Below are 55,262 nucleotides of genomic sequence, written 5' to 3' on the forward strand. Positions count from 1 at the left end.
GATGTGTATAAGAGACAGGACTACGACTCGAGTGCTACACGTGCGTGCGCACGATAAGAATGTGAACGTCGGTCGCGCTACTCGTCGAGGTGCTCGATTCCCTTCTTGGAAACGTTTCCTTTGGTAATCTTCCCCTCCATCCAGCCGGGCTTGTCCTCCGGGGCGCTGCTGTTCCACGCCCACGCGTCGAAGATGTGGACCTTGTCGGTCCCCTTTTCCCGGAGTCGAATCTCGACCGCGTCCGACTTCGCGTCGTCTTCGGACCCGGCGGGGTCGAGTCGTCGGGCCGCCTTGAGCGCCGCTTGCCTCGGCATGCTGCCCGAAAACACGCTCGTCTCTGTACCGTCCTCCTCTCGGAGCACGAAGTTCCGCTTACCGTCCTCGCGTACCATGATTTTCCACCTCTATGCCAATGAACCACATGGCACATGATAAATATATCGACGAATTTCGACCGACGACGCCGTGTTACTTATATACTCGACCGGTTCGACGCGCCGACTCACCTCGCCAACGGTGCGACGGACTTCGCTGCGAGACGGTCGGGTTCCGGCGAAAATCACCACTCTCCGGGAGGACGGAGACAACACTTATGTATCCCCTGCGGCGAACCAACGGATAGACCCCCAGATGGTCCGGAAAAAGAAGCTCAGTCCGAGTGGCGCCAAAGACGAGAACGGCGAGTACCACAACGTCCATGTCAACCTCCACGAAGACGAACTCGCAGTCGCCGGAATGGAGATCGGCGACGAGGTGTTCGTCCGCGTTCGGGACGGTAAAATCATCATCCAAAAAGCGGACCCAGACCAGGTCGAACACGACTTCTGAGCGCGTGATACGTATCGTCTCGAACCGACCCGTCACCAGCGGAAGGCACGACAGAGAGCAATGAACCCCTACCACCTCGCCAAACCACTCCTCTTTTCGTTTCCACCGGAGACTGCCCACCGGACCATCCACGGACTGCTCGCGACCGCTCGCGGCACTCCGGTCGAACCGCTCTTAGAGCGGCGCTACCGCGTAAACGACTCCCGACTCGCGACGAACGCGTTCGGCCTCGACTTCCCGAACCCGGTCGGCGTCGCGGCCGGGTTCGACAAGAACGCCGAGATACCCACCGTTCTCTCGGCGCTCGGCTTCGGCCACGTGGAAGTCGGCGGCGTCACCGCGGAGCCCCAGCCCGGTAACCCGCGCCCCCGGATGTTCCGCCTCCCCGAGGACGAGGCGCTCATCAACCGCATGGGCCTCAACAACGAGGGCGCGGACGCGGTCGGAGAGCGCCTCGCCGCCGGACCCCTCCCGGACATCCCTGTCGGCGTCAACCTCGCGCTCTCGGAGGTAACGCCCGCCGAGGAGGCTCCCGACGACTACCGCTACACCTACGAGCGCGTCGCCGACGGCGCGGACTACTTCGTCGTCAACGTCTCGTGTCCCAACAGCGAGGGCTTCCGCGACCTACAGAACCGCGACTCGCTCGAAGCGATTCTCGGGACGCTCGTCGACGCCGGCGCCGACCCGCTTCTCGTGAAACTGTCGCCCGACCTCCCGGACCCCGCGGTGGAGGACGCGCTCGAAGTCGTCGACGAACTCGGTCTCGACGGCATCATCGCCAGCAACACGACCACCTCGCGGCCCGACACCCTGCGGAACCCAAACCGGGCAGAACGCGGCGGCCTCTCCGGGAAGCCAATCGAGGCCGAGGCCACGAACATGATTCGCTTCATCGCCGAGCGGACCGACGTGCCCGTCGTCGGCGTCGGCGGCGTCTCGGACGCCGAAAGCGCCTACAGAAAGATTCGCGCCGGGGCCGAGATGGTCCAACTCTACACGGGCATGGTCTACGAGGGACCGTCTATCGCCCGCGACATCAACCGCGGCCTCCTCGACCTGCTCGACCGCGACGGCTTCGACGACGTGGCCGACGCCGTCGGGTCGGGACTGTAGCGGCCCGAAGCCTCGCCGACTGCGGCCGCAACGACCGAGAACCTGCGCGTGATAACGAACCGAAGACTGATTTTCTTCCCATCCGGTTGAAAAGTCGTGCGCCCTCCCTCCCCTCGTGACTCCGGCGTGCTGGCGGTCCTCGCCTCGAACGCCGTCGCGCCCGTCGGCGTCCTGTTCCTGGGCTGGTCTCCGACCGTGCTCTTCGGCGTGTTCGTCGCCGAAATCGCCGCCGTGTTGTGCTGGACGCTCGTGAAGATACCCTTCGCGGCGAAGCGCCCCAACAACGCCATCGGCGACGGCGACCGACTGTTCGGCGCGTTACAGGCCAAGCGAGGGTCGGTCTCGCTCCCAGGGCCCCTCCCGCCGTGCTACCCGCGGAACGTCCCGACGTTCCTCATCGCGGCGTTCTTGCTCGTCCCGGTCGAACTCGGCGTCGCCTTCGGCACCTTCAGCCTGACCGGTCCGGTCGTCACCGACGAAGTCGCCGGACAGATTCTCCTCGGCGGCGCGAGCGTGTTCGTCGGCCGGGGCGTCGAAACGGTCACCGGCTACTTCGCGGCGGGCGGCTACCGCGACCACTCCGCCCGGTCGGTGCTCTTGCCTCCGTTCAAACTCCTGTTCGCCGTCGGACTGCTGATGTTCGTCGTCGGGCCGTTCGCGGTCGAAATCGAGAACGACGCGTTTCTCGTGGCCCTCGTCGGCCTGAAGCTCCTCTACGACCTCCGCGCGCTCCAACTCGAACGGAGCGAAAAGCGGGGCATCTTCTACCGACTCTACGGGAGCGAGGAGACGGAGATAGAACCGGTCCCGGTGGAGGTTCCTGCAGGAGCACCGACCTATCGAACCACGCCCGCCCGCGTGGTCGCCCTGTCCGACGCGGTCTACCGGAGCCTCCGGTACACGGTCACCAGCGGCGTGCTGTGGTGCTACGGCGTCGCCGCCGCGCTCGTCGTCTTCGGCGCTGGGACGCTCGCTCTCGCGCCGCTCACCCTCGCTGGCGCGTTCGGTACCGTTCGAGGAGCCTCCCGCTGCCTCGCCTACGGACCCGTCGAGTTCCGGTGCTACGGCGACGTACTCGTCGCCCACGACGTGTTGTTGGACGAGCCGCAAGCCCGCCTCGAACGCGGCGCGGTCACCGACATCAGCGTGTCCACCGACGCCGTCGACCGCCTGTTCGGCACGGAGACGATACGGTTCGAAACGGGCATTGACACGGGTCCGGACGTGCAACTCACCGTCCCCGACCCCGAGGAGGTCAACACCGACGATGCGAACGCGAACCATCCGATGACGGTTCCCCACGTCGAAGACGCGATGGCGGTGCGAGACGCCTTCGGCGGCGTAGATGTGGCTGAAGCTGAGCCAGAGACAGAGGTCGAGACGACGGTGCCGAGCGGCGACGACTGACGGGCCGCCGGCTAAGCGACCGAATACCGGGAAAAGAACGCGGACGAAAACGAACGAGTCGCCGCCTCAGTCGGCGTGCTGGACGATGACGATGGCGTCGCCGGCTTCGAGCATGTCGCCTTCGCCGACGTACTCGCGGGACTCCTCGATGGTGAACATCTCGGGCGCGAGTTCGACGCCCGCGACGTGCATGACGCCGTCTTCGACCTCGTAGTCGTCGCTTTCGAGGGCGGCCTCGATGTCCGGGACCTGCGCGCCGTACTCGGGGCCGACGAGCGAGTAGTCGAGGTCGACGCCGGTCACGACCGACTCGATTTCGGGCTCCTCGCCGAGCAGTTCGAGTTCCTCGATGTGCATGACGCCGCTCACGTCCTCTTCGAAGCCGTGGATGTCGCCGTACACCTGCACGAGGTCGACGGGGGCGTTCATCGAGAGTTGGTTGTCGCTTTTGTACTTGCGGAGCGCGCCGACGACTGCCATCGCGGTTTCGCCGGCCGCCACGTCGGCGTCGAGTCCGAGCGGTTCGGGCCACGGCTGGTCGTGAACGCTCGTTTCGTCGTACATGTCGCGCCAGAGTTCCTCCGTGACGTGCGCGAGGATGGGCGCGAAGCAGGTCAGGAACCGCTTGTGGGCGGTCTGGAGCGTGTACGCCGCCGAGGGGTCGTCACCCTCGCGGACGCGCTGTTTGGCGATTTCGAGGTAGTCGTCGCAGAACGTGTGCCAGAAGAAACTGCGCAGGCGGTCGCGCGCCTTCGAGAACTCGCGGTTCTCCAGTTTCTCAGTGACGAACTCGAGTTCGCGGTCGAGCGAGGCCAGAAGCCAGCGGTCGATGGCCTTCAGGTCGTCGTGGTCGAACTCGGCGGGCGCGTCCTCGGTGAGGCTCTCGACGAGCTTCGAGGCGTTCCAGAGCTTCCGCATGAGTTTCTCGCCCGCGACGAGGCCCTTCTCCTGGTACGGCAGGTCGTCGCCGACGGCGCTCCCGGCGGCCCAGTAGCGGGCGGCGTCGACCGGGAACTTCTCTAAGACCTCGTCAGGCGAGACGACGTTACCGACGGACTTCGACATCTTCTCGCGGTTCTCGTCGAGGACCATCCCGTTTATCATGACGCTGTCGAACGGGACCTCGCCGGTGTGCTCGTAGCACTTGACGACCGTGTGGAACAGCCAAAAGGAGATGATGTCGTGGCCCTGCGGGCGCATGTCGAACGGGTAGAGTTCGGGCCGTTCGAGTTCCATCTCCTCCGTCTCTGGGTTCCAGTCCCAGCCGCCGTTGATGAGGGGCGTGAGCGACGAGGTCGCCCACGTGTCGAACACGTCGTCCTCGGCGGCGAACTCGTCGTGGCCGCACTCGGGGCAGGCGTCGACCGGCGGGTCGTCCGAGAGCGGGTCGACCGGCAGGTCCTCGCGGTCGGCGATGACGACGTGCTCGCAGTCCTCGCAGTACCAGACGGGGAACGGAATCCCCGAGGAGCGCTGCCGCGAGATGGCCCAGTCCCACTGGAGACCCTCAATCCAGTTCTTGTACCGCGTGAACATCTTCTCGGGGTACCAGTCCATCTGCTCGCCGGCTTCGAGATACTCCTCGCGCTTGTCGAGCAGTTTGATGTACCACTGGTCCTTGACGAGGAACTCGACGCTCGTGCCGCAGCGCTCGTGGACGTTGACCGTGTGCGTGATGGCGCGCTTGTCGAGGAGTGCCCCGGCGTCGTCGAGGTCGGAGACGATGGCCTCCCGCGCCTCGTCGGCGGAGAGACCGGCGTACTCGTCGGCCTCCTCGGTCATCGTTCCGGACTCGTCGATGGCGACGCGGAGCGGCAGGTCGTGGGCCTGATACCACTCGATGTCGGTCTGGTCGCCGAAGGTACAGCACATGACGAGGCCCGTACCCGTCTCCAAGTCGACGCGCTCGTCTTCGAGGATGGGAACCCGCTGTCCGAACAGCGGAACCTCCGCTTCCTGTCCGACGAGGTGCTCGTTGTCGTCGTCGTCCGGGTGGACGAAGACGGCGACGCAGGCGGGGAGCAGTTCGGGTCGCGTCGTGGAGATGACGAACGACTCCTCGCTGTCGTCGGACTCCGTCCGACTGCCAGAGGAACGCTGTTCCTCGCTGTCGGCCACGCCGAACTCGATGTCGTGGAAGTGCGAGCCCTGCTCGTCGTCTTCGGTCTCGACCTGCGAGATTGCGGTCTCGCACTCGGGACACCAGATGGCGGGGGCGCGCTGGCGGTACTGCCGACCCTTGTCGTAGAGGTCGACGAAAGAGAGCTGGGAGACGCGCTGGACCTCGGGCGAAATCGTCTGGTACGTCTGGTCCCAGTCGATAGAGATGCCGAGGTTCTGCATCTTCTCCGTGAACTCGCCTTCGTACTCCGCCGTGACCTCGCGGCAGAGCTTCTGGAACTCGCGTCGCTCGTAGTCCTGGTGTTTGATTCCGAGTTCGTCCTCGGTCAGGAGCTCCGACGCGATGCCGTTGTCGTCGTAACCGAACGGGAAGTACACCTCGTCGCCGCGCATCCGGTTGAACCGGGCGACGAAGTCCTGAAGGGTGAAGCCGTAGACGTGGCCCCAGTGGAGGCTGCCGGACACCGTCGGCGGCGGTGAGTCGATAGAGAAGACGGTGTCGGGGTCTACCGCACGCTCCGGGTACGCGTACAGGTCTTCGTCGACCCACCTCTCTTGCCACTTCGCCTCGACGGTTTCCGGATCGTATTCTCCGCTCGGCATTGCGTTGGCGTACCTACAGCCGGGCGGACTGTTAAACGCCTCGGTTAAGTGCCCGAGGGAACGGAATTCGGGCGCGAGAGCGGTGACTACCTACAGGACCGAAAGCGCCGACTCGAGGTCCGAACGAAGGTCGTCGACGTGCTCGACGCCAACGGACATCCGAAGCAACGAATCGGAGATGCCGAGCGCGTCGCGTTCGGTCTGCGAGAGCGGCGAGTGGGTCATCGTCGCCGGGTGCTCGATGAGGCTCTCGACGCCGCCGAGACTCACCGCCAGCGGGAACTCCCGGAGTTCGCCGAGGAACTCGGCGGTCCCGTCGAGGTCGGTATCGAGTTCGAACGACAGCACCCCGCCGAACCCCGACTGCTGGCGCGCCGCGAGGTCGTGTTGCGGATGGGACTCCAGCCCCGGGTACAGTACCCGCGTCACGGCCTCGTGGGATTCGAGGAACTCGGCGATTTCCATCGCGTTGGCCTCGTGCTGGCGCATCCGCAGCGGGAGCGTCTTGATTCCCCGGAGCGTCAGGTAGGAGTCGAACGGTGAGAGCATCGACCCCATCCCGACGCGCTGGAGGAAGGTAATCTCCTCCAGTACGTCCTCGCGGTCGGTGACGACCGCGCCGCCGATGGAGTCGGAGTGACCGTTGAGGTACTTCGTGGTGCTGTGGACGACCACGTCGGCCCCGAGCGAAAGCGGGTTCTGGAACTGCGGGCTGAGGAAGGTGTTGTCCACCCCGAACACCGCGTCGCCCTCGTCGGCGATGGCGGCGATGGCTTCGATGTCGCAGAGGTGCATGAGCGGGTTCGTCGGCGTCTCCATCCAGACGAGCGCCGTCTCCTCGCGCATCGCAGCCGCGACGTTCTCCGGGTCGGTGGCGTCGACGAACGACACGTCCACGTTCAGCCGGTCGGCGAACAGCCGGTTGAGCATCGTCTTCGTCCCGCCGTAGAGGTCCTCGAACGCGACGATGTGGTCGCCCGGCCGGACCACGGCGGTCATCGTCGCGGCGATGGCCGCCGTGCCGGAGACGAACGCCAGCGCGTGGTCGGCACCTTCGAGCGCCGCGAGCCGGTGTTCCAGCGCGTTCCGCGTCGGATTCGACAGCCGCGAGTAGAGATACTCGCCCGCGTCGGGGTCGAGCGTCTCCAAGTCCGCGTCGGGGTCGATGGTCGGCACCGCGTAGGTCGAAGAGAGATGGACTGGAACGACGACGTCCTCGACACCCGGAGCCGGGGCCTGCCCGCGCTCGCCGTGGGTCACCGCCAGCGTCTCGCGGCGTACATCATTATCGTTCATACAGAAAAGGCGACGACTCGCGTCCTAAAGGTTTCTATCGCGTCCTGACCAAATGCATGAAAAGAATTACTGGAGGTGTAAAATTACCCCAAGTTATCCGGTTTCGGCCCGTGGACCGTCAAAAATCCGCCCGCGGTCCTGTGACAGCTCCGACAGGTCGAAGCTCCCACCGTTTTCCGCGACGCGCTCCGCTCGCCGCGCAAAATCTGGACCAAAAAGAACCGTCCGAAAACCTACGCCAGCGCCGACAGGTCGAACTCGAACGCCGCGACCGGCAGTTCGAGGTCGTGGTCGACGATGACCTTCGGGTGGAGTTCGCCGACGACGCCGACTTCCTCGCCGTCGATGACGACCGCGGCGGTCCGGCCGTCGATGAACGACGGATGCTCGGTAGCGGGCGTCTCCAGTTCCGCGTCGAAGTCGCGGCAGAGCGCCGCGAGGCGGGCCTTCGCGTCCTCGTAGGTCGCGTCGTGACGGGCGAGGACGGCCGCGACGTGCCGGGCCTCGGCGACGCGAGTGTTCTCGTCATCGTCGCGGTGGGCCGCGTGGCCGATTTCCGCGAGGTCCTGCGGGTACGCCCGGTGGGTGTTGTTCTCCAGCACCATCGTCAGCGAGGGCAGCACCCACGTCCGGAGCATGGTGTAGTCCTCGCTGTACGGCTCGGTGATGGAGGCGGGTTCGCCGCCGCCGAGGTACTCGGAACCGACCTCGACGTCCATGCGCGCGTAGTTCTCCTCCTCCGAAATCATGTGGAAGTTGAGGAGGTCCTCGAAGCCGAGACCGACGAGTGAGGTGCGAACGGCGTCTTCGAGTCGGGAGCGCTCGTGGCGCTGGCCGACCGTCCCCACGTCGGGATAGCGCGGTTCGAGCTCGTTGAAGCCGTAGGCGCGGCCCACGTCGTCGACGAGGTCGAGCGGGTGGAGCACGTCCACGCGGTACGGCGGGATAGAGACCTCGTAGACGGTCTCTTCGCCCAACTCGGCGTCCGCGTCGAGGCCGGAGCGCTCGAACAGGTCGATGACCTCGTCCATCTCCAACTCGACGCCGAGGACCGTCTCGATGCGGTCGTGGGAGACGTGTTTCGTCTCGACTTCGAAGTCGGGCTTGACGACGGTCCCTTCCTCGTACTGGACCTCGACATCCTCGATGGTCGCCCCGCGGGCGGCCAGCGCGTAGCAGATGATGTTGCACATCCGGTCGATGGTCCACTGGTCGGTGCCGGTGAGTTCGACGAGCAGGTCGCGGGAGTCCGTCGAGACCTCGGTCCGGCGGCCGTTGATGACCGGCGGGAACGAGAACAGACCGATTTCGTCGTAGATGGCCGGATAGCGGTCGTACTCGCTCACGAGGTCGGCGTACTTCCGCCCGGTGTCGTGCTGTTCGAGCACCTCGGCGGGCGTGAGTTCGTCGTTCGAGTCGAGCGCGACGAAGGTGTCGCCGTCGGGTTCGATGCCCGTGTACGTGATGGAGTTGCCGGAGGCGTTCTCCGAGAGCACGTCGCCTTTCAGCATCGTCAGGTCGTGGATGCCGATGGCTCCCTTGGCGCGCTTGCGACCCATCGTCGCGTGGAGTTTCTCCTGCAACTGGATGAGCGAGTCGAGCGCCGCGTCGTCCAAGTCGACCCCGCGGACGACCGCGCCTGTGACGTAGGGGCGCTCGTCGGGAACCTCGTCGTCGACGACGAAGGTCCAGTCGGGGTCGTTCGTGTTCGGCACCGAGACGCCGCGAGCGTCGCCGTACTGGTAACGGAGCGAGCGGGCGACACCTTCGACCGACAGGCGGTCGAGGCGGTCGGGGCCGAACTCCAGTTGGAACGCCCCGTCGTCTGTGACGCCCTCGAACTCCAGTCCGAGCGCGAACAGGTCGTCTTTGAACTCCTCGTCGGACTTGTCTTCGTGGCCGGTCAGGCGGCGCAGTTCGTCGGGTTGAACGTCGACTACGGGCATTACTTGAGCACCTCCGTCTCGCGGAGCAGGTCGAGGTCGCACAGCGTTCCGTGCACGTCGCGGATGTCGTCGAAGCCGTACATGAGCATCAGGAGACGCTCCAGGGCGAGACCCCACGCCATCACGTCGCACTTGACGCCGAGCGGGCGAAGCACTTCCTCGCGGAACATGCCGGAGTTACCGATTTCGATGAGTTCGCCCGTCTCGGGGTGTCGGCCGAACAGCTCGAACGACGGCTCCGTGTAGGGGTTGTAGTGCGGCTTGAACTGGATGTCCGTGATGCCGAAGTGGGAGTAGAACTCCTCGAAGGTGCCCATCAGGTCGCGCACCGAGAGGTCCTCGGCCATCACCCAGCCCTCTATCTGGTAGAACTCCAGCAGGTGCGTCGGGTCGAGCGTGTCGTTGCGGTACACCTTCTCGACCGAGAAGTACCGCTGCGGCGGCTCTAACTCGCCGACCTCGTGGCCCGAGAGGTAGCGCATCGACAGCGACGTGGTGTGGCCACGGAGCGCGATGGCCCGCGCGAAGTCCTCGGACCACGGCGAGTGGTAGCCGTCGCCGTCCTCGCCGACGCCGTTGAGGTGGGCGTCGCGGACGCGGTCGATGAGGTCCTCGGGAATGTCCTCCATCGGCGGCACGTCGAGGGCGAAGCGGTCCCAGTGGGTGCGCGCCGGGTGGTCCTGCGGCATGAACAGACAGTCGTTGATCCAGAAGTCCGCGTCGGCGTGCGGGCCTTCCATCTCGGCGAATCCCATGCCGGTGAGCACGTCCTTCACGCGGTCGGCGGTCTGCCGGAGGATGTGCTTCTTGCCGCCGCGGGCCTCGGGCGCGTCGGCCTCGACGTTGTACTCGGTGAACTCCACGTCTTCCCACTCGCCGGAGGTGAGCAGCTCGGGCGTGAGGCGGTCGACCGTCTCCGCCGCCTCGACGCCCTCCATCAGCGCCGTGACGCCCTCGTCTGTGAGAGTGACGGCGCGGATGGTGCGCTCGTGGCGGACCACGAGCTGCCGCGATTCGAGCTGGTCGAGCACGTCGGCGTCGACGGACTCGCCCGCGGCGAGGGCCGCGAGCGCGGCGGCCTCCTCGTCGGCGTCGGGGTCGGCGCCCGCGTCGGGCGCGAGTTCGCCCGAATCGATGTGCCCGTAGCCCTTGCGCGCGAAGTTCGACAGCGCGATATCGACCTGCGGGCCGCCGAGGGAGGACGCGCCGATGACCTGTCCCATCGGGACCGCGTCGCCGTCGCCCACGTCGAGCGCGGCACGGTAGAGCCGGACCTCGGGGAGGTCCTCCTCGGCGTATTCGACGCCCTCGTCGGTCAGTTCGACGGACTCCGCCGCGGTCTCGGTGACCGAGACGAGTCCCTCGTCGCGGAGGTCGAAGACCGCACCCGTCACCGTCTCGGGCTTCTGGTCCGTCGCCTCCGCGAGCTGTGCAATCGTTCGTTCGTCGGTGGCGCTCGCGGCGTTCAACACCGCGACCTGTGATTCCGGAAGTCGCATCTGGTTCGTTGTGGCGTTAGCCGTCTGGTGGTCGGTTAGCAGTTTCGAAGCCTCGCCGCGCTGGCGGGGCTGACCGGCGGGGTCGGTTTCGTCCGGCGGGCGCGATGACGCCCGACCGGAGTCCGCCGACCTCAGGCGGTCAGGAAGAAAAATCCGAACCCGTCGGTGGTCGGTTCGCTCGCTCGCGTCCCGCGTTTGGGTTCGGATACCATATGCGACCGATTGTGAGTGCCGAGTAAAAGCGTTGCGCGTCCATCCCGAGTCAGTCCGAACGCAGATACGTTCTTGGTACCGGCCGACGGAGAGACGGCGAAGACGAATGCGAGACCTGGACACGACCCTCTCGGCGATTCGCCTCGGCCACGAGGCGTCGCTCATCGTCAAACCCCCGAACCGACCGGACGACAGAGACGACGTCGAGGCCGTCCTCGTCCGGGCCTCGCCGCCCTACGAGTTCGACGACGGCGAACGGACCTACCGCGTCGTCGAAGACGAGGGCGACACCGGCTTTCGCGTCCTCGCGTCGCGCGACGTCGCCGACCCCGTGCGCGTCCTCGGCGAACTCCGCGCCGTGGTCGATATGAGCGCCTGAGCCGAGCTTCCCGGATTCTCCTACGCCACGTTCCGCTCGCGGAGCATCTCACCCGACTCGAACCGGTCGAGCGACAGCGCCGACACGTCCACCCCACAGACGTCCTCGCCGAGACACAAGTCGGCGACGGCCTCGCCCGTGGCGGGCGCGTGCTGGAAGCCGTGACCCGAGAAGCCCGCCGCGACGACGAGACCGGGGGCGACCTCGTCCAGAATCGCGTGGTGGTCGGGCGTCACGGCGTACAACCCGGCCCAGCCGTTTCGAATCCGCGTCTCCGGGCCGAAGTAAGCCGCGGCGTCGTCGGCCCGCTCCGTCGCCTCAACCGCCCACTCGAGGTCCATCGACTCGTCGAACCGGTCTGGGTCCGCGTCGGGGTCCGACTCCGAGAAGTGTCCGCCGACGATGGCGGTCCCCTCCCGCTCCGGCCGGAAGTACGCACCCGTGTCGAGGTCGATGGTGAGCGGTGCGTCCGCCGGAAGGTCGCCCTCGGGTTCCACGACGGCTATCTGTCGACGGCGCGGCGCGAGTGGGAGGTCGACGCCCGCGAGCGCCGCGACCCGACCGGACCACGCGCCCGCGGCGACGACGACCGCGTCGGCGTCGATGGGGCCGTCGGGCGTCTCGGCCCGCCAGCCGCCGAAATCGGCAGCGGTCGCAGCTGCGGTCTCGGTCGCACCGTCGTCGAGCCCGTCGTCGCCGACACGAGCGAGGTCGGTCACGGGCGTCTTCGTCCGAACGTCGACGCCGGCGACGCGGACCGCGTCCGAGTAGCCCTGAACCGCGGAGTGCGGGTCGGCGACGCCGTCGGCGGCCGAGAAGGTCGCCGCGACGAACGACTCGGTCCGGAGCTCCGGGAGGTACTCGGTGGCCTCCGCGGGCGAGAGGACGCGACTCGGCGCGCCCGCGTCGGTCTGCATGGCGACGTTCTCCCGGAACGCCGCGGCGGTCTCCTCGCTCCGGGCCAGAAAGAGGTAGCCGGAGCGCCGGTAGTCGATGTCGACGCCGAAGTCGTCCGCGAAGGACTCCCAGACGGGGACGCTCGCGAGCGAGAGTTCGACGTTCACGCGCGTCGAGAACTGCGTTCGGATGCCGCCCGCCGCGCGACCCGTGCTGCCACCACCGAGCGTCCCCGCCTCGCAGACGGTGACCTCGGCTCCGCGGTCGGCCAGCGCGTGGGCGCAGGCGAGCCCGACGACCCCGCCGCCGACGATGAGGACGTGCATGGTCCTGTCTGATTCGCCACCGACATGAGCTTGTCTGTCACTCACTAGCGAGGCGCAATGTTTTCACCCGACCGCGACGAGTCGTCCGGGTATGGTCCGTATACTCTCCGCCGACGCCGTCGGCGAGTTACTGTCGCTCGCGGAGCTGTTTCCCGTCGTCGAGGAGGCGTTCGTCAAGCAGGGTCGCGGCGAGGTCGAACGCCCCCCGAGACCGCACTTCCCGGTCGGCATCGACATCGACAGGGTTCGGGACGGGACCGGCGGCGAGGGTATCGCGGGCACAGATGTGGAACCGGCAGGGCGGGACGACCCGCTCGGCACCGGCCTCACCATGCCGGCGTACATCCACGGGCGCGAGGTGTACGCGACGAAGCTCGCGTCCGTCCATCCCGAGAACGTCTCGCACGGCCTTTCGACGGTGAACGCGCAGGTCGTCCTCACCGACGCGACGACCGGCCTCCCGCTCGCGCTCCTCGACGGGACGACGATTACCAGCGCCCGCACGGGCTGTATCGGCGGGCTCGCCGCGGAGTACCTCGCCGCCGACCCGGTCCGACTCGGCGTCCTCGGCGCGGGCACGCAGGCCCGCTGGCAGAGCCGCGCCGTCGCCGTCGGCTCCGCGGTCGAGTCGGTCCGGGTCTACTCCCCGAGCGACTCCCGCGAGGCGTGCGCCGCCGACCTCCGCGCTGACGGCCTCCCCGCCGAAGCGGTCGACTCCCCCGAGGCGGCCGTCTCCGGGGCGAACGTCGTCGTCACCGCGACGACGAGCGAGACGCCCGTCTTCGACGGCTCGTGGCTCGACCCCGGGACCCTCGTCGTCGCCGTCGGGGCCTACACGCCCGAGATGCGGGAACTCGACGCCGAGACGTTCGAGCGGGCCGCGCGGGTGTTCGCCGACGTGCCCGAGGAAGTCGCCGATATCGGCGACGTGCGCGGGGCCGCTCTCGACGAGTCCGACCTGATTCCGCTCTCGGCGGTGTTCGAGGGCGACGCCGGCCGCGACGACGACGACGAGATTCTGGTGGTCGAGAGCGTCGGCTCGGCGGTGCTCGACGCCGCGACCGCCGAGTACCTCTACGAGAAGTCGAACGCGCGCGGCGTGGGAGAAGAAGTGGGGTTGTGAGCGGTCGTGTGGGCGATGGGTGGCGTTACCGCCTCACTAGTGCTCGGCGGCAACCCCCCGCCGCTCCGTCTCTAAGTCGATGTCCAGCGAATCGAGGACTTCCGCGGCCTCCTCGCGCTTTTCGTGGTGGTCTTCGAGGAACTCCCGCATCATCGTCGCCGCCTGCTCCTTGCAGCCGCCGCAGAGGCGCTCGCCGCCGACGCACTCGTCGTAGACCTCCTTGGCGAGGTCGTCGTCGTCGCCCGTCAGCAGGTAGGCGTACAGCTCGTACACCGGACACTTGTCGGCCTCGCCGCCGAGTTCGCGCTGTTCGTCGGCGGTGTCGCGGCCGCCGGTCGTCGCCGACTTCACCTTGTCGTAGCCCTCCTCGGGCGCGTCGAGAAGCGAGATGTGGCTCGCCGGAATCGACGACGACATCTTGCCGCCGGTGAGGCCGGTCATGAAGCGGTGGTAGATAGAGGACGGCGGGATGAAACCGTAGCCGCCGTGATGGGCCTCGACCTCGCGGGCGAGGTCTTCGGCCTCGTCGACGTCCATGTCGAACGCGTCGATGTGCTGGTCGTACCGGCGCTTTTCGCCCTCGATGTCCTCGATGAGCGCCTCGAACGCCTCGTCGGTCGCCTGCCGCGCGAAGAACCGAATCCGCGGGCGGAGCGGTTCCATCCCGGCGTTTTCGAGCTTCTCGACCGCCGATTCGCGGACTGACTCGGAAACGAGCACGCCGGCCGCGTCGAGGTCGGCGTCGGCGAGCCACTCGGCCGCCTCGCCGCACCGCGGCATATCGGCGTCCTCGGCGTACGCCTCGCGGGCGTCGTGGGCGGCCGCGACGAGCGGGCGCTCGGCGTCGTCGAGTTCGAAGCTCGCGAACGCCTCGGTCACCTTGAAGAATCGCATCCGGATGGCGAGGTCGCGGGCGAACCGGACGTGGGGGTCCTGGTCGGGGCCGACCGGGATGACCGTCGGCTTGGGGTCGTCCAACTGCGGGTAGAGGATGTCGGCCATCTGCGTGACGACCGACTGCATGTGCGAGACGTTGGTCTCGCCGTCGAAGCCGTAGATGGACTGGAACTCCGAGAAGTTGGCCTTCCCACCGAGTTCGAACGCGAGCCGCTGGAGGCGGTCGTTGTCCGACTGTCGGTAGAGTTCGCCCTCCTCGGGGTCGAACCCGAGCGCGATGAGCGACAGCAGGTAGTCGCGGCTGTGCTCGTTGATTTCGTCCCACGGGATGCCGCGGGCGGAGTGCGCCTCCATGTCGGCGATGAGGCCGTAGGCGTCGCCGCCCTGCTCTTGATGCCAGATTATCTCGTCGAAGACGAGCTTGTGGCCGATGTGGGGGTCGCCCGTCGGCATGAAGCCCGAGAGGACGGCGAAGTCGTCGCCGTTTCGCATGGCGTCGAGGACCGGCCGGTAGTCGCGGTGGCCGAAGATGACCCCGCGGCGCATCAGGTAGTGCGGGTTCGGCACCTCGTCGAGCACCTCGTCGAACTCCTCGATGCCGAACTCCTCGAACAGCTTCCGGTAGTCGGAGACGGTCGACGAGCCCCACGGGTCGAGGGCGACGTCATCTGCTCCCTCTGCTGTGCCTCCATCGGTGCGGATGCGCTCCGCGGGTTCGTCGTCTGTCATGGCGTGAGCCGACTGACCGAAAGCCAGTCTATCTCTCCGTTGTCGTCGGTCAGCGCAAAAACCATTCGCTTGCGGACACCGCCGGCGAGGCGCACGTCGAGCGAGAGGTCCCGCGGGACGAACGTGTGGTCGGGCGCGACCACGCGCACGAGGAACTCGGAGTGCGAGAGGTCCGACACCGACTCAAACTCCGTGTAGACGCGGAAGTCAGAGCCGAACTTGAAGCCGCTTTTGGGGACCGTCTTGGCCTCCCGGAGCGCGGCGTAGACCGCGAGCCTGCGGTCGAATCGGTCGCCCTCGACGTCGCGGCCGCGGGAGACCACGTCGGCCTCGTCGATGGCGAGCGCGTCGGCGCGGGCGAGGTACGCGGCTTCGAGGAGCGACAGTTGGAGCGGGCCGCTGTCGGCGTTTCTTCCGTACAACCGCTGGCCGAAGAAGCCGCGCTGGTAGAGGCGGTCGACCCCGTCCCAGACGAGCGCGCGGTCCGAGAGGAGTTCCGCGTCGAGGTCGGCCGGGAGGTCTTCCGCGGCCGTCCCCTCGGGGTCGTCCCCCTCGGTGTCGAAGTACGTCAGGTCGCCGTCCTCGTCGACGATGGCGAGGACCACCTCGCCGAGCGACGAGACGGGGATACTCTCGCGCTCGCCGACGACGCGGACCCGGTGTTCGACCTCGCCGTCCCACGGACCCTTCCCGCGGGGGTAGACGAGGAAGTCCGCGTCAGCGGCGTCCGCGACGCCGGGCCAGCCCTCGCGGGCGGGCGAGAGGTAGAACCCGCGGTCGCGGAGGTCTTTGTAGACGACGAAGTCGAGGGTGGTCCCGGTGCGCGCGAGGAGTTCGCGCAGGCCCATCCCGTCCACGCCGTCGATGTCGTCCCGCGAGAGCAGGTGGGCGGCCTCGACGGGCGCGACCTCGAGGTCGTCGCCGCCGGTGGGTCTCCCGTAGCCGCGGGAGTCGTGGAACCGCTGTCGAGCGTCGCCCGGGAGGTGGACGACGCCGTCTTCGAGGCGTCCTTGCATACCCGAATCGGGGCGCGGCGACGACAAAGGGCCTGCGATGCCGGCGGCGCGGCGCGCGGGAGCGTCGGGATGACCGCCAGCGTCGACTCGTCGCGGCCGCGGTTCCGGACGCGCACCGCTCGGCCGGCCGTGTCGCCAGCGGCGGGGCCACGGTCGTCGTCCCCCGTCTTGCTGCCCTATGCGTGGGCGTCGGCTCATGCGACCTCGCAGGTCGAGTCGAGACACCGCCGGCCGCGACTCGTCTCGAATATCGGGAGGCCGCAGTCGCAGTCGTCGCCAACGACGCCCGCGGGGAGGGAAAACGCCGTTTCACACTCGGGGGAGGCGTCACAGCCGGCGAGCAGGCGGCCGCTCCGCCGGATGATGCGGAGCGGCGACCCGCAGTCCGGACAGGACCACTCGCCGTCAAAGCGGTCTCTCACGCGGTCGTCCAGCGGGTCGCACCCGCGGTCGATGCACACCTCGAACGGCGCGCCGCGCTCGACGCGCATCAAAGGCAGGCCACAGTCGCCACAGGTCTCGTCGAGGACGGTTGCGCCCGCTGGCAGTCGATACTCGGTCCCCGAATCGAGAGCGACGACGGAGCCGTTGGTCCTGACGAGCGGGTCGCCGGTGTCGGGGTGCGAACCGACCGGGACGCCCGCGTCGCTCGCGGGGTACTCGGCGCGGCCGGTCACGTCGTTCGACTCGACCGTGAGGGTCTGGTCGCCGGCGCGGGCCACGAGGCCGAACGACCCCGGTCCGGACTCGACGGTCAGCGAGTCGGCGCGGGTCAGCCACGCGACGGGTTGGTAGCCCCCGGCGTCGTGGACGAGGACGGTGCGGTCGGGCTTGGCCACGACGACGACCCGCCCGCGCTGGGTGCGGTCGCGGGAGCCCTCGAAGCTGACGGTGCAGTCGCCGGCGAAGACGCGTATCGAATCCATGGAGCGGGGTGGTTCCGGGTTCCGATTTGAACCTTCGTACGGGGGTTCATCAGCCATGCCGCGGCACGAAGGTCTTTGGTCGGCCGCGGCCGAGGGCGAACCATGGACGCGAACGTCGTGCTGTTCGACATGGACGGAGTGTTGGTCGATTCCGAGCAGTACTGGCACGCCTTCGAGGACGAGTGGGTGTTCGCCGACGCCATCGAGTCCGGCGACCCCGACCACGAGGAGATAACGGGGATGAACTTCCGCGAGATATACGACTACCTCGACGCGGAGTACGGGACGACCGTCACGAAAGACCAGTTCGTCGCGGCGTACCACGAGAACGCCGAGGGCGTCTACGGCGAAAATGTCGTCCTGATGGACGGCGCGGAGGAGCTGTTTTCGGACCTCCGCGCGGCGGGCAAGCAGGTGGCAATCGTCTCGTCGGCCCCGCAGGACTGGATTTCGACCATCCGCGAGCGGTTCGACCTCGACCCCCTCGACCTCGTGCTCTCGGCCGACGACATCGACGACCCCGGCAAGCCCGAACCCCACATCTACGAGCACGCCGCCGCCGAGTTCGGCGTCGCACCCGAGGAGTGCGTCGTCATCGAGGACTCGATAAACGGCATCGAGGCCGCCGTGCGGTCCGGCGCGTACACCATCGCCTACCGCGGCGGACAGAACGCCGACCTCGACCTCTCGCGGGCGGACGAAATCGTGAACGGGCCCGAAGAGTTGCGGGCGGCGTTGCTCGGCGAGGAGTAGCCGAAATCGACCGAGAAAACGGCTGAAGAACGGCTGACACCGCGGTTTCTGCTATTCGACCCGAACCGTCCGCGTCTCCCGAATCGGGAGCAGCGGCAGGTCGGGGAACGTGACTTCCACGACAAACTCCAGTTCGTCGTCCGTCGCGCCGAAGACGCCGACAGGGACGGTCACCTCGTCGGAGAGGTAGCACGTCTTCGCCGACATCTCCACGTCGTTGACGGTGACGCGAATACCGACAGAGCCACCGCCGCCGTCGTTCCGCACGCGGATGTCGTGCATGTCGCTCTCGCCGCGGGCGACCGACTCGGGGAAGTCCCCCCAGTCGATGTCGGGTGCGGGGAGGTCCTTCGCGCTCTTGATGACGCGCTCGGCGACGCCCTGCGAGAGGCCCGCGCGGGTGAGTTCCTTCACGCCGGCGTCGACCACGTCGGCCGGGGTGGAGAGCCCGCCGGTCGCGAGCTTTCGCGCGCGGCCGGGACCGATGCCGTCGACGGCCGTGAGCGCCGCGGCGTCGCTGCTGACGCCGTTGTCGACGCGGGCCTCGACGCGCTTTGCGAGGTTGGCAGCGCGGGCGTCCGCGAAGGTGTCGAGGAACTCGCGGAGCGCGGAGAGGAGTCGGAGCGCGTTCTGCTTGATGACCCACGCGTCGCTCCGGAGTTCGCTCGGCGTCGAGTTCGCCATGCTGGCGTGGAGGATGGCGAGCACCTTCTTCGGGCCGTCTTCGAGCGTGGTCGAGACGCCCGTCAGCACCGAGTCGACGGCGTCGACCTCGGACTGACGCGCCGACACCTGCCGGAAGTCGGCCGCGCCAGCGACGGTTTCGAGGATGTCGTCGGCGGTGATGCGGTCGCGCTCGGCGAGGTCGGCGAAGCGGGAGGCGGTCCCGAGGCGGAGGTAGTACTTCGAGGTGAGTCGGCCGAGCGGGGTCGCGTCGATAGAGAGGTCGTCGTCCATCTCGACGAAGCCGCGGGAGACGAGGCGGTCGAGCACGTCGCGGACGCGCTCGCGGAGGTCCTCGAAGTCGTAGGCCGCCGGGTTCGACTGCGCCCGGCGGTAGTAGAACGTCGTCTCCAGCCACGACAGCACGTCGTCGAGGTCGCGGATGGTCCCCATGGCGATTTCGGCGTTGAGGTGCGAGTCGAGGTCCTCGGCGAGGCGTGACTCGATTTCCTTGCCCTCGCGGAGTAGACGACGGTACTTGTTCTGGTCCGAGCGGTCGCAGACGACCCAGCCGTAGCCCACGTCGTCGTAGCCGGGGCGGCCCGCGCGGCCGAGCATCTGGAGGATGTCGAGCGGCGAGATGTCCACCTCGCCTTCGAGGGGGTCGTGGTGTTTCGTGTCGCGGATGACGACACAGCGGGCGGGGAGGTTCACGCCCCACGCGAGCGTGGAGGTCGAAAACAGGAGCTGAATCTTACCTTCCTTGAACCACTCCTCGACGGCCTCGCGGTCGTCCCGAGAGAGGCCGGCGTGGTGGAAGCCGACGCCGTCTAAGACGCCCTTGGCGAGCGAGTCGTTGCTCAGTTCCTTCGCCTCGTTGTGGAAGTCGTAGTCGCCGCGCGCGCCGATTGGCACGTCGCGCTTCGCGAGTTCGTCGCGGGCCTTGGCGGCCGCGCGGACGGCGTCCTGCCGCGAGGAGACGAAGACGAGCGACTGGCCGCCGTCGCGGATGTGGGGCTCCGCGAGGTCGAACGCCCGGTAGAGTCGGCGGTACTTGTCGGCGAAGGAGTTCTCGCCGTGGGTGTAGGTTTTGACGCCCGCGTGCAGGTCGACGGGGCGGTAGTCGTCGCCGAACTCGAAGGTCGTCTCGTCCGGCGCGTCGAGCCACGCCGCCACGTCGTCGATGTTGGGCATGGTCGCGGAAAGCGCGACGATGCGGGGGTCGCAGATGCGGCGCATCCGTGAGACGGTGACTTCGAGGACGCCGCCGCGGGTCTCGGAGTCCAGCAGGTGGACCTCGTCGATGACGACGCAGTCGACGTCCTCGATGAACGAGTAGCGCGCCGAGTCGTGTTTCCGGGTCGCGGAGTCGGTCTTCTCGGGCGTCATCACGAGGATGTCGGCGCGAGCGGCCCGCCGCGGGTTCAGGTCGCGCTCGCCGGTGACGACGTACACCGAGTAGCCGAGGTCCTCGAAGCGCTCCCACTCGGTCTCCTTCTCGGTGGTGAGCGCGCGGAGCGGCGCGATGAAAAGCGCCGTCCCCTCGTCGCGGAGGGTCCGACAGATGGCGAGTTCGGCGAGCGCCGTCTTCCCGCTGGCGGTGGGCGCGGAGGCGACGACGTTGTGGTCGGTGTCGAGGATGGCGGGCAGCGCCTCGCGCTGCATCCGGTTGAACTCCTCGAACCCGAAGGCGTCTGCGAACTCGGGGACCGCCTCGGCGACTTTCACTGGGCGCACCTCCGGGTGCGCGCTGGCGTCGGGAACGAGACGAAGACGAGCGTCATACACGAAGCCGAGTCGTCCGTGGGGAAAGGCGTTTCTCCATCCGGCGCGGCGGCTCGCAGGTCTCGAACGTGCGGAAAACGGAGGGGCTGAGGTTGGTGGGTGGGTGGTAGGGAGGGTCAGGTCGAGGACTGAGGCGTCGGCCGGTTACGCGGCGCCGGCGAGCGCGGCGATGAACGACCAGTTCGTCCCCGCGGTGGCCTCGTGCTTCTTCGATTCGGCCTTCGTCATGTTGCGGCGGTGTTTCCAGTTCATACCCGTCAGAAGTCTTTACTCGAATATAAGTTTTCAGTTAGATGATACATCTAGCACGATCGTACATGCTGTTTGATGGAAAGTCGTGATGTATTCGTCCCGAACGTTTCGTTTTCCGAGATAGTAGTGTTCGTTTGAACGATTCTGAACAAGTCGTGATAACACGAAGCACACGGGTACTGGGCGAAGTCACGGCGGTGCGGTTTCGGTCGCCTCGGGGAGTGGCTCCGTCGGCAACCCGACAGACGGCGGACCAATCCTCACGTTTTTGCCCGTCGCCTCGCAAGAACTGCCTATGCGCACGCGGCGGAAGCCAGACTGGTTGAAGATGCGACCGCCATCGGGCCGGCGTTTCACCGATATCAAATCGACGCTCCGGGACCGGAACCTCAACACCGTCTGCGAGGAGGCGAACTGCCCGAACCTCGGAGAGTGTTGGAGCGGCCGCGACGGCCCCGGGACGGCCACGTTCATGCTCATGGGCGACCGGTGCTCACGCGGGTGTAACTTCTGCGACGTGACGACCGGCGGGATGGAGCCGCTGGACCCCGAGGAGCCGGCGAACGTCGCCGACGCGGTGGCCGAAATCGGCCTCGACTACGTCGTGTTGACCTCCGTGGACCGCGACGACCTGCCGGACCAGGGCGCGGCCCACTTCGCCGAGACCATCCGCGAAATCAAGCGCCGCGACCCCGAGGTGCTCGTCGAGGTGCTGATTCCCGACTTCCAGGGCGAACCCGAGCACGTCCGGAAGATAATCGACGCCGGGCCCGACGTCATCGCCCACAACATCGAGACCGTCGAGCGCCTCCAGTGGCCGATTCGGGACCGCCGCGCCGGCTACGAGCAGTCGCTTTCGGTCCTCCAGCAGGTGACGGACGAGTCTGACATCCACACGAAGACCTCTATCATGCTCGGCCTCGGCGAGCACGCCCACGAAGTCTACCAGACCCTCTCCGACCTCCGCGAGGCCGACGTGGACATCGTCACCTTCGGTCAGTACCTCCAACCCTCTCGGAGCCACCTCGACGTGTTCGAGTACGTCCACCCCGACGCCTTCGAGACGTGGCGGCGCGTCGCGGAGGACGAACTGGGTTTCCTCTACTGCGCGTCCGGCCCGATGGTCCGGTCGTCGTACAAGGCCGGCGAGCTGTTCGTGGACGCGCTCCTCCGCGAGGGGTCGAGCGTCGAGGAGGCGCGACAGGCCGCGCGCGCGGCCGCCGGACAGTAAGTCTCGCCGCCATCCCACCCCACTCCGCGCGACTCGACCGACCGGGTCCGACCCCGTTCCCGCCCCGAAACAGTCCTGCAATGCTGTCGATATTTCCGATTATTTCTCGGTGATGTGTGGGTTCACACTAATGAACGTCAGGAAGAATCGTTTAGAAGCGAAAATGTCCAATTTTACCTCGCGTGAGTTTACATAGCACGACGCGAGCCGCAATATTCCGAGCCAAAGTAAATTATATACGAAAACAATATAACGCCGGCGGGTGTCGATTTTGCCATGAACAGGAGGGTTCTCCCGTGAGCGTGCTTCAGCGCGACCCGCAGGACCAGGTACGAGTGCTCGACGAGGACGGGACCGTCGTCGGCGAGGTTCCCGACATCGACGACGAGACGCTCGTCGAGATGTACCGGTACATGCGTCTCGCCCGACACTTCGACACGCGGGCGGTGAGTCTCCAGCGGCAGGGGCGGATGGGGACGTATCCGCCGCTGTCGGGACAGGAAGGCGCACAGATCGGCAGCGCAATCGCGCTCGACGAACAGGACTGGATGGTCCCGAGCTATCGCGAACACGGCGCGTCGCTGCTCCGGGGGCTCCCGCTGAAACAGACGCTGCTGTACTGGATGGGCCACGAGAAGGGCAACGAGATGCCCGAGGGCGTGAACCTCTTTCCGCCCGCGGTCCCCATCGCCTCGCAGATTCCCCACGCGACCGGCGCGGCGTGGGCGAAGAAGCTCCGCGGCGAGGACGACACGGCCGTCATCTGTTACTTCGGCGACGGCGCGACCTCCGAGGGTGACTTCCACGAGGGACTGAACTTCGCGGGCGTCTTCGACACGCCGAACGTCTTCTTCTGTAACAACAACCAGTGGGCTATCTCGGTGCCGCGGGAGCGACAGACCGCCTCCGAGACGCTGGCGCAGAAGGCAACCGCCTACGGCATCGACGGCGTGCAGGTCGACGGGATGGACCCGCTCGCGGTCTACTCGGTGACGAAGGCGGCGCTCGACAAGGCGAAGAACCCCGCCGAGGGCGAGGGCCGGCCGACGCTCATCGAGGCGGTCCAGTACCGCTTCGGCGCGCACACGACCGCCGACGACCCGACCGTCTACCGCGACGACGAGGAAGTCGAGAAGTGGAAGGCGAAAGACCCCATCCCGCGGCTGGAGTCGTTCCTCCGCGAGACGGGCCGGATCGACGACGAGGGCGTCGAGGCCATTGAGGCGGACGTGAAACAGCGGGTCGCCGACGCCATCGAGGCGGCCGAGTCCGACCCGCGACCGGACCCGAGCGAGATGTTCAACCACGCATACGCCGAGCGAACCCCGGAGATTCAAGCGCAGTACGAGGAGTTCGAGGCGCTCCGCGAGAAGTTCGGCGACGAAGGATTCCTCAGAGAATGAGCAGTCAGAACCTCACCATCGTGCAGGCGGTACGGGACGGTCTCTACACCGAGATGAACCTCGACGACGAGGTGCTCGTCATGGGCGAAGACGTCGGGAAGAACGGCGGCGTCTTCCGTGCCACGGAGGGCCTCTGGGACGAGTTCGGCGACGACCGCGTCATCGACACGCCGCTGGCCGAGTCCGGCATCGTCGGCACGGCCGTCGGCATGGCCGCGATGGGGCTGAAGCCGGTCCCCGAGATTCAGTTCTCCGGCTTCATGTACCCCGGCTTCGACCAAATCGTGAGCCACATGTCGCGGTTCCGCAACCGAACCCGCGGCCGCTACACGCTGCCGATGGTGCTCCGCGCGCCCTACGGCGGCGGCATCCGCGCCCCCGAGTCGCACTCGGAGTCCAAAGAGATGTTCTACGCGCACGAGGCCGGCCTGAAGGTCGTCATCCCCTCGACGCCGTACGACACGAAGGGGCTGCTCATCTCCGCCATCCGCGACCCCGACCCGGTCATCTTCATGGAACCGAAGCTCATCTACCGGGCGTTCCGCGGCGAGGTCCCCGAAGAGGAGTACACGGTCCCCATCGGCGAGGCCGCCGTCCGCCGCGAGGGCACGGACGTGTCCGTGTTCACCTTCGGCGCGATGACGCGTCCGACGCTCGAAGCCGTCGAGAACCTCGAAGAGGAGGGCATCGACGCAGAGGTCGTGGACATCCGCACCATCTCGCCGCTCGACCGCGAGACCATCGTGGAGTCGTTCAAGAAGACCGGCCGCGCGGTGGTCGTCCACGAGGCCCCGAAGAACGGCGGTCTCGGGGCCGAAATCACGGCGACGGTTCAGGAGGAGGCGCTGCTCTACCAGGAAGCGCCGGTCAAGCGCGTCGCGGGCTACGACGTGCCGTACCCGCTGTACGCGTTGGAGGACTACTACCTCCCCTCGGTCGCCCGCGTCGAAGAAGGTATTCGTGAGGCGGTGAACTTCTGAACGATGGCGCTCAAGGAATTCAAACTCCCCGACGTCGGCGAAGGCGTCGCGGAAGGCGAACTCGTAACGTGGCACGTCGCGCCGGGCGACGAGGTGACAGAAGACCAGGTGCTCGCGGAGGTCGAGACGGACAAGGCGCTCGTCGACGTGCCCTCGCCGTTCAACGGGACGGTTGAGGAACTCCTCGCCGAGGAGGGCGAGGTCGTCCCCGTCGGCAACGTCATCATCACCATCCGGGTGGGTGGCGACGACGAGGCCGACGAGACAGCCGACGCGGATGCCGAGGAGACGGCCGAGAGCGACGACGCGCAGGCGTCCGACGACGCCGGCGACGACGACTCCGGTTCCGGCGGACGCGTGTTCGCCCCGCCGAGCGTCCGACGGCTCGCCCGCGAACTCGGCGTCAGTCTCGAATCCGTCGACGGCAGCGGCCCGAGCGGCCGCGTGACCGAAGGCGACGTTCGCGCCGCCGCGGAAGACGACGGCGACGAGGACGAATCCAGCGGCCCGCGGACCGTCCAGAGCAACGGGAAGTCCGCGACCGCGAAGCGCGACGAGGGAACGTCGAGCGCGTCCACATCCGCGTCGGCCGAGAGCGCCGACCGAGAACAGACGCTCGCCGCGCCCGCGACCCGCGCGCTGGCCAAGGAGGAGGGCGTTGACATCAACGCCGTCCCCGCGACCGAGATGCGCGACGGCGAGGCGTTCGTCTCGCCCGAGGCCGTCCAAGAGTACGCCCAAGCCCAGCGCGAGGCGCAGGCCGCGGACGCCGAAGCGGTGGCCGCCGAGCCCGACGCCGGAACCGCGACCGCCGAGGCGACGAGCGAGCCGGAACCGGCCGAGAGCGCCGAAGCCGACACCGGTCCCGGTGCCGGCGAGCGCGTCCCCTACAAGGGCGTCCGCAAGGCCATCGGCGACCAGATGCAGCGCTCGAAGTACACCGCGCCGCACGTCACCCACCACGACGAGGTGGACGTGACCGAACTCGTCGAACTGCGCGAACAGCTCAAACCGGTCGCCGAGGAGCGCGGCTCACGGCTGACCTACATGCCGTTCGTGATGAAGGCCGTCATCGCGGCGCTGAAGGACTTCCCGTATCTCAACTCGCAGCTCGACGAGGAGAACGAGGAAATCGTCCTGCGCGACGAGTACAACATCGGCGTCGCGGCCGCGACCGACGCCGGCCTGCTCGTCCCCGTCGTCCACGACGCGGACCGCAAGGGCATGCTCGAACTCGCCGACGAGATGAACGAGAAGGTCGAGAAGGCCCGCAACCGCAAGATTTCGCCCGGCGAGATGCGCGGCGGCACCTTCACCATCACCAACATCGGCGGCATCGGCGGCGAGTACGCGACGCCCATCATCAACTACCCCGAGGTGGCGATTCTCGCGCTCGGAGCCATCAAAGACAAGCCGCGGGTCGTCGACGGTGAGGTCGTGCCGCGAAAAGTCCTCACCCTCTCGCTGTCGTTCGACCACCGCATCGTCGACGGCGCGCAGGGCGCTCGCTTCACGAACCGCGTGAAAGAACTGCTCGAAGACCCCAAGCTGTTGGTGTTAGAATAATGGTCGTCGGAGACATCGCGACCGGAACCGACCTGCTCGTCATCGGCGCGGGACCGGGCGGCTACGTCGCCGCCATCCGCGCCGCACAGAAGGGAATCGACACGACGCTCGTCGAGAAGGACGCCTACGGAGGCACCTGCCTCAACTACGGCTGTATCCCCTCGAAGGCGCTCATCACGGGCGCGAACCTCGCTCACGAGGCGGGCCACGCGGAGGAGATGGGCATCCACGCCGACCCCGTCGTCGACATGTCGCAACTGCGCGACTGGAAGAGCGGCGTCGTGGACCAGCTCACCGGCGGCGTCGAGAAGCTCTGTAAGGCCAACGGCGTCAACCTCGTCGAGGGAACCGCCCGCTTCAAAGACGAGAACGCCGTCCGCATCGCCCACGGCGGCGAGGGACAGGGCTCGGAGACCATCGAGTTCGAGCACTGCATCATCGCCACCGGCTCGCGCGTCATCCAGATTCCCGGTTTCGACTTCGGCGACGAGCCGGTGTGGTCGTCGCGCGACGCCCTCGAGGCCGACACCGTCCCGGAGCGACTGGTCGTCGTCGGCGGCGGCTACATCGGGATGGAGCTGTCCACGACGTTCGCCAAGCTCGGCGCGGACGTGACCGTCGTCGAGATGCTCGACGACATCCTGCCGGGCTACGAGTCCGACGTGGCCCGCGTCGTCCGCAAGCGCGCCGAGGACCTCGGCATCGACATGCACTTCGGCGAGGGAGCAAGCGGCTGGCGCGAGGAGGACGACGGCATCATGGTGACCACCGAGACCGAAGACGGCGAGGAAAACGAGTACCGCGCCGACAAGGTGCTCGTCGCCGTCGGGCGCTCGCCCGTCACCGACACGATGGACATCGAGAGCGCCGGTCTCGAAGCCGACGACCGCGGCTTCCTCTCGGTCGACGACCGCCGCCGAACCGACGTGGAGCACATCTACGCCGTCGGCGACGTGGTCGAGGACACGCCGATGCTCGCGCACGTCGCCTCGAAGGAGGGCATCGTCGCCGCCGAGCACATCGCCGGCGAGCCGGTCGCCTTCGACAGTCAGGCCGTCCCCGCGGCGGTGTTCACCGACCCCGAAATCGGCACGGTCGGCATGACCGAAGCCGACGCCGAGGAGGCCGGCTTTTCACCCGTCGTCGGCCAGATGCCGTTCCGGGCGTCCGGCCGCGCGCTGACGACGAACCACGCCGACGGCTTCGTCCGCATCGTCGCCGACGAGGAGTCCGGCTTCGTCCTCGGGGCGCAAATCGTCGGCCCCGAGGCCTCGGAGCTAATCGCCGAACTGGCGTTCGCCATCGAGATGGGCGCGACGCTCGAAGACGTGGCGTCGACCATCCACACCCACCCGACGCTCGCGGAAGCGGTCATGGAGGCCGCCGAGAACGCGCTCGGGCAGGCGATTCACACGCTGAATCGGTAAGCGCCGCAGAACCGGATCGGTCTTTTTCACCCGTCGTCGAACCACCACAGCGCCAGCATCGTCCCCACGACTGCCACGGCCGCGGGAATCGACTCGTCGACGCCGAGTGTGCGGACGTCGAAGAGGACGACGCCCTCGAGCAGGGCGGCGAGCGCGAGGGCCACGAAGACGAACCCCGCCACCCAGATTTCGGGTGTGTTGACGTCGCTGGTTGACATGCGCGGTGCTACGGGTCGGAATATGATAAGTGTTAGCAGGCCACAAATAGACTACTCGTCGGCGTCGAGAATCCCGTGGCTCTCGAAGAGCTTTCCGAGTCGGTCCATGGAGGCGACGACGGCGTCGCAGGCCGGGCGGACCGCGTCCTTGGGGACGAAGCCGACCGAGAGGCCGGCCACTTCGAGCATCGGGAGGTCGTTCGCGCCGTCGCCGACCGCGACGGTGCGGTCCATCGGGACGTCGTGTTCGGCGGCGTGGTTCTCAAGCGCCGTGTCCTTCGTGCCCTCGATGAGCGACCCCTCCACGTCGCCGGTGAGTCGGCCGCCCTTCACGGGCAGGCGGTTCGAGACGATGTCATCGACCTCGACGCCCTCCTTTTCCAGCGCGCGCTCGACGCCGCGTTCGAACCCGCCGGTGAAGATGGCGACGTGGTGGCCGTAGTCGCGGAGGCGCTGGATGAGGTCGGCCGCGCCGGGGCGGAGTTCGACCTCGCCGTAGGCTTCCTCTGCGAGTTCCTCTTCGAGGCCTTCGAGGAGGCGGGCGCGCGACCGGAGGCTCTCCGCGTAGCTCATCTCGTCGTTCATGGCTCGTTCGGTGATGTCGGCCATCTCGTCGGCCGTGCCGTTCTTTTTGCCGAGGAGAACCGTCATCTCGGAGTCCGAGAGCGTGCCGTCGAAGTCGAAGGCGATGATGCGCATATCTGCCCGTCGTCGCCGCGGGGTTTCAAAGCTTCCGCGTCGGCAGTTATCGGGTGAGGGAGACAGCGACCGAGTCGGCCGCCGGAGGAAAGCAGCGTCGCGCCGCGCACAGCTATTTACCGGTCGTCTCCCTGACAAGCACGTATGGACGACCTCCACGACGCCGAACACGAGCGGCTCAGCGATGTCGAAGCCGACCTCGCCGACGACTTCGGCGAGGAAGGCGACACCCCGCTCCGACAGTTCGTCCGGGGTCTGCGCGACCTCGACGAGGCCGACGTGCGCGCGGTCGGGCAGTACGACGGCGAGTCGTTCGAGCTGCTCTACCTCCGCGACGACATCGAAGCGGCGCTCGAACCGGACGCGCGCACCGAGCGCGTGAAGACGCTCGTGCTGAAGGCGCTCGGCGAACCCGTCAACGAACCCGAACTCGACGACTACGGCGAGTTGAACGCCGTCATCAGGTGGTTCGACGAAGTCGTCGTCGCCATCTACCCGCACGACGAGTGGTCTGGGGCCATCGCGACGTTCGACCGGGCGAACTCGCCGCTGGTCGACCTCGCGTCGAAGCACCTGTCGTGAGAACGTTCTCGGGGCGGCCGCGACGCCCGCTCAGAGTCGAAGCGGCGTCCACGACCGCGGGCCGTCGTCGAGTCCGCGGACCCGGAACTCCGGGTCGCCGTCGGTGTCTCGCGTCTCGACGAACCCGTCGAACGGCTGCTTGAGAAGCGCGAGTTCGCGCTCGTCGACGAAGCCGGTGTCGAGCGTGAAGACGCCCGAAAAGCCCGCCGCCGAGATGCGACCCGTGATGACGTGAAGGAACTGAAACAGCCGCTTGAGGTCGACGTACATCACGAGCGTCGAGAGGACGTGGAGGCCGACGCGGGCCGCCCGACTCGCCTCGTAGTGCTGTCGGAGCGACTCCGTCAGGTGGATGCCGATGCCGGTCAGGTCGCCGGGGCTGGAGACGTACCGGAGGTTCCCCGCGTCGGCGCGGTCGCCGAGGAGGTCGGCGACGCTCGTCGTGTCGATGACCTCGAACTGCTCCGGGGGCGAGCCGCTGATGTGCGACAGTTCCTGTGCGATGCTCGGGGCGGGCTTCTTGGTCGTCACGACGACCGTCCCCACGTCGTCGCGCTCGCCGGGCGCGAGCATCGAGAGCATGAGCCGTCGCTTCCGCGTCATCGTCGGACCGGCGATGAGCACGGACCCGGTGTCCGGAAGCGACACCTCGGGCGGTTGCGTCGCCGGCGAAGCGTTCTCGGGACGGAAGACCATCTACAGAATCTATCGGACTCGCCGAGATAATACTAGTGGGCGAGAACGTCGGGCGACCCGAACCGTGCGAGACAGTCTCAATGTCACGATATCGGCCGTTGTGACAACCCTTAACCCGCACGGGTCTGACCCTACGCGCATGAAGGTACTCGTCACGGACCCGATCGCCGACGCGGGTCTGGACCGGTTACGCGAGGCCGGTTACGAGGTAGAGACCGCGTACGATGTCGAAGGTGACGCGCTGCTCGAAGCCGTCTCCGACGCGAACGGGCTCATCGTCCGCTCCGGAACGCAGGTGACCGCCGAGGTGTTCGAGGCGGCACCCGACCTCGTCATCGTCGGACGCGCCGGCATCGGCGTCGACAACATCGACATCGACGCCGCGACTCAACACGGCGTCATCGTCGCCAACGCGCCCGAGGGGAACGTCCGCGCCGCCGCCGAACACACGGTGGCGATGGGCTTCGCCGCCGCGCGCTCGATTCCACAGGCCCACGCCCGCCTGAAAGACGGCGAGTGGGCCAAGTCCGACTACCTCGGCAACGAGGTCAACGGCAAGACCCTCGGCGTCGTCGGCCTCGGCCGCGTCGGCCAAGAGGTCGCAAAGAAGTTCTCGTCGCTCGGGATGGACATCGTCGCCCACGACCCCTACATCGGCGAGGAGCGCGCCGACCAGCTCGGTGCCGAACTCGTCGAGTTCGACGCCTGTCTCTCCCGCGCCGACTTCCTCACCGTCCACACGCCGCTGACCCCCGAGACGGAGGGGCTCATCTCCACCGACGAACTCGAAACGATGGGGAGCGGCTACCTCGTCAACTGCGCCCGCGGCGGCGTCGTCGACGAGGCCGCCCTCGCCGAGGCCGTCGACGCCGGCGTCATCGACGGGGCCGCGGTCGACGTGTTCGCCGACGAGCCGGTCTCGCCCGACAACCCGCTTCTCTCCGTCGACGACGTGGTCGTCACGCCGCACCTCGGCGCGTCCACCTCGGCCGCACAGGAGAACGTCGCCGTCTCGACGGCCGACCAAATCGTCGCCGCGTTCCGCGACGAGCCGGTCATCAACGCGCTCAACGCGCCCTCGGTCGACGAGAGCGCCTTCCCGCGCATCCAGCCGTACATCGGCCTCGCCGAGACCGCCGGCAAAATCGCCGCCCAACTGCTCGACGGCCGCCTCAACGAGGTCGAGGTCACCTACACCGGCGACATCGCCGCAGAGGACGTCGAACTCGTCACGGCCTCCGCGCTGAAGGGCGTCTTCGCGCCGCTCGAATGGCAGGTCAACGCCGTCAACGCCCCGCAGGTCGCCAAGGAACGTGGCATCGAGGTCGTCGAGTCGAAGTCCCGCCAGTCGGACGACTTCCAGAGCCTCGTGACCGTCACCGTCCGCAACGGCGACGAGGAGATGACCGTCTCCGGGACGCTGTTCACCGGCGAGGACCCGCGCATCGTCCGCATCAACGGCTACCGCCTCGACGCCATCCCGCACGGCCAGATGCTCGTCGCCCGCAACTACGACAAGCCGGGCGTCATCGGCTTCATCGGGACCGTCCTCGGCGAGAACGACGTGAACATCGCCGGGATGTTCAACGCCCGCCGCGCGAAGGCCGGCGGCGAGGCGCTGACCGTCTACAACCTCGACGACGACGTACCCGAAAGCGTCCGCGAGAAGCTCCTCGCCGACGACCGCATCATCGACGTGGACCTCATCACGCTCTGAAGCGGACGAACCGCACCTCTTTCTGAAAGAAAAGCCGGACTACCGTCGGCCGAACGCCGACGCGACCCGGTCGACCACGCGGTCGGCGACCGCCCGGACCGCGGCGACCGCGTTCGATTCCGAGCCCGAGCGACGGGACCGGTCGGTCCGCCGACCCGAGCGGCCGTGCGTCTGCTGCCGACCACGGCCCCGGCTCTCGGCTAACAGTCGTTCGTAGCGGTCGATTATCTCCTGTCGGTCCGCGTCGGCGCTGTCGAGGCGGGCGTTGAGTCGGGCGTTCGCGCGACGGAGCGCCTCGTTCTCGCGCTGGAGAGCGTCTCGACCCCGGGTGTCGCCCGCGGGTGACTGGCGGTGACCACGGGGTGACGCGGACGTGGACGCGGGTGCGGGTGAAGACGCGGACGAGGCCGAAGACGCGGGTGCGGACGAGGCCGCGGCGGTGGACGACCCTCGCTCGGGCTCGTCCGGCGGGTACGTTCTCGACCCGGCCCCGTCCCGACTGACGGTTCCGGTCGGCATACTGCTGAGCGACATCGTGTGCCACAACGTACCACAGAATGAAAAGGATGCGTCAGACGCGCACCCGACGCGCGTCATCGTCCGCGGTCAGACGGCTCCGCCCGCCGATATTCGCGACCGTCGGCGACGGTCGGACCGAACCGGTCGCGCCTACTCGGCGAGGTGTTCGAGGACCGCTTCGGTGTCGTTCGGGACGGGTTCGGGGTCGTCGCCCGCCTCGAACGCCGCGTCGGGGTCCTTCAGCAGGTGGCCCGTCGTGAGACAGACGACCCGCTCGTCCGCGTCGACGACGCCCTCGGCGCGGAGCTTTCGGAGGCCGGCGACGGAGGCGGCGGAGGCGGGTTCGACGCCGACGCCCTCGGCCGCGAGGTCCCGCTGCGCCTCGGTGATTTCCTCGTCGGAGACGGCGACGGCCGTGCCGTCCGTCTCGCGGATGCCGGGGAGCGCCTTCGGCGCGTTGACCGGGTTGCCGATGCGGATGGCGGTCGCACGCGTCTCGACGTCGTCCCAGCGGCGGGTTTCGTCCCAGCCGTTCTCGATAGCTTCGACCATCGGGGCCGCACCCTCGGCCTGCACGCCGGTCAGTTTCGGCACGTCGTCGACGTCGAGCGCGCCCGACTGGACGAGTTCGCGGAACGCCTTGTAGAGCGCGGAGGTGTTGCCCGCGTTGCCGACGGGGAGGACGATGCGGTCCGGGTAGGTGCCGTAGTCCTCGTGGAACTCCTCTAAGATTTCGAGGCCGATGGTCTTCTGGCCCTCCAAGCGGAAGGGGTTCAGCGAGTTGAGGAGGTACGCCTCGCCGCGGGCGGCGAGGTCCTGCACGATGTCGAGACAGGAGTCGAAGTTCCCGTCGACTTCGAGGATGCGCGCGTCGTGGAGCGACGCCTGCGCGATTTTCCCGGCGGCGACCTTGCCGGCGGGGAGGAGCACGAGCGTTTCCATCCCGCCGCGCGCGCCGTAGGCGGCGAGCGCGGCCGAGGTGTTCCCGGTCGACGCGCACGCGAGGCGGCCGACGCCGAGTTCCTTCGCCACGCGGACGCCGACGGTCATGCCGCGGTCCTTGAACGAGCCGGTGGGGTTCATTCCCTCGTGTTTGACGCGGAGGGTCTCGACGCCGACGTCGGCTTCGAGGCGGGGGACTTCGTGCAGCGGCGTCGCGCCCTCGGGGAGCGAGACGCCCTCTTCGAAGGGGAGCGCGGCGTTGTAGCGCCAGACGCCGCGGCCCTCGAAGTCGTCCCACGTCGGCGGGGACGCGTAGCGCACTTCGAGGAGGCCGTCGCAGTCGTCGCAGGTGTACCGAACGTCCTCGAACGGCGCGAACTGCGCGCCGCACGCGATACATTCGAGCCAGGTGCCGTCGTCGGCGACGGATGGCTCCTCGGGGGCGGGTGCCGTGAGTTCGAGGCTCATTGCTCGGGCGGTGGCACCAGAGGGACAAAAGCGGGCGGGTTTGGGCGGCACCTGCCGGGCGACGACCTCGTCGGGAACGCGGTCGGTCGGGGAGGGCTACGACTCGCCGAAGGCGTCGATGCGGGCGTGCACGTCTTCGGCCCACTCGTCGAGCGCGGCGTGCATCATCTCCTTGGCCTCGGGGAGCGGGGTCGCCGTGTACTGGTAGACGTAGCCGCCGGGGTCGAGCAGGCGGCGCTTGCGCTCGGTGAGCCCCTTGTCGAGGAGCGTCGTCAGCGAGCGGTTGACGTTGCTCCGGTCGCGGTCGAGCACCTCCGCGAGTTCGGCGACGGTGCTGCCGGGGTTGTCGAGTAGTGCGAGATACGTCCGGCTCTCGTGGCTCTGGATGCCGAAGACGCACGCGAGGACCTGTCCGAAGTTCGGGTCCTCGGTCTCCATCAGTTCGCCCATGTCCGGTGCGTCGGCCATGCACACCTGTTCGCCGTGCGCCGGATTAAACCCTCACCTACAGGCGAGCGAGCGGTCGTCCCGGACGGGACGCCGCGGCTACTCCGATTTCGCGTACCCCATCTTCAGCACGCAGTCCCGCATGCCGTCTTCGTCGTCGTGTTTGTGGAGCGTCGTCGGCGTGTCGCAGTAGAAGACCGTCCCGTCGTGTCGGAGCGTCACCTCGTGGATACCGCCGAGCATCTCCGCCTGGACGACGACGCGGCGGCCCTCGCGGAGCGCGTCGAGGATTTCGTCTGCGGTCAGTTCGCCGGACTCGACTCGAAGCGGCTCGGGCATACCGGAGGGTCGCGGGCGAACGGTATCAGTATTGTCGATGACGGCGGACGCCGACGACGGCGACCGCGCTCGACGAGCCGAGTCAGCGCGAGACGCGCGTCAGTTCGTCGTGGACTTAGACCGCTGTTCGTCGTCCGTCACCGGAACCTCCACGCCCTCGACGACCTCCGCGACCTCGGTCTCTTTCGGCGTGTCGATGTGCCAGCGGTCGATTTCGTCCTCGAAGTCCCGCAGCGTCTCCGACACCATCGACTTCAGTTCGTCGTCGTTGACGTTCACCTCGAAGACGAACCGCTCGTCGCCGGAGCCGCGACCGACCTGCTGGATGTTCGCGCTCACGAGTTCGTTGTCGAAGTAGTACGGTGCCAACTGGGTCATCACGTTGCGGTAGACCGTGTCCTCGACCTTCCGCAGCGCCTTCCGGCCGGCGGAGTCTGCCGCGCGGGCGACGTAGTTGATGGAGTCCTGCCACGACTCGACGGCCCCCTCGTTGTCGCCCTCCTCGACACGCTCGTAGGACCGAGAGAGCTTCTCGCCCGCCGTCTTGAGGTCGTCGTTGGGCGTCTTGCCCGCCTTCTCGCCCTCGCCCTCGCCGACGCTGGCCTGCTGGGCCGTCTTCTCGTTTACGTCCTCGCCGAGGCGCTCGTGGGACTTCGGTCGCCACTCGTCCCAGTCGTCGAAGGCGGCGCCGTCGACGTCGGCGTCGCGGAGCGCTCGGGTGATTCGCTCCCCGTGTTCGACGACCTCGTCCCAGGTGCCGCGGCGCTTGAACCCGGAGATGCTCTCTTCCATTGTCGTTGACGGGTGTACGTGCCAGACGGTATAAACTCTACGAGGGGACAGGTTCGCACACGCATGGGAACGCCTAGCGGTCGCGGTAGACGAACCGCTCGGCGGCCGCGTCGAGGCGGGCCGACACCCGACCGAGCCACGCCGCCGGCGACGCGAGTCGGAGCGCCGACTCGTCGAGTTCGATTCGGTCGTCACCGAGCGGGTCGCGGTCCTCGCTCGCGGTTGCGTCCACGACGGTGGTCATCGAACACCGACCGCAGGCCTCGCGGGACGAGTCTGTCATGCGCCGCGGTTCGAAACCTTCACGAATAAACCTTGGTTTTCGGACGGGTCGCGACGGGCTTATAGGGTCGAACGTGTTGCTCCGTCTCATGGGATATCGCATCGTGGACGCAACCGCCGTCGAACCCGCCGACGACCGCCCGTGCGAACTCCGCCGCATCGGCGGCGAGGGCGGCTTGGAGACCGTCGCGCTCAACCGCTTCCGGGCCGCCCCCGGCGAGCAGGTGCCGCTTTCGTACCACTACCACACCGAACAGGAAGAGGCGTTCTACGTCCTCTCGGGCACGCTGTTCGTCGAGACGCCCGACGAGACGTTCGAAGTCGGCGCTGACGGCCTGTTCGTCGCCGACCCGAAGAGCCCCCACCGGGCGTACAACCCCGAAGAAGCCGACGAGCCGGTCGAACTGCTCGCGCTCGGCTCGCCGGCCGTGTCGGGCGACGCGGTGGTCTACGACCCCGACGAGGAATGAAGCGCGTCGAGCCCGAGGACGCCGAGGGAGCCGGAACGTCGGGGAAGTCGACCGAGGCTAACGCGTCGGCTCCGGGTCCGGCCCTCGACCGCCCCGAGTGGGACGACGAGTACCTCGACCGGGTCGCCGAACGGCTCATGTACAACTACGACTTGGAGCGGGAGTACGCCGTCCGCGGCGAGCGGTTCGACCTGTTCGGCTCGATGCGCATGGAGAGCCAAAAGCAGTTCCTCCACCAGTCTATCAACTACGCCAACCACCACGCGATGGAGTACATGTTCGCGCGGCGAGTCGAGTCGGCGACGGTCGCCGAACTCGAACGGCTCGTCGAACTGGGCCACGCGCTCGCCGACGAGTGGATAGAACCCGACGAGAAGCACTACGGGACGGACTTCACCTTCGTGCTCGTCGCCGACGCGGTGTCGGACGAGGTCCGGTCGTTCGTTTCCGACTTCGCGGACCGGACGCTCCTGAAGTTCGGCTACTACGGTCACTACGAGGTGAACCTCGCCGTCGTCGCGCCGACCGACGAGGACGCCGTCGCCAGCCGGAACGCCGACTCGGTCGCCGCGTTCACGCTCTGGAGCGACGGCTCGCCGGCCGTCTCCGACGGGCTGTTGCGTCGGCTCCTCGGGAAGCTTCGTCGATAAGAGAAAACGGAGTAGTCGAACGGCCGCGCGTCAGTCGTCGCTCGGCTGCGGACGACCGCCGCCACCGCCGCCCGAGCTCCGGGCGTCTTTGATGTTGTCGTAACCGATTTTCGCCAGCGACAGCGCGAGGTAGACGAGCACCAGCGCGAGGACGATTTGGACGACTGCCGACACCATCGCGAAGGTGCCCGCCGAGGCCATCCACTCGGCGTTCAGGAACTTCGCGTAGAGGTTGTCGTGGAACGCGAGCCAGAGCAGACCCAGCGACGTGATAGTCGTCATGAGGGCCATCGGCAGACCCGTGCTGAGGAGCTGCTTGGAGTCGTCCCAGTTAGCCAGCCAGACGGTCGCGGTCAGGAGCGCCAGCGCGGCGAGCAACTGGTTCGCGCCACCGAACAGCTGCCAGAGCGTCAACCACGAGCCGCTCGTGATGAGGATGTACGCCGGCAGCGACTGCACGAACGCGTTGCCGTAGCGGTTGGTCGCGAACTCCTCGACCGGCGTCTCGGGCGTCCCGACGATTTCCTCCATCATGTAGCGACCGAGTCGAACCGCGGTGTCGGTCGACGTGAGGAGGAAGCTGACCAGCACGAGGGCCATGAACGGCCCGCCGAAGGAAGTCGGGATGCCGAAGCTCGACAGGATGACGCCGCCACCCGCGGCGAACGTCGGCAGCGCGAGGCCGATACCGCCGCCCACGTCGGGCGCGATGATAGCGACCGTCGCCAGCGCGACGGTGGCGAGGAGTCCCTCACCGAGCATGCCGCCGTAGCCGATGACGCGCGCGTCGGACTCCTTGTTCAGTTGTTTCGAGGTCGTGCCCGACGAGACGAGCGAGTGGAACCCGCTGATGGTCCCACAGGCGATGGTGATGAACAGAAGCGGGAACAGCGGCGCGCCGGAGCGCCCGATGAACCCGTAGTACGGTTCGAGGTTCGTCACGAGCGGCTGGGTCGGGTTCGTGAAGAACGTGCCCACGACGATAGCGACGAGCGCGCCGCCGACGCCCGCGTACAGCAGGAACGACGAGAGGTAGTCGCGCGGTTGCAGGAGCACCCAGACCGGGAGGGCGCTGGCGATGGCCCCGTAGACGAGGATGAGCGGCACCCACGCCGCGGTGTTCCCGTTGAACGAACTCGCACCGGGGAGCCACGCGCCGGAGCCGGAGAACAGGACGAACGTCTCGGCGGGCGCTCGGGCCGCGGGTTCGAACAGCGCAATCGGGAACTGAATCCCCGCGTAGACGCCGACGAACATCGCCACGACGAAGACGGCCGTCCCGAGCAGGAACGGGAGGTTCAGTTGGTAGAGGTAGACGCCGAACAGCACCGCGAGGACGATGTACACCAGACTCGCCGTGGCGGCCTCCGGATAGGCGTTGAACACGATGGCCACCACGAGGGCGAACACCGCGACGACGAGGACGATGGTGAGAAACGCGAACCACAACAGCATGTTCTTGCCGCGCTCGCCGACGTACTCGCCGATGATGTAGCCGATGGACTTCCCGTCGTGTCGCAGACTGCTCGACAGCGACACGAAGTCGTGAACGCTCCCGAGAAGCGGGTTGCCGATGGCGATCCACGCGAGCGCCGGGAGCCAGCCCCACACCACGCCCGCCGTAATCGGCCCGACAATCGGCGCGCCGCCTGCGATGCTCGAATAGTGATGCCCCAGTAACACCGGCTTTTTCGCCGGAACGTATTCTTGGCCGTCTTCGTACTTGTGCGCTGGCGTCTCACGACTGTCGTCGAGCTCGACGAACTGCGCGAGATATCGGGAGTAACCGAGATACCCGACGGTAAACAACGCGAGTACCGTGACGACCAACCAAATGACTTGTACCATGGTACGCTGCCCCACTCGGTGACACGAAAATGCCCACCTTAACGTTAACGATAGATAGGAATGTATCGTGTTCGAACGACAGGTTCAATCGCCGAGGTGACCGAAAATTCTCACCGTGCGGTCGGTTTACCGGCTCACTGAACGTCGGGCGCGGTGTCGATGTCGAGTTCGGCCGCGACCTCGCCGAGGAAGTCGCCTTTGACTTCGGCCACCCGCGTCTCGACCGCGGCGACGAGCGGCGGTGAAAAATTCTCGCGGAGGTCGTCGAGGTGCTCTCGTTCTGTCTTGACTCGCTCGCGCAAGAACGTCGCGCCCCGCCCGGACTCCTCGGGGTCGGGTTCGGGCGTGAGGCGGTTGACCGCGAGGCCGCGCACGTCGAGGCCGTAGTCGTCGAGTTGGTCGATGGCGCGCTCGGTCTCCCGGAGCGAGAGTTCGTCGGGGTTCACGACGAGGAAGAACGCGGCGTCGTCCCGAAGCGTCTCCTTGGCGAACGAGAAGTCGTCGCGGCGCTGTTCGAGGCGGGCGATGATGGGGTCGCCGTCCATCATCCGCCGGGGTTCGTTGTTGCCGATGGCCGCGCGCTCGAACAGTTTGACCGACTCCTTTCGCTTGTGGAGGAGCCGCTGAATCCAGCCGTCGAGGTACTCCGGCAGCGAGAGCAGTCGGAGCGTCCCGCCGGTCGGCGAGGTGTCGAAGACGACCCGGTCGTACTCGTCCGCGGAGCGCATCACGTCGATGAAGCGGTCGAACAGCGCCGACTCGTACGCGCCGGGCGTCTGGTGGGCCATCTCTATCTGCCGGTCGATTTCGTTGACCATCGCGGGGCTGACCTGGTCGCCCATCGCCCGCTTGGTCTCCATGAGGTGCTCGCGGACCTCGGTCTCGGGGTCGATTTCCATCGCGTCGAGGTTCGGTTCGTCCGCGACGGCCGCGGGCTCGTCGGTGAACGACTGGTCGAACACGTCGCTCGTGCTGTGGGCCGGGTCGGTCGAGACGAGGAGCGTCCGGACGCCGTCGCGGGCGCACTTGACCGCGTAGGCGCTGGACATCGTCGTCTTGCCCACGCCGCCTTTGCCGCCGAAGAAGACGAATTTGCGCATGTTAGAAGTGGTACTGGTGACCTTTGCGTTCGAGGAGCGACCCGCGGTCCCACATCCGCCGCTCCCACGCCTCGAACTCGTCTTCGAGGTACGGGAGCAGTTCGGCGGTGTAGTACGAGATGGGCGAGGGGATGCCGAACGCGTCGGGGAAGCACGCGAGCATGAACGCGTCCTCGTCGTCCTCGGCCTGTTTTTCAATCTTCTCGTAGGCGGGATGCGAAATCAGCCCGTGGTAGAGGCCGCGGAGCCACTCTTCGACGAGTTCGCGAAAGGATTCGATGCGCGCGGCGAGCGTCATCAGTTTACACACTCACCCGCTTTCGGACAAAAGGGTATCGTTCACGAACGTCCACGCTGGTTACCTGCGATTTCATATGTGCGGCCCCGGTAGGCCCCCCATGAACGCGGGGGAGACGATTCCGGTGACGGTGCTCGGCGGGAGCCTCGGGGCGGGCAAGACGACGCTTCTCAACCACCTGTTGACACACGCCGGCGACCGAGACATCGCCGTGCTCGTCAACGACATGGGTTCCGTGAACGTCGACGCCGAACTCGTCGCCGAGGAGTCCGACCTCGCGGTCGGCGACGGCGTCACCGAACTCTCGAACGGCTGTATCTGCTGCGAGCTACAGGACGACCTTGAAACCGCGGTCGTCCGCCTCGCGCGCGAGCGGTCGTTCGACCACCTCGTCGTCGAGGCCTCGGGCGTCTCGGAGCCCGGCCCTGTCGCCCGGCTGTTCGTCACCTCGCGGGCGGCCGCCCGCTACGGCGTGGCCGGCCTCGCCACGGTCGTCGACGCCAGACTCTTCGCGGACACCTTCGGCGACGGCGACCCAGACCGGACCGTCGCCGAGGAGGGAGACGGCTCGGTGCGCCCCCTCTCGGACCTCCTCGTCGAGCAGGTCGAGAGCGCCGACCTCGTCGTCCTCAACAAGCGCGACCTCGTCTCCGACGCGGAACTCGCGGCGGTCCGCGACGCGGTCGAGGCGCTCCGTCCCGGCGCGACCGTGGTGGAGACGACCCGCGGCGACGTGGACGCGGACCTGCTCCTCTCTGACCTCCACGACCCCGACGCGCCCGTCGGCTGGCGGGCGGCGTTGGAAAATGATACGGGAGGAGACGAGAGCGACCGAGACGGCCACGGCGACCACAGCGACCACGACCACGGCGGCTACGGCGACCACGACCACGACGACACCACACACGCGGAAGCGACCTACGGCGTCACCTCGTTCGTCTACCGCCGGCGGGCACCGCTCGACCCCGACGGTGCGGCCGCGGTCCTCGGGAACCTCCCGGAGTCAGTCGTCCGCGCCAAGGGCTCGCTGTGGGTCGCCGGGGCCGAGAACGTACACTTCACCTACAGTCAGGCCGGCCCGTCGGCGTACGTCGCCGCCGCCGGCCCGTGGGTCGCCTCGCGCCCCGAGTTCGAACAGGACACCTACCGCCGCAACCACCCCGAACTCGACTGGCACGACGACCACGGTGACAGGCGGACCGAACTGGTGTTCATCGGCCGCGAGATAGACGAAGACGCGCTCGCGGCCGCGCTCGACGCCCACCTGCTCGACCCCGGCGCGTCCGCGGACGCCGGCGACTTCCCGACCGACCCCGGCGAGGAAGTCGCGCTCGCGGAGCCGACCCGGGAGCGCGAGTCGGTGCCGACCACGGGCGCGGCCTCGGAGGGCGGGCGATGAGCGGCGAAGCCGAAGGGGCCGGGAGCGACGACGAGGGGCGCGGGGCCGACGAGATAGAGTGGGGCGAGGGCGACCCGCGGGTGCTGTTCGTCATGAACCTCGTTCTCTCGACGGCGTTCGCGGCGGTCGTCGTCTACGGCCTGTCGTACCTCGACCTCGCGGCCTTCTCGGCGGTCAACGTCGCCTCCGCGGCGCTCGTGCTCACGGCGGTTACGTACCTCGTGACGAACTGAAACCGCGGGATGCGCCGCCGACCCATTCTACGCGTGAACTACCCGCAGGGCACCGCTGGCGGCCGATAGCCGCATTTATGTCCTTCGGGAAACCGCCTTCTCAGTAAGATGCCCATCGAAGACCGAGACGATGCGTACCTCATCACGCACGCGCTGGCGAAGGACACGCTCTCGCGCCTCCGGGACGTGGAGACGACGCAGGTCGCCTTCCGGAAAGGCCTCGTCAAACTCGGCCGCATCTGTGGCTACGAGATAATCGACGGCGCGATGGAGACCGAGTACGTCACCATCCAGACCCCGCTGGCTGAGACGACCGGCGAGCGCGTGAAGGGGCTCGACAACGTCGTCATCATCAACGTGCTCCGCGCCGCGACGCCGTTCGTGGAGGGACTGCTCAAGGCGTTCCCGCGGGCGAAGCAGGGCGTCATCTCCGCCGGCCGCGACGAGGAGGCGGGGATGGACGACGACGGCGGCTTCCCCATCACCATCGACTACGTGAAGCTCCCCGAAATCACGGAGAAAGACACGGTCATCGTGGCCGACCCGATGCTCGCGACCGGTTCGACGATGTGCTCGGTCCTCGACCACATCCTCGAGAACGCGGGCGTCGACCCCGAGAAGCTGTTCGTCCTCTCGGCCGTCTCCGCGCCCGACGGCCTGCTCCGCGTCGACAGCGAGTTCCCCGAGGTCGACCTGCTGACGGTCTCCATCGACGACTACCTCGACGACGACGGCTACATCGTCCCCGGGCTGGGCGACGCCGGCGACCGCGCGTTCCGCACGACGTAGCTCGGTCACCTCGCACCGCGGCTCGCGGGCGGGACGCCCCGGCCGCCGGCCCCGATTCGGGTAACGACTAAGTTACCGCCCGCGCACCTCCGACGCATGGACGAACCTCGCGCCACCGGAGGAACCCGACGATGAGCGACCCGTGCGACGGCTGCGGGCGGGCGGTCGAAGACGCCCTCGCCCGCGCGGTCCAGTTGCAGGTCGACGGCTCGACCGTGGACGACCAGCGACTCTGTCCGACCTGCTTCGCCGACTGGATAACCCGGTACGAAGAACAGATGTCGCCCAAGCAGTCGTCGGACGACTCGACGGACTCCGAGATAATCGTCGACTGACGGCTGCGGGCGCGAGCGCACTCCCCTGAACGCCGTCCGAACCCCCTCTTTTCGGGTCGAAAGTCGCCCGCCGGCGGCCGACTGTCGTTCGAGTCGAACGTCCCGAACCGCACCCCCGTAGACTACTGTGAGAGACGTTTGCACGGGGTGCGTCGGGGTCGGCACCCAACTCGCCGAACCCCTCCGTTTCGGGTCGAAGTCCGCCGCGAACTCCGGAGTCGGACGGAACAGAGAAACGAGAACACGACAGCGGTGGGCACGCGGGTCGAAGTGAAATCAGAACCGCGGAGGATTGTATTTCTCCCCAGAAGGGCGAGTTCAGGTATGTGTATCGTTGGCGAATTAATATTCTAACATTGATAAGAATTTACTACAATTAGTGTGTAAATAGAGATATGTTGGCCGTTGACATGAACAGTCATAAATACGTATCGTGACGAATAGTGATGTATGACTCGGAAGCTTGACCGCCGACAGTTTATCGCTGCGACAGGTGCCGTCGGTCTGGCCGGCCTCGCCGGCTGTTCCGGTGGCGGCGGCGAAGAGACGACGACGACGACCGAATCCGGTGGCGAAGATACCACCACCGCCGAGGAGACGACGACCGAATCCGGCGGTAACGGCGGCACCGAGAGCCGACTCTCGTGGCACGCCGGCGGGACGGGCGGCACGTACTACCCCCTCTCGAACGAGTTCAAGTCCGTTATCGAGGGACAGACCGACTTCACGATTCAGGTGCAGTCCACCGGCGCGTCCGTCGAGAACGTCGGCAGCCTCGCCCGCGGCGACGCGGACTTCGCGCTGATTCAGAACGACGTCGCCTACTTCGCCCGCAACGGCGAGGGCATCGAGGCGTTCCAGGGCAGCCCCGTCGAGAACCTCCGCGGCGTCGCCACGCTCTACCCCGAGACGATTCACGTCGTCACGCTCGCCGACACGGGCATCGAGACGCCGTCCGACCTCTCCGGTGCGACCATCAACACCGGCGACCTCGGCTCCGGGACGCAGGTCAACGCGACCCAGATTCTCGAAGCCCTCGGCATCTCGGACTACAGCGAGCAGAACACCGGCTTCTCGCAGGCCTCCGACCAGCTGAAGAACGGCGACATTGACGCCGCGTTCGTCGTCGGCGGCTGGCCGGTCGGCGCTATCGAGGAACTCGCCGCGACCGAGGACGTGCGCATCGTTCCCATCGAGGGCGAGGACCGCACGGCCGTCAAGGACGCCGCGCCGTTCTACGCCGACGACGAGGTCCCGCCGGGCACCTACGGACTGGAGAACCCCGCCCCGACCGTCTCGGTGCAGGCGATGATCGCGACCAACGCCGAACAGCCCGAATCGACCGTCGAATCGGTCACCAGCGCCATCTTCGAGAACGTCGACGAACTCACCATCAAGACGGACTTCATCTCCAAGGAGAGCGCGCAGGACGGCATGTCCATCGAGCTCCACCCCGGCGCGCAGGCCTACTTCGGCTGAGCCCGGGCGCTTCGCTTCGCTTTCGAACAGCGGTTTCCTACCCATCTTTCGATGCTTGATTCGACTCCCACACGTCTCCTCGTCGTAGTCGCGGTGCTGGCGGTCGCCGTCGGCGGGAGCGCCGCCGTTCCGGCCGGACAGGTGCTCGTCGTCGAAGACGCCGAAACCGGCGAGCGACTACAGACGATGCCGGTCGAAGAGAACACGACCGTCGCGCTCGAATACACCCACAGCGTCGAGAAGACGCGCGTCCTCGACGCCTACGCGGTTCAGGACGGCGAACTCGTCATGACCAAGATGGAGTTCAAGTCCTACGGCGCGGGGCTGCCCGCTCGGGCGAACGTGACGACCGAAAACGGCTCGTTCGTCTTCGACCCCGAGGGAAGCTACGAGGATCTGTACGTCAAGCCCGGCCGTATCGCCGGCCACAAGCTACACGTCGGTGACCGGACCTACGACCTCGTGGCGCTCTCCGACGCGCGCTCGGTCCGCCTGTACGTCACGCACCGCTCCGTCCTCGACGCCGCCCTCCACTGACTAACGATGAACCGAACACACGACGAGGGTCGACCCGACGGCCCCGACGACGAAGACGCCTCCCGGTCCGTCCCGGAGACCGACGCGGCACCGGCCGACTCGCCGATTCGAACCGACGGCGGCGAGTCGCCCGCTGACGACGACCGCGAGGCAGCGAGTACCGACGAAGAACTATCCGAAGAAGAGGCACAGGAGATGCTGGAGGGCATCGACCGGAAGCGGACGCTTTCGGGGTGGGCGGCGATTCTCACGTCGCTCGTCGCCATCTCCTTTTCCGTCTTCCAGTCGTGGCTGGCCGCCCGCGGCTTCGAGTTCGGCGCGACGATACCGCTCGTCGGCGAGGTGTCGCTCGGTTCGCTCCAACTCCTGCAGGTGAACTCGATTCACGTCGCCTTCGCGCTCGTGCTGGCGTTCGTCCTCTTCCCGGCGACGACCGGCCACGGTCGGTTCGCCGCGGCACTCAGTCGCGTCGTTCCGACCCTCGCGTCGAACCTCGGTGAGGACCACCCGGTCACCCGTGGTGCCGCGGGAATCCGCCGGTTCGTCCGATGGCTCGCGATCGACCCGGAGCGCGAGCGCGTGACACCGCTCGACCTGCTGTTTATCGTGCTCGCCGTCGCCACGGCGGCCTACATGGTGTTCGAGTGGTCCGAGATTCAGCGGCTCCGCGTGTTCGGCCTCGAAGCCGGCCGGACGGTCGCCGAGTACCTCGGCGCGCCGTTCGTCTCGGTGTCCGAGACGCTCGGTCCGCTCGGCTTCCTCGCCGACGCGGTCGTCGCGGCCATCGGCGTCCTCCCCTTCACGGACGTGTCCTACCCGTTCTTCCTCGGCGCGGTCGGCGTCCTCCTCGTCCTGGAGGCGACCCGCCGCTCGCTCGGGTTCTACCTGATGGTCATCGTCGCCTCGTTCATTGTCTACGCGAGGTTCGGCTACCTCATCTCGCCGTCGATGCCGCTGGTCGGCGTCCTCTCCATCCCCGAAGGGTCGTGGGCGAACATCATCCAGAACCTCTGGTACAACACCGAAAACGGCGTCTTCGGCATCCCGGTCACCGTCTCCGTGCAGTTCATCTACATCTTCATCCTGTTCGGGGCGTTCCTGGAGATGTCGGGGGCCGGCCAGTGGTTCATCGACCTCGCGTACGCCGCGACCGGGACCCGCAAGGGCGGCCCGGCGAAGGCGTCCATCCTCGCGTCCGGATTCATGGGGACCATTTCGGGCTCTTCCATCGCCAACACGGTGACGACCGGCGCGTTCACCATCCCGCTGATGAAGCGCTCCGGCTACCGCTCTGAGTTCGCCGGGGCCGTCGAGGCCTCCGCCTCCTCCGGCGGGCAGATTCTCCCGCCGGTGATGGGCGCGGCGGCGTTCCTCATGATAGAGTTCATCGGCGTCCCCTTCTCCGATATCATCATCGCGGCGGCCATCCCCGCCGTGGTGTTCTTCTTCGGCGTGTGGGTGATGGTCCACCTCGAAGCGACGCGGGCCGGCATCGGCGGCCTCGACCGCTCCGAGGTCGTCGACCTCGGGAAGCACCTCGTCAGCGGGTGGTTCTACCTCATCCCGCTCGTGTTGCTCATGTACTACCTGCTGGTCGAGCGCCTGACGGTCGCGCGCTCGGCGTGGTTCACGCTCATCGCCATCATGGCGCTCCTGTCCGTCGTCGCGGCGTACAGCGAGCGGACCCGTGTGCCCCTCTTGGGCGCTATCGCGGCGGCGTTCGTCGCGCAACTCGGTTCCTACGTCACTACCGGCGTCGGCGTCATCGACGCGGTCACGGGTGGAAGCGGTGAACCGCTCGGCGCGACCGCGGCGCTCTTCGCCGCCGCGGGCGACCTCGGCGTCATCGCCATCTTCGTCAGCCTCGTCGTGATGCTCGTCCGACCGGCGCTCGACTCGCCGCTGTTGGAGTTCGACGACGCGGTCGACGAAGCGGCCGACAACATCGCCAACGCCGTCTCGCGGCCGTCGCTGTCCGACCTGAACGTCTTCCGCTACGTGACGTTCATCGGGAAGTCGATGGACTCCGGCGCGCGCACCTCGACCGAGGTCGTCGTCGCCGTCGCCGCCGCGGGAATCATCCCCGGTGTCGTCAGCGCGACCGGCCTCGGCCCGAACCTGACCGCGCTCATCAAGGCGGTCGCCGGCGGCTCTATCGTCCTCTTGCTGCTTTTCACCGCCATCGCCTCCATCATCCTCGGGATGGGGATGCCGACGACGGTGACGTACATCATCCTCGTCTCGCTGCTCGGGCCGGCTATCGCGCAGTCCTCCGACATCCCGCTGCTCGCGGCCCACCTGTTCATCCTCTACTTCGGGGTGATAGCGGACATCACACCGCCGGTGGCGGTCGCGGCGTACGCCGCCTCCGGCATTGCCCGGTCTAATCCGTTCCGGACCGGGACGAAGGCGTTCTCGCTGTCGCTCAACAAGGCCATCGTGCCGTTCGCGTTCGCCCTGACGCCCGGCATCCTGCTCCTCCGCGGACAGGGCGAGGCCGCGGCGGTCATCACGTTCGCCGACGTGGCCGAAATCGGCTACTTCGTTCCCGAGGTGGTCATCCCGGTCGCGGGCGTCTTCGTCGGCGTCATCGGACTCGGTGCGACCGTCATCGGTTACCTCTACAGCCGCGTGTCGCAGACCGAACGGGCCCTGTTCGCCCTCTCGGCGTTCCTGCTCATGGCCCCGATGCTCCTGTTGAACGCCGCGTTCGACCTCGGGAGCTTCCTCGGGCTCGTCGGGAACGTCCCCGACACGGTCGCCGTCGACCTCGCCATGCGCGCGGTCGGTGGGGCGCTGTTCGGCGCGCTCGCCATCAAGAACCGCCGCGAGACGCGCGAGAAAGCCGCACCGACGCCGCCGGAACAGGTGGAACCGACCGACTGAACCGAAAAGAATCCCGCGGCCGCGCTACTCGATGTCCGCGCGGCCGCTGGTCGCGCTTCTGATGCGGTCGCGGAGGTCCGCCCCGTCCTCGACGGGAACGCGGACTTCGAACGACACGTCGGCCTCGTAGGCGGCTTCGAACTCGACGCCCGCGCTTTCTAACAGCCCGCGAACGCTCCCCGAGTCGTCGTACTCGACGGTCGCAGTGAATCGTTCGTGGGGAATCTCCTCGACGACGCCCGCCGCGTCGAGCGCCTCCTTGACGGCTCGGGAGTACGCGCGGGCGAGGCCGCCGACGCCGAGGTTGGTGCCGCCGTAGTAGCGCGTCACGACGGCGGCGACGTTGCGCACGTCCTGCTGGACGAGGACGTTGAGCGCCGGTTTTCCCGACGAGCCGCTCGGCTCGCCGTCGTCGCTCTGGTACTCGCGGAGCATGACGTTCCCCCCGCCGGGTACCGACGACGAGGCCGACCCGGCGGGCACCCGGTAGGCGGGGACGTTGTGGGTGGCGTCGGGGTGGCGCTCCTCGATTTCGGCGACGAACGCCTCCGCCTCCTCGACCGTCTCCGCGGGGGAGACGTAGCCGATGAACTCCGAGCCGTTGACCTCGAAGCGGGCGTCGGCCCGGCCGGCGACGGTTCGATAGGCGTCGGTCATGCCACCGAGTTGGCGTCGCGGCGTGGAAAAGCGTTCGCACCGGGGCGTCGTCGGCCCGGCGCGGGAGAAACCGAGCAGGGCGAGGCGGTGCGGGCGAGCGCGGAGCCGCGCTACTGCTACTGTCCGCAGGCGTCCGCGTACGACGTACACCCGTTTTGGATGCAGACGCCGCAGAGGTGGCGCGTCTCGGAAATCGGCTCACCACAGCACATGCAACTGCGCATGGACACCATGCGAACGGCTACCACGTGAAGTTACAAGAATCTTATTGCTACGTTGACAGAATATTCGCGGAGCCGACGGGCGGGCTCAGGCGATGATGATGCGGCGGACGAATTCGAGGTTCGACAGGTCGTTGAGCAGGTCGCCGGGAATCGGCTCGTCGGTGATGATGTAGAGCTTCGGGTCGTCGGTGAACTCGGGGTCCTCGCTTATCGTCTGGCGAATCGAGATGCCCGCGTCGGCGAGCTTCGAGGTGACGGTGGCGACGATGCCGGGCTCGTCGGCGTCGGCAACCTCGACGGTGAGCACGGAGAGGTTGAGCACCGGCGCGAGGTCCATCAGACTCGGAATCGACGAGATGTTCTGGAAGATTCGTCGAAGCTCCTCGTCGGCGAGGATGGCGTCGGTGGTCGAGTCGACGACGCGCCTGTCCACGTCGGCCTCGCGGGCGATGCCGGTGTTCGGTATCTCGATGCCGCCCGAGACGACCCGTCCCTGGTCGTTGACGGAAAAGCCCCGTTCCAAGAGGAGCCGGATGACGGCCTGCTGGCTCGGGCTGCCCTCGAACTTCTCCATAATCTCGTCGAACATTCGTTGGTCGGGGGATTTGCGGGCGGGTGCATTAAGTGGTACGTCGCCGACGGCGGCTGACTGGAGACGTCGCGTGGGCGTCGGGTGGACGACGCCACGGGCAGGCGACCGACGCCGCGGCCGGGGAGTGGGTTTAACCGTCGGCGCGGAGACCCGTCGTGCATGCGCGAGCTACGCACCTGCGACTTCTGTGGGACCGACGCCGTCGGCGTGTTCGAGGTACTGCCGCCGGAGTTGACGCCGGCCGACGACCAGCGCCGCGTCGTCCTCTGCGAACACTGCGAGGAGACGCTGAGCGAGGTCATCGCGCCGCTTCTCTCCCGACTCGGCGTCGACGCTGGCGTCGACGTGCCCGACGACGCACGGGCCGAGACGGGCGCGTCCGCGGCACCGGAGCGGACCGCGAGCGGGTCGGGCGGCGAGGCCGCCTCGGTCGACGTGAACGCGGTCGACCCCGCGCCGACGCCGCCGGAACCGGCGAACCACGACTCGCCGGACGAGGCCGACGACCACGAGGAGTCGGGAGACGACGCGGACGACGACGACGGCGAGGACGAGGCCGAGAGGTCCGACGGTGCCGCCCGGGCGGCCGACGAGACCGCCGACGAACCCGAGCGGCTCGACAGTGACGCCGAGTCGGACGCCGACGATGAGACTGAAACCGGCGGCGACTCGTCCGACCCCGGCGAGGAGCCGCCGAAGTTCCGAAAGGTCATTCGCATCCTCCAGAACCGCGAGTTCCCCGTCGAGCGGGCGGAGGTCGAGGCGCTGGCGTCTGGCGCGTACGACCTCGAGGACGACGAGGTCGCCGACATCTTCGACTACGCGGTCGAACGCGGCCTGCTCGTCGACGACTCGGGGACGCTCCGGCGACCCTGAGAGTCGAGTGCGGGAGGTCGGGGAGAACGGGGCGGACTGGCGACTACAGCTTTCCTTTGGTACTCGGCGTGTCCGAGCGCCGCGGGTCCACGCGGGTCGCGTCGTCGAGCGAGCGCGCGAGCGCCTTGAACAGCGCCTCGACCTCGTGGTGGGCGTTGTCGCCCTCGACGCCCGCGTGGAGCGTGAGGCCGGCGTTCATCGACAGCGACATCGCGAAGTGTTCGGCCATGTGGCTGGTGAACTCGCCGACGTAGGGCTGGGAGAACTCGCCCGAGAACTCGAAGAAGGGGCGGCCCGACACGTCCACGACGACGGAGGCGACGGCCTCGTCGAGCGGGACCTTGCGGTCGGCGTAGCGGACGATGCCGCGCTTGTCGCCGAGCGCCTCGGTGAACGCCTCGCCGAGGACGATGGCCACGTCCTCGACGGTGTGGTGGTCGTCGATGTGGAGGTCGCCGTCGCACTGGACGGTCAGGTCGAACAGGCCGTGTTTGGCGAAGGCCTCCAACATGTGGTCGAAGAATCCGATACCGGTGTCGACGACCGCGTCGCCGTCGCCGTCGATGGACAGCGTCACGTCGATGGTCGTCTCGGACGTCTCGCGGGAGACGGCCGCGCGTCGGTCGGCGTCGCTCATGTCGCGTTCGAAGCGGGCCGCGCATATAGGGATTCTCGTCGTGCGGCGGCGGCCGCAGCCCGCCGCAGCGTCAGACGCACGTCTGACGGACGTTCATAACTTCGGACGCGTACGGTGGGGTATGCAGCGAAAGGGAGCGCTGGTGGTGGGCTACACCATCTGCGTCGGGGGACTCCTGCTCACCGCCCGGTCCGGGGTGGCTGTCGCGCTCGGCGTCGCGCTGGTGACGCTCGCGGTCGGCGCGGCGGTACTCGGCGGAGGCGTCCTGGGTGGGCGATAACCGACCGATGCGGCTGGAATCGAGTCGTCCGGAGGCGAGCGACTGATGCGGCGCGGAGCGACCGCCAGCCCGAAACGCGACGTGGTGACCCTCAGTATGCTCGTTCTCGCCGGGCCGTTCCTCGCGACCTCGCGTCCCGAGACCGCGATTATCGGCGCGCTGTTCGTCGCCGTCGGCGTCTACGGGACCGTCGAGAGCCTCGCCGCGGCCGTTTTCGCGTACCTCGACGCGTAGCGTCTCGGTCAGGTCGTGTCTCGCCGCGTCGGCGACCTACGCCTCCATCGCTTCTTCGAGCGTGAACCGCCCCTCGTAGAGCGCGGTGCCGACGACGGTCGCCGCCGCGCCCGCCTCGCGGAGCGCGCGGACGTCGTCGAGCGAGGCGACGCCGCCGGAGGCGACGACGGGAATATCGACCGCGTCGACGACCGCCGAGGTCGTCTCGAGGTGGACGCCTTCGAGTTGGCCCTCCACGTCCACGTCGGTAAACAGGATGGCCGCCGCGCCGAGTTCCTCGTACCGGGCGGCCGCCTCGGCGGGGTCCAGGCCGGTGCCCTCGGTCCAGCCGGAGACGACGACCTCGCCGTCTTTCGCGTCGAGACTGACCATCACGCCGTCGGGGTAGTCGTCGGCGAGTTCGGCGACGATGTCGGGGTTCTCGACGGCCGCGGTGCCGAGGATGACGCGGTCGACGCCGCGGTCCAGAAGGTCGCGGGCGTCGTCGGCGGTGCGGATGCCGCCGCCGAGTTGGAGCGGCACGTCGACCGCGTCGAGGACGGCGTCGACCGCCGGGGCGTTCTTCCGCTCTCCCTCGAACGCGCCGTCGAGGTCGACGAGGTGGAGCGTCTCCGCGCCGGCGTCGACCCAGCGGCGAGCGGCCTCGACCGGGTCGCCGTAGGTCTTCTCGGTGCCGCGTTCGCCCTGTACGAGCTGGACGACCTCGCCGTCTTGCATGTCGACCGCGGGGACGACTTCGAACTCCGGGAACATACGCCACCGTGGGCGAGCGACGTGCGTAAACGCACCGGATACGGCGACCCGGATGATTGGGCGACTCGAATCGGGCGACGAACGTACCGAGCGAGCCACCAGTTCGGAACGGCTTTGTCGCGCCGGGGTGCACACACACTCAATGAAACTCTTCGGTTCCAGCGGCACCCGCGGCGTGGTGGGTGAGAGCCTCACACCGGAGTTCGTCCTCCGCGTCGCCAAGGCCGCCGGCACGGTCTGGAACGCAGACCGGGTCGCCATCGCACGCGACACCCGAACAACGGGTGAGATGTTCGTCAACGCCGCCGAGTCCGGGCTGGCGAGCGTCGGCGTCGACGTGGACGACCTCGGCGTCGTCCCCACCCCCGCCGCCGTCCGGTACTGCGAGAACCAGGGCGTTCCGGGCGTCGTCATCACGGCCTCGCACAACCCCCCGGAGTTCAACGGCGTCAAACTCGTCGGCGACGACGGCGTCGAACTCGCCGTCGAGGAGTTAGAGCGCATCGAAGACCACATCCTCGCCGAGGAGTTCGACGTGGCCGAGTGGGACGCCGTCGGGAAGACCCGGTGCGTCGAGACGGCGAACGACGACTACCGCGAGGACCTCCTCGCCAGCGTCGACCGCGAGAAAATCGCCGACGCGAACCTCACGGTCGCGCTCGACCCCGGCCACGGCGCCGGGTCGCTCGTCACGCCCGACTTCCTCCGCGAACTCGGCTGTGAGGTCCGCACCGTCAACGCCCAGCCAGACGGCCACTTCCCCGGCCGCCAGTCCGAACCGGTTCCCGAGAACCTCCGCGACCTCGAACGACTCGTTCGTGCGACCGACGCCGACGTGGGAATCGCCCACGACGGAGACGCCGACCGGGCCGTCTTCGTGAACGAGCGCGGCGAGTGCATCTCCGGCGAGGCGTCGCTGGCCGCCCTCGCGGCCGCAGCCCTCCAACCGGGCGACGCGACCGTCTCCGCGGTGAACGTCTCCCAACGGCTCGTCGACGTCTGCGAGGAGGTCGGTGCCGACCTCGAACTCACGCCCATCGGCGCGACGAACCTCATCACCCGCATCCGCGAACTCTGGCGCGAGGGTCGGAACGTCCCCATCGCGGGCGAGGGTAACGGGGGAGTGTTCTACCCCAACTACCGTCTCGTCCGCGACGGCGCGTACATCGCGGCGAAGTTCCTCGAACTCGTCGCCGAGCGCCCGCCGAGCGAACTCGTCGCGCCCTACGAGGACTACTACAACGTCCGCATCAACCTCGAATACGACGAGGAATCCGAGTTGACGGCGATGCTCAACGCCGCCGCAAACTACGCGGAATCCGCCGACGCGACGCCGAACACGACCGACGGCTACCGCCTCGACTACGGCGACGCGTGGGTGCTCGTCCGCCCCTCGGGGACCGAGCCGAAAGTCCGCGTCTACGCCGAGGGGCGCTCCGAGGAGCGCGCGACCGAACTCGCCGAGGACGCCGCCGACGCGCTTCGAAGCGCGGTCACGACGCTGTAACTCGGCGACAGCACCGGGGAGAAAGAATCACTTTTCGCGCGCCACTCACAGGCTAATCGCCGCGAACAGGAGCGCCAGCGCGCCGAACACCAACAGCATGAAGCCGCGTTCGAGGCCGTCGCCGTCGAGTTCGTCGTCCGGCGGGTCCTCGCGGGTCGGGTCGAGGACGAACTCCGGGTCGTCCGAGCGGGCGACCCGACGGGCGGCCGCGGCGCTCTTGAGCAGCCGGCCGCCGAGGGCGAAACAGCCCAGCCCCACGACGATGGCGACCACGGAAATCGGATTGACGCTCAGCATCGGCCGGCGACCGCGGTCATCGGTCGGTCGACCCGTCGGTCGCGATGATCGACAAAGCGGCCGTCCCCGTCATCGGTCGGCTCGCATCGGTCACTCGTCGTCGTAGACCGCGTCGGGGTCGAAGACGCGCTCGCCGACGTTCTCGCCCTCGACGGTGCGGTAGAAACACGACCGGTGACCGGTGTGGCACGCGCCGACGTTCTGGTCGACGAGATACAACAGGGTGTCCGCATCGCAGTCGACGCGAACCTCCCGAATCTCCTGTGTGTGGCCGCTGGACGCACCCTTCTCCCAGAGTTCGTCGCGGCTCCGCGAGTAGTAGTGCGCCCGACCCGTCTCGACGGTTCGGTCGAGCGCCTCGGGCGAGACGTACGCCAGCATGAGCACCTCTCCGGAGTCGGCGTCCTGCGCCACGGCGGGGACGAGGCCGTCCTCGCCGAAGTCGACATCGACGGTCATGATTCGGGTCACGCAGTGGCCGGGGTTATCTCTTGTGCGTCGCCGCGCGGAAACTACGCACGACCCGCGCGGGTTCTCAGACGATACCGAGCGCGCCGAGGACGCCGAAGAGGATGTCGCCGTAGACGAACGCGACGACGAGACCGACGAACATGGGGACGAGAAACGGAATGCCCGGCGAAATCCAGACCGACTCGCGGGCCGTCACGAGTTCCAGTCCGCCGCGGAGTTTCTCGGGCGAGGTGCCGTAGGCGGTGCCCTCGATGCTGTCGAGGAACTGGGCCGCGCCCCACGGGTCGTCGAACGACGCGTCCGCGTCGGCTTCGGCGGTGTCGCCTCCAGCGCCGTCGTCCGCGGTATCGCCGTCGACCGCATCCTCGTCGTCGAGGTTGGGCGACGCGCCGCCGTCGGTCGCCGCGCGGTGGACCGCGCCGTCGGTCGGGTCGAACGTCTCGCCGATGCTGTCGGGGTCGCGGAGGGCGTCCGGGTCCGAACGCAGGTCCGCGAGCGTGAGGCCGCGCCAGCGGAGGTACATCCGGAGCGCGTCGAGGTCCAGCCCGTTCCGCGTCACGCCCTCGGGCGACTCGAACAGGCGGCCGTGGGCCGTCGAGAGCGACGGGACACCGACGCGGCGGCCGACGAACGAGATGGGGAACTCGAACTCGCCGTCGGCGAGGTTCCGGGCGGCGAGGAACAGCGGGTAGGCGAGGCCGACGATGACCGTGTTCGTGAGAATCGTCATCGAGAAGACGCCGAGGCGGGTGGCGGCGAGCGGGAACTCCGTTCCGGCGAGGGTGTAACTGGGGAACGTCGGGAGCAGGACGGCGAACACCATGAGCGCCTTCGCGTCCGCGCCGCCGAAGCCGCCGAGCCGCCAGAACAGGTACGAAAGCGGGACGACGAAACAGACGCTTACGCCGACGCGAATCAGGTACAGCCGGTCGAACACCGTCTCGGGCGGCAGGTGGCCGACGAGTTCCCACGCGAGCAGGACGAGCCCCAGCGCCGCGAGCGGATACCAGACGACGTTGGGGACGCGCCGCGTGCGGACGTCGCGTACCGCGGTCCACGCGAGGACGGGGAGCACCACCAACCGCAGGAGGTCGGGGAGCGTTCCGATACCGAACATACCCGCAGACTGGGGGCAGGGGAGTTAGGTGTTCGGGACGGGTATCAATCCTGAAACCGACCCCGGCGACGCGTCAGAGCAACGCGAGTTCGACGAAGCCGACGAGTCGAATCGAAAGCGAGAACAGCGCCATCGTGGCCGCGGGAACCCACGCCGACTTCGAGCGGCCGAAACCGAGGGCCGCCACGCCGAACGCGAGCGCCCACAGGGCGTGTTCGACGCCGCCGGGAACGTCGGCGAAGACGGTTCCGAGCGCGGCCACGGCGAACAGTCCGAAGGCGAACGCGGGAGCGAGTGTCGGGCGCGAGAGGGGTCGAATCGACCGCTCGACCACGCCTCGGTACGTCACGCCGGCGGCGACGCAGCCGCAGACGGTAGCGACGAGGAGAAGCGAGACGACGCTGACCCGCCACGGCTTCGGGAAGGCGACGAGCGTGAACGCGGCGTCCCGAAGCACCGAGTGAAAGAACGTCGCGAGCGCGGCCGTCGTAGCGACGGCGCGCGCGGACG

The 55,262-nt window shown here is 67.7% G+C and carries 56 protein-coding genes (1 of these 56 running past the window's edge); 26 read left to right on the forward strand and 30 right to left on the reverse strand.

What is annotated here, in order from left to right; all coding sequences use genetic code 11:
- Nucleotides 1-77: 77 nt before the first annotated feature.
- Nucleotides 78-392: a non-histone chromosomal MC1 family protein gene (locus C457_RS00045; protein ID WP_004044781.1), complete on the reverse strand. Its 315-nt coding sequence runs from the start codon at nucleotides 390-392 to the stop codon at nucleotides 78-80.
- 238 nt (nucleotides 393-630) lie between these two features.
- On the opposite strand from C457_RS00045, the gene C457_RS00050 reads away from it, so the two are divergent.
- From C457_RS00050 to C457_RS00060, 3 genes are all read left to right on the forward strand, one after another.
- Nucleotides 631-828 (forward strand): hypothetical protein, encoded by a 198-nt coding sequence (locus C457_RS00050; protein WP_004044784.1) that lies wholly within the window; start codon nucleotides 631-633, stop codon nucleotides 826-828.
- Nucleotides 829-888: 60 nt separating this feature from the next.
- Nucleotides 889-1,944 carry a quinone-dependent dihydroorotate dehydrogenase gene (locus tag C457_RS00055; RefSeq protein WP_008090858.1) on the forward strand — a complete coding sequence of 352 codons (1,056 nt, stop codon included), beginning with the start codon at nucleotides 889-891 and terminating at the stop codon, nucleotides 1,942-1,944.
- A 96-nt stretch (nucleotides 1,945-2,040) separates the two neighbouring features.
- Nucleotides 2,041-3,351, forward strand: coding sequence for a DUF6498-containing protein (locus C457_RS00060; protein WP_275039349.1), 1,311 nt, complete (start codon nucleotides 2,041-2,043; stop codon nucleotides 3,349-3,351).
- 66 nt (nucleotides 3,352-3,417) lie between these two features.
- On the opposite strand, the gene C457_RS00065 is transcribed toward C457_RS00060, so the two are convergent.
- From C457_RS00065 to pheS, 4 genes are all read right to left on the reverse strand, one after another.
- Nucleotides 3,418-6,075 carry a valine--tRNA ligase gene (locus C457_RS00065; RefSeq protein ID WP_008090860.1) on the reverse strand — a complete coding sequence of 886 codons (2,658 nt, stop codon included), beginning with the start codon at nucleotides 6,073-6,075 and terminating at the stop codon, nucleotides 3,418-3,420.
- A 90-nt stretch (nucleotides 6,076-6,165) separates the two neighbouring features.
- A complete protein-coding gene (locus tag C457_RS00070) occupies nucleotides 6,166-7,371 on the reverse strand; it encodes a trans-sulfuration enzyme family protein (protein ID WP_049913327.1) in 1,206 nt (401 codons plus the stop codon).
- A 233-nt stretch (nucleotides 7,372-7,604) separates the two neighbouring features.
- Entirely contained in the window at nucleotides 7,605-9,317 is a 1,713-nt protein-coding gene (pheT, locus tag C457_RS00075) for a phenylalanine--tRNA ligase subunit beta (protein ID WP_008090861.1), read from the reverse strand.
- A complete protein-coding gene (gene pheS / locus C457_RS00080) occupies nucleotides 9,317-10,816 on the reverse strand; it encodes a phenylalanine--tRNA ligase subunit alpha (RefSeq protein ID WP_008090862.1) in 1,500 nt (499 codons plus the stop codon). Before pheS ends, pheT begins: the two co-directional genes overlap by 1 nt.
- A gap of 319 nt (nucleotides 10,817-11,135) precedes the next feature.
- Here pheS and C457_RS00085 point away from each other — a divergent pair, with 319 nt between their 5' ends.
- Nucleotides 11,136-11,408 carry a hypothetical protein gene (locus C457_RS00085; protein ID WP_004974211.1) on the forward strand — a complete coding sequence of 91 codons (273 nt, stop codon included), beginning with the start codon at nucleotides 11,136-11,138 and terminating at the stop codon, nucleotides 11,406-11,408.
- 20 nt (nucleotides 11,409-11,428) lie between these two features.
- Here C457_RS00085 and C457_RS00090 read toward each other — a convergent pair whose 3' ends face one another.
- Entirely contained in the window at nucleotides 11,429-12,631 is a 1,203-nt protein-coding gene (locus tag C457_RS00090) for an NAD(P)/FAD-dependent oxidoreductase (protein WP_008090863.1), read from the reverse strand.
- Between the two features lie 91 nt (nucleotides 12,632-12,722).
- Here C457_RS00090 and C457_RS00095 point away from each other — a divergent pair, with 91 nt between their 5' ends.
- A complete protein-coding gene (locus C457_RS00095) occupies nucleotides 12,723-13,754 on the forward strand; it encodes an ornithine cyclodeaminase family protein (RefSeq protein WP_008090864.1) in 1,032 nt (343 codons plus the stop codon).
- A 36-nt stretch (nucleotides 13,755-13,790) separates the two neighbouring features.
- Here the strand turns inward: C457_RS00095 and C457_RS00100 are convergent, their stop codons facing one another.
- The 3 genes from C457_RS00100 to C457_RS00110 form a co-directional block, all read right to left on the reverse strand.
- Entirely contained in the window at nucleotides 13,791-15,380 is a 1,590-nt protein-coding gene (locus tag C457_RS00100; protein ID WP_008090865.1) for a tryptophan--tRNA ligase, read from the reverse strand.
- Nucleotides 15,377-16,396, reverse strand: a complete 1,020-nt coding sequence (endA, locus tag C457_RS00105) for a tRNA-intron lyase (RefSeq protein WP_008090866.1) — start codon at nucleotides 16,394-16,396, stop codon at nucleotides 15,377-15,379. The genes C457_RS00100 and endA overlap by 4 nt, the downstream gene beginning before the upstream one ends.
- A gap of 194 nt (nucleotides 16,397-16,590) precedes the next feature.
- Complete coding sequence (locus C457_RS00110; RefSeq protein ID WP_008090867.1) at nucleotides 16,591-17,322, reverse strand: Sjogren's syndrome/scleroderma autoantigen 1 family protein; 732 nt, start codon at nucleotides 17,320-17,322, stop codon at nucleotides 16,591-16,593.
- Nucleotides 17,323-17,424: 102 nt separating this feature from the next.
- On the opposite strand from C457_RS00110, the gene C457_RS00115 reads away from it, so the two are divergent.
- A complete protein-coding gene (locus C457_RS00115; protein ID WP_008090868.1) occupies nucleotides 17,425-18,075 on the forward strand; it encodes an HAD family hydrolase in 651 nt (216 codons plus the stop codon).
- A gap of 51 nt (nucleotides 18,076-18,126) precedes the next feature.
- Here the strand turns inward: C457_RS00115 and C457_RS00120 are convergent, their stop codons facing one another.
- Entirely contained in the window at nucleotides 18,127-20,466 is a 2,340-nt protein-coding gene (locus C457_RS00120) for a DEAD/DEAH box helicase (RefSeq protein ID WP_008090869.1), read from the reverse strand.
- Between the two features lie 604 nt (nucleotides 20,467-21,070).
- Here C457_RS00120 and lipA point away from each other — a divergent pair.
- The 5 genes from lipA to lpdA all read left to right on the forward strand — a co-directional run bounded on the left by lipA (nucleotide 21,071) and on the right by lpdA (nucleotide 27,382).
- The gene (lipA, locus tag C457_RS00125) at nucleotides 21,071-22,006 is read left to right on the forward strand and encodes a lipoyl synthase (RefSeq protein ID WP_049913328.1); all 936 of its coding nucleotides are present in this window, start codon (nucleotides 21,071-21,073) and stop codon (nucleotides 22,004-22,006) included.
- Between the two features lie 296 nt (nucleotides 22,007-22,302).
- Nucleotides 22,303-23,409, forward strand: coding sequence for a pyruvate dehydrogenase (acetyl-transferring) E1 component subunit alpha (gene pdhA / locus C457_RS00130; protein WP_008090871.1), 1,107 nt, complete (start codon nucleotides 22,303-22,305; stop codon nucleotides 23,407-23,409).
- Nucleotides 23,406-24,389 (forward strand): alpha-ketoacid dehydrogenase subunit beta, encoded by a 984-nt coding sequence (locus C457_RS00135; RefSeq protein WP_008090872.1) that lies wholly within the window; start codon nucleotides 23,406-23,408, stop codon nucleotides 24,387-24,389. The genes pdhA and C457_RS00135 overlap by 4 nt, the downstream gene beginning before the upstream one ends.
- Before the next feature lie 3 nt (nucleotides 24,390-24,392).
- The gene (locus C457_RS00140; RefSeq protein WP_008090873.1) at nucleotides 24,393-25,955 is read left to right on the forward strand and encodes a 2-oxo acid dehydrogenase subunit E2; all 1,563 of its coding nucleotides are present in this window, start codon (nucleotides 24,393-24,395) and stop codon (nucleotides 25,953-25,955) included.
- Nucleotides 25,955-27,382, forward strand: coding sequence for a dihydrolipoyl dehydrogenase (lpdA, locus tag C457_RS00145; protein WP_008090874.1), 1,428 nt, complete (start codon nucleotides 25,955-25,957; stop codon nucleotides 27,380-27,382). Before C457_RS00140 ends, lpdA begins: the two co-directional genes overlap by 1 nt.
- A 26-nt stretch (nucleotides 27,383-27,408) precedes the next feature.
- On the opposite strand, the gene C457_RS00150 is transcribed toward lpdA, so the two are convergent.
- Both C457_RS00150 and serB read right to left on the reverse strand, forming a co-directional pair.
- The gene (locus C457_RS00150) at nucleotides 27,409-27,600 is read right to left on the reverse strand and encodes a hypothetical protein (protein WP_008090875.1); all 192 of its coding nucleotides are present in this window, start codon (nucleotides 27,598-27,600) and stop codon (nucleotides 27,409-27,411) included.
- A 51-nt stretch (nucleotides 27,601-27,651) separates the two neighbouring features.
- Nucleotides 27,652-28,299: a phosphoserine phosphatase SerB gene (gene serB / locus C457_RS00155; protein WP_008090876.1), complete on the reverse strand. Its 648-nt coding sequence runs from the start codon at nucleotides 28,297-28,299 to the stop codon at nucleotides 27,652-27,654.
- A gap of 144 nt (nucleotides 28,300-28,443) precedes the next feature.
- On the opposite strand from serB, the gene C457_RS00160 reads away from it, so the two are divergent.
- Complete coding sequence (locus C457_RS00160) at nucleotides 28,444-28,881, forward strand: hypothetical protein (protein ID WP_008090877.1); 438 nt, start codon at nucleotides 28,444-28,446, stop codon at nucleotides 28,879-28,881.
- Between the two features lie 30 nt (nucleotides 28,882-28,911).
- On the opposite strand, the gene C457_RS00165 is transcribed toward C457_RS00160, so the two are convergent.
- Nucleotides 28,912-29,577, reverse strand: coding sequence for a DUF7504 family protein (locus C457_RS00165; RefSeq protein WP_008090878.1), 666 nt, complete (start codon nucleotides 29,575-29,577; stop codon nucleotides 28,912-28,914).
- 139 nt (nucleotides 29,578-29,716) lie between these two features.
- On the opposite strand from C457_RS00165, the gene serA reads away from it, so the two are divergent.
- Nucleotides 29,717-31,294, forward strand: a complete 1,578-nt coding sequence (gene serA / locus C457_RS00170) for a phosphoglycerate dehydrogenase (RefSeq protein WP_008090879.1) — start codon at nucleotides 29,717-29,719, stop codon at nucleotides 31,292-31,294.
- Between the two features lie 39 nt (nucleotides 31,295-31,333).
- On the opposite strand, the gene C457_RS00175 is transcribed toward serA, so the two are convergent.
- The 6 genes from C457_RS00175 to C457_RS00200 all read right to left on the reverse strand — a co-directional run bounded on the left by C457_RS00175 (nucleotide 31,334) and on the right by C457_RS00200 (nucleotide 35,084).
- The gene (locus C457_RS00175; RefSeq protein ID WP_049913329.1) at nucleotides 31,334-31,828 is read right to left on the reverse strand and encodes a hypothetical protein; all 495 of its coding nucleotides are present in this window, start codon (nucleotides 31,826-31,828) and stop codon (nucleotides 31,334-31,336) included.
- A gap of 135 nt (nucleotides 31,829-31,963) precedes the next feature.
- On the reverse strand, nucleotides 31,964-33,223 hold the full coding sequence (gene thrC / locus C457_RS00180; RefSeq protein ID WP_008090881.1) for a threonine synthase: 1,260 nt from the start codon (nucleotides 33,221-33,223) through the stop codon (nucleotides 31,964-31,966).
- Nucleotides 33,224-33,319: 96 nt separating this feature from the next.
- A complete protein-coding gene (locus C457_RS00185) occupies nucleotides 33,320-33,691 on the reverse strand; it encodes a helix-turn-helix domain-containing protein (RefSeq protein WP_004044838.1) in 372 nt (123 codons plus the stop codon).
- A gap of 78 nt (nucleotides 33,692-33,769) precedes the next feature.
- On the reverse strand, nucleotides 33,770-34,009 hold the full coding sequence (locus C457_RS00190) for a hypothetical protein (RefSeq protein ID WP_004974161.1): 240 nt from the start codon (nucleotides 34,007-34,009) through the stop codon (nucleotides 33,770-33,772).
- A gap of 99 nt (nucleotides 34,010-34,108) precedes the next feature.
- Nucleotides 34,109-34,801, reverse strand: a complete 693-nt coding sequence (locus C457_RS00195) for a DUF5828 family protein (RefSeq protein WP_008090882.1) — start codon at nucleotides 34,799-34,801, stop codon at nucleotides 34,109-34,111.
- A gap of 73 nt (nucleotides 34,802-34,874) precedes the next feature.
- A complete protein-coding gene (locus C457_RS00200) occupies nucleotides 34,875-35,084 on the reverse strand; it encodes a hypothetical protein (protein ID WP_008090883.1) in 210 nt (69 codons plus the stop codon).
- Nucleotides 35,085-35,172: 88 nt separating this feature from the next.
- Here C457_RS00200 and C457_RS00205 point away from each other — a divergent pair, with 88 nt between their 5' ends.
- Entirely contained in the window at nucleotides 35,173-35,553 is a 381-nt protein-coding gene (locus C457_RS00205; protein ID WP_008090884.1) for a cupin domain-containing protein, read from the forward strand.
- Nucleotides 35,550-36,203 carry a hypothetical protein gene (locus C457_RS00210; protein WP_008090885.1) on the forward strand — a complete coding sequence of 218 codons (654 nt, stop codon included), beginning with the start codon at nucleotides 35,550-35,552 and terminating at the stop codon, nucleotides 36,201-36,203. The genes C457_RS00205 and C457_RS00210 overlap by 4 nt, the downstream gene beginning before the upstream one ends.
- A 30-nt stretch (nucleotides 36,204-36,233) precedes the next feature.
- Here C457_RS00210 and C457_RS00215 read toward each other — a convergent pair whose 3' ends face one another.
- The 3 genes from C457_RS00215 to C457_RS00225 form a co-directional block, all read right to left on the reverse strand.
- Nucleotides 36,234-38,051, reverse strand: a complete 1,818-nt coding sequence (locus tag C457_RS00215; RefSeq protein WP_008090886.1) for a carbon starvation CstA family protein — start codon at nucleotides 38,049-38,051, stop codon at nucleotides 36,234-36,236.
- A 134-nt stretch (nucleotides 38,052-38,185) separates the two neighbouring features.
- Nucleotides 38,186-39,151 carry an ArsA family ATPase gene (locus tag C457_RS00220; protein ID WP_008090887.1) on the reverse strand — a complete coding sequence of 322 codons (966 nt, stop codon included), beginning with the start codon at nucleotides 39,149-39,151 and terminating at the stop codon, nucleotides 38,186-38,188.
- A gap of 1 nt (nucleotide 39,152) precedes the next feature.
- A complete protein-coding gene (locus C457_RS00225; RefSeq protein ID WP_008090889.1) occupies nucleotides 39,153-39,449 on the reverse strand; it encodes a hypothetical protein in 297 nt (98 codons plus the stop codon).
- A 100-nt stretch (nucleotides 39,450-39,549) separates the two neighbouring features.
- Here C457_RS00225 and C457_RS00230 point away from each other — a divergent pair, with 100 nt between their 5' ends.
- The 7 genes from C457_RS00230 to C457_RS00260 all read left to right on the forward strand — a co-directional run bounded on the left by C457_RS00230 (nucleotide 39,550) and on the right by C457_RS00260 (nucleotide 47,107).
- The gene (locus C457_RS00230; RefSeq protein WP_008090890.1) at nucleotides 39,550-40,848 is read left to right on the forward strand and encodes a CobW family GTP-binding protein; all 1,299 of its coding nucleotides are present in this window, start codon (nucleotides 39,550-39,552) and stop codon (nucleotides 40,846-40,848) included.
- Nucleotides 40,845-41,081, forward strand: a complete 237-nt coding sequence (locus C457_RS00235; protein WP_008090892.1) for a hypothetical protein — start codon at nucleotides 40,845-40,847, stop codon at nucleotides 41,079-41,081. The genes C457_RS00230 and C457_RS00235 overlap by 4 nt, the downstream gene beginning before the upstream one ends.
- Nucleotides 41,082-41,189: 108 nt before the next feature.
- Nucleotides 41,190-41,870, forward strand: coding sequence for a uracil phosphoribosyltransferase (gene upp / locus C457_RS00240; RefSeq protein WP_008090895.1), 681 nt, complete (start codon nucleotides 41,190-41,192; stop codon nucleotides 41,868-41,870).
- Between the two features lie 131 nt (nucleotides 41,871-42,001).
- Nucleotides 42,002-42,205, forward strand: coding sequence for a DUF7569 family protein (locus C457_RS00245; RefSeq protein WP_004974143.1), 204 nt, complete (start codon nucleotides 42,002-42,004; stop codon nucleotides 42,203-42,205).
- A gap of 450 nt (nucleotides 42,206-42,655) precedes the next feature.
- Nucleotides 42,656-43,684, forward strand: a complete 1,029-nt coding sequence (locus tag C457_RS00250; protein WP_008090897.1) for a TAXI family TRAP transporter solute-binding subunit — start codon at nucleotides 42,656-42,658, stop codon at nucleotides 43,682-43,684.
- A 51-nt stretch (nucleotides 43,685-43,735) separates the two neighbouring features.
- A complete protein-coding gene (locus tag C457_RS00255) occupies nucleotides 43,736-44,221 on the forward strand; it encodes a DUF1850 domain-containing protein (RefSeq protein ID WP_049905033.1) in 486 nt (161 codons plus the stop codon).
- Between the two features lie 6 nt (nucleotides 44,222-44,227).
- Nucleotides 44,228-47,107: a TRAP transporter permease gene (locus C457_RS00260; RefSeq protein ID WP_008090899.1), complete on the forward strand. Its 2,880-nt coding sequence runs from the start codon at nucleotides 44,228-44,230 to the stop codon at nucleotides 47,105-47,107.
- A gap of 24 nt (nucleotides 47,108-47,131) precedes the next feature.
- Here the strand turns inward: C457_RS00260 and C457_RS00265 are convergent, their stop codons facing one another.
- The gene (locus C457_RS00265) at nucleotides 47,132-47,764 is read right to left on the reverse strand and encodes an IMPACT family protein (protein WP_004974131.1); all 633 of its coding nucleotides are present in this window, start codon (nucleotides 47,762-47,764) and stop codon (nucleotides 47,132-47,134) included.
- Between the two features lie 309 nt (nucleotides 47,765-48,073).
- A complete protein-coding gene (locus C457_RS00270; protein ID WP_004974129.1) occupies nucleotides 48,074-48,577 on the reverse strand; it encodes an ACT domain-containing protein in 504 nt (167 codons plus the stop codon).
- A gap of 162 nt (nucleotides 48,578-48,739) precedes the next feature.
- Here C457_RS00270 and C457_RS00275 point away from each other — a divergent pair, with 162 nt between their 5' ends.
- Nucleotides 48,740-49,456 (forward strand): hypothetical protein, encoded by a 717-nt coding sequence (locus C457_RS00275; protein WP_008090902.1) that lies wholly within the window; start codon nucleotides 48,740-48,742, stop codon nucleotides 49,454-49,456.
- Nucleotides 49,457-49,499: 43 nt separating this feature from the next.
- Here the strand turns inward: C457_RS00275 and hisB are convergent, their stop codons facing one another.
- Complete coding sequence (gene hisB, locus C457_RS00280; RefSeq protein WP_004974124.1) at nucleotides 49,500-50,093, reverse strand: imidazoleglycerol-phosphate dehydratase HisB; 594 nt, start codon at nucleotides 50,091-50,093, stop codon at nucleotides 49,500-49,502.
- Nucleotides 50,094-50,214: 121 nt separating this feature from the next.
- Here hisB and C457_RS20845 point away from each other — a divergent pair, with 121 nt between their 5' ends.
- Together C457_RS20845 and C457_RS00290 are read left to right on the forward strand one after the other, a co-directional pair.
- Nucleotides 50,215-50,373: a hypothetical protein gene (locus C457_RS20845; RefSeq protein ID WP_233514263.1), complete on the forward strand. Its 159-nt coding sequence runs from the start codon at nucleotides 50,215-50,217 to the stop codon at nucleotides 50,371-50,373.
- A 45-nt stretch (nucleotides 50,374-50,418) separates the two neighbouring features.
- Nucleotides 50,419-50,607 carry a hypothetical protein gene (locus C457_RS00290; RefSeq protein ID WP_008090904.1) on the forward strand — a complete coding sequence of 63 codons (189 nt, stop codon included), beginning with the start codon at nucleotides 50,419-50,421 and terminating at the stop codon, nucleotides 50,605-50,607.
- Nucleotides 50,608-50,643: 36 nt separating this feature from the next.
- Here C457_RS00290 and hisA read toward each other — a convergent pair whose 3' ends face one another.
- Complete coding sequence (hisA, locus tag C457_RS00295) at nucleotides 50,644-51,360, reverse strand: 1-(5-phosphoribosyl)-5-[(5-phosphoribosylamino)methylideneamino]imidazole-4-carboxamide isomerase (RefSeq protein ID WP_008090905.1); 717 nt, start codon at nucleotides 51,358-51,360, stop codon at nucleotides 50,644-50,646.
- A gap of 142 nt (nucleotides 51,361-51,502) precedes the next feature.
- Here hisA and glmM point away from each other — a divergent pair, with 142 nt between their 5' ends.
- Nucleotides 51,503-52,867 (forward strand): phosphoglucosamine mutase, encoded by a 1,365-nt coding sequence (gene glmM, locus C457_RS00300; protein ID WP_008090906.1) that lies wholly within the window; start codon nucleotides 51,503-51,505, stop codon nucleotides 52,865-52,867.
- Nucleotides 52,868-52,912: 45 nt separating this feature from the next.
- Here the strand turns inward: glmM and C457_RS00305 are convergent, their stop codons facing one another.
- The 4 genes from C457_RS00305 to C457_RS00320 form a co-directional block, all read right to left on the reverse strand.
- Complete coding sequence (locus C457_RS00305) at nucleotides 52,913-53,164, reverse strand: hypothetical protein (protein ID WP_008090907.1); 252 nt, start codon at nucleotides 53,162-53,164, stop codon at nucleotides 52,913-52,915.
- Between the two features lie 90 nt (nucleotides 53,165-53,254).
- Complete coding sequence (gene hisI / locus C457_RS00310) at nucleotides 53,255-53,623, reverse strand: phosphoribosyl-AMP cyclohydrolase (RefSeq protein ID WP_004974115.1); 369 nt, start codon at nucleotides 53,621-53,623, stop codon at nucleotides 53,255-53,257.
- Between the two features lie 76 nt (nucleotides 53,624-53,699).
- Nucleotides 53,700-54,752, reverse strand: a complete 1,053-nt coding sequence (locus tag C457_RS00315) for an A24 family peptidase (RefSeq protein ID WP_008090908.1) — start codon at nucleotides 54,750-54,752, stop codon at nucleotides 53,700-53,702.
- 73 nt (nucleotides 54,753-54,825) lie between these two features.
- A protein-coding gene (locus C457_RS00320) for a hypothetical protein (RefSeq protein WP_008090910.1) crosses the window boundary here: on the reverse strand, nucleotides 54,826-55,262 show its final stretch. Its footprint extends 505 nt past the window's final position; the window shows 437 of its 942 coding nt (coding positions 506-942); the start codon falls outside the window, past its right edge; the stop codon is at nucleotides 54,826-54,828.

This window comes from Haloferax prahovense DSM 18310, from assembly GCF_000336815.1.
GTDB classification, from domain to species: domain Archaea; phylum Halobacteriota; class Halobacteria; order Halobacteriales; family Haloferacaceae; genus Haloferax; species Haloferax prahovense.

Coding starts and splice junctions, on each gene's coding strand:
- C457_RS00045 (WP_004044781.1), bottom strand. CDS start 392: ATGGTACGCGAGGACGGTAAGCGGAACTTCGTGCTCCGAGAGGAGGAC.
- C457_RS00050 (WP_004044784.1), top strand. CDS start 631: ATGGTCCGGAAAAAGAAGCTCAGTCCGAGTGGCGCCAAAGACGAGAAC.
- C457_RS00055 (WP_008090858.1), top strand. CDS start 889: ATGAACCCCTACCACCTCGCCAAACCACTCCTCTTTTCGTTTCCACCG.
- C457_RS00065 (WP_008090860.1), bottom strand. CDS start 6,075: ATGCCGAGCGGAGAATACGATCCGGAAACCGTCGAGGCGAAGTGGCAA.
- C457_RS00070 (WP_049913327.1), bottom strand. CDS start 7,371: ATGAACGATAATGATGTACGCCGCGAGACGCTGGCGGTGACCCACGGC.
- pheT (WP_008090861.1), bottom strand. CDS start 9,317: ATGCCCGTAGTCGACGTTCAACCCGACGAACTGCGCCGCCTGACCGGC.
- pheS (WP_008090862.1), bottom strand. CDS start 10,816: ATGCGACTTCCGGAATCACAGGTCGCGGTGTTGAACGCCGCGAGCGCC.
- C457_RS00085 (WP_004974211.1), top strand. CDS start 11,136: ATGCGAGACCTGGACACGACCCTCTCGGCGATTCGCCTCGGCCACGAG.
- C457_RS00090 (WP_008090863.1), bottom strand. CDS start 12,631: ATGCACGTCCTCATCGTCGGCGGCGGGGTCGTCGGGCTCGCCTGCGCC.
- C457_RS00095 (WP_008090864.1), top strand. CDS start 12,723: ATGGTCCGTATACTCTCCGCCGACGCCGTCGGCGAGTTACTGTCGCTC.
- C457_RS00100 (WP_008090865.1), bottom strand. CDS start 15,380: ATGACAGACGACGAACCCGCGGAGCGCATCCGCACCGATGGAGGCACA.
- endA (WP_008090866.1), bottom strand. CDS start 16,396: ATGCAAGGACGCCTCGAAGACGGCGTCGTCCACCTCCCGGGCGACGCT.
- C457_RS00110 (WP_008090867.1), bottom strand. CDS start 17,322: ATGGATTCGATACGCGTCTTCGCCGGCGACTGCACCGTCAGCTTCGAG.
- C457_RS00115 (WP_008090868.1), top strand. CDS start 17,425: ATGGACGCGAACGTCGTGCTGTTCGACATGGACGGAGTGTTGGTCGAT.
- lipA (WP_049913328.1), top strand. CDS start 21,071: ATGCGCACGCGGCGGAAGCCAGACTGGTTGAAGATGCGACCGCCATCG.
- C457_RS00135 (WP_008090872.1), top strand. CDS start 23,406: ATGAGCAGTCAGAACCTCACCATCGTGCAGGCGGTACGGGACGGTCTC.
- C457_RS00140 (WP_008090873.1), top strand. CDS start 24,393: ATGGCGCTCAAGGAATTCAAACTCCCCGACGTCGGCGAAGGCGTCGCG.
- lpdA (WP_008090874.1), top strand. CDS start 25,955: ATGGTCGTCGGAGACATCGCGACCGGAACCGACCTGCTCGTCATCGGC.
- C457_RS00150 (WP_008090875.1), bottom strand. CDS start 27,600: ATGTCAACCAGCGACGTCAACACACCCGAAATCTGGGTGGCGGGGTTC.
- serB (WP_008090876.1), bottom strand. CDS start 28,299: ATGCGCATCATCGCCTTCGACTTCGACGGCACGCTCTCGGACTCCGAG.
- C457_RS00160 (WP_008090877.1), top strand. CDS start 28,444: ATGGACGACCTCCACGACGCCGAACACGAGCGGCTCAGCGATGTCGAA.
- C457_RS00165 (WP_008090878.1), bottom strand. CDS start 29,577: ATGGTCTTCCGTCCCGAGAACGCTTCGCCGGCGACGCAACCGCCCGAG.
- serA (WP_008090879.1), top strand. CDS start 29,717: ATGAAGGTACTCGTCACGGACCCGATCGCCGACGCGGGTCTGGACCGG.
- C457_RS00175 (WP_049913329.1), bottom strand. CDS start 31,828: ATGTCGCTCAGCAGTATGCCGACCGGAACCGTCAGTCGGGACGGGGCC.
- thrC (WP_008090881.1), bottom strand. CDS start 33,223: ATGAGCCTCGAACTCACGGCACCCGCCCCCGAGGAGCCATCCGTCGCC.
- C457_RS00185 (WP_004044838.1), bottom strand. CDS start 33,691: ATGGCCGACGCACCGGACATGGGCGAACTGATGGAGACCGAGGACCCG.
- C457_RS00190 (WP_004974161.1), bottom strand. CDS start 34,009: ATGCCCGAGCCGCTTCGAGTCGAGTCCGGCGAACTGACCGCAGACGAA.
- C457_RS00195 (WP_008090882.1), bottom strand. CDS start 34,801: ATGGAAGAGAGCATCTCCGGGTTCAAGCGCCGCGGCACCTGGGACGAG.
- C457_RS00200 (WP_008090883.1), bottom strand. CDS start 35,084: ATGACAGACTCGTCCCGCGAGGCCTGCGGTCGGTGTTCGATGACCACC.
- C457_RS00205 (WP_008090884.1), top strand. CDS start 35,173: ATGGGATATCGCATCGTGGACGCAACCGCCGTCGAACCCGCCGACGAC.
- C457_RS00210 (WP_008090885.1), top strand. CDS start 35,550: ATGAAGCGCGTCGAGCCCGAGGACGCCGAGGGAGCCGGAACGTCGGGG.
- C457_RS00215 (WP_008090886.1), bottom strand. CDS start 38,051: ATGGTACAAGTCATTTGGTTGGTCGTCACGGTACTCGCGTTGTTTACC.
- C457_RS00220 (WP_008090887.1), bottom strand. CDS start 39,151: ATGCGCAAATTCGTCTTCTTCGGCGGCAAAGGCGGCGTGGGCAAGACG.
- C457_RS00225 (WP_008090889.1), bottom strand. CDS start 39,449: ATGACGCTCGCCGCGCGCATCGAATCCTTTCGCGAACTCGTCGAAGAG.
- C457_RS00230 (WP_008090890.1), top strand. CDS start 39,550: ATGAACGCGGGGGAGACGATTCCGGTGACGGTGCTCGGCGGGAGCCTC.
- C457_RS00235 (WP_008090892.1), top strand. CDS start 40,845: ATGAGCGGCGAAGCCGAAGGGGCCGGGAGCGACGACGAGGGGCGCGGG.
- upp (WP_008090895.1), top strand. CDS start 41,190: ATGCCCATCGAAGACCGAGACGATGCGTACCTCATCACGCACGCGCTG.
- C457_RS00245 (WP_004974143.1), top strand. CDS start 42,002: ATGAGCGACCCGTGCGACGGCTGCGGGCGGGCGGTCGAAGACGCCCTC.
- C457_RS00250 (WP_008090897.1), top strand. CDS start 42,656: ATGACTCGGAAGCTTGACCGCCGACAGTTTATCGCTGCGACAGGTGCC.
- C457_RS00255 (WP_049905033.1), top strand. CDS start 43,736: ATGCTTGATTCGACTCCCACACGTCTCCTCGTCGTAGTCGCGGTGCTG.
- C457_RS00260 (WP_008090899.1), top strand. CDS start 44,228: ATGAACCGAACACACGACGAGGGTCGACCCGACGGCCCCGACGACGAA.
- C457_RS00265 (WP_004974131.1), bottom strand. CDS start 47,764: ATGACCGACGCCTATCGAACCGTCGCCGGCCGGGCCGACGCCCGCTTC.
- C457_RS00270 (WP_004974129.1), bottom strand. CDS start 48,577: ATGTTCGACGAGATTATGGAGAAGTTCGAGGGCAGCCCGAGCCAGCAG.
- C457_RS00275 (WP_008090902.1), top strand. CDS start 48,740: ATGCGCGAGCTACGCACCTGCGACTTCTGTGGGACCGACGCCGTCGGC.
- hisB (WP_004974124.1), bottom strand. CDS start 50,093: ATGAGCGACGCCGACCGACGCGCGGCCGTCTCCCGCGAGACGTCCGAG.
- C457_RS20845 (WP_233514263.1), top strand. CDS start 50,215: ATGCAGCGAAAGGGAGCGCTGGTGGTGGGCTACACCATCTGCGTCGGG.
- C457_RS00290 (WP_008090904.1), top strand. CDS start 50,419: ATGCGGCGCGGAGCGACCGCCAGCCCGAAACGCGACGTGGTGACCCTC.
- hisA (WP_008090905.1), bottom strand. CDS start 51,360: ATGTTCCCGGAGTTCGAAGTCGTCCCCGCGGTCGACATGCAAGACGGC.
- glmM (WP_008090906.1), top strand. CDS start 51,503: ATGAAACTCTTCGGTTCCAGCGGCACCCGCGGCGTGGTGGGTGAGAGC.
- C457_RS00305 (WP_008090907.1), bottom strand. CDS start 53,164: ATGCTGAGCGTCAATCCGATTTCCGTGGTCGCCATCGTCGTGGGGCTG.
- hisI (WP_004974115.1), bottom strand. CDS start 53,623: ATGACCGTCGATGTCGACTTCGGCGAGGACGGCCTCGTCCCCGCCGTG.
- C457_RS00315 (WP_008090908.1), bottom strand. CDS start 54,752: ATGTTCGGTATCGGAACGCTCCCCGACCTCCTGCGGTTGGTGGTGCTC.